Raw genomic sequence first — 52771 nt, forward strand, 5'->3', positions numbered from 1 at the left:
ATGGGGGCGCCGCTGCTCCGCCGCGTCGCCCGCCGCCGACCGTCCAACAGGCACTGAGCGGCCGGGGCGCCGCAGGCGAGGCGCGCCCCGGCGGCGCTTCAGCCCCGGTCGTCCGCCGCCGCGCCCAGCTCCGCCCGCAGTTCGTCTTCCAGGCTCGGCTCCTCCTCGCGGGCGATCTCTTCGCCGCGGGCCTGCTTTTCCGCCTCTTCGGGGCTGCGCGCCACGTTCACCGTGACCGGCAGTTGCACCTCCGGGTGCAGCTCGACGCGCACCGTGGTCAGCCCCACGGCCTTGATCGGCTGCTCCAGCAGCACCTGCTGGCGGGTGATGGACAGCCCGCCCGCGGTGCAGGCTTCCGCGATGTCGCGCGCCGAAACCGAGCCGTAGAGCCCGCCGCCCTCGCCCGCCGAGCGGATGATGGTGACGGAAAGCCCCTGCACGCGCTCGGCCACCCGCTCCGCCTCCTCGCGGCGCTTCAGGTTCTGCGCCTCGAGCTGGGCACGCTGCTCTTCGAAGCGCGCCAGATTGTCCTTGTTGGCGCGGATCGCCTTGCCCTGGGGCAGGAGGAAGTTGCGGGCGTAGCCGGGGCGGACCTTCACCACCTCGCCCATTTGCCCGAGCTTGTCCACGCGTTGCATCAAGATGAGTTCGATCATCGTTCAGGCCCTTTTCAAACGGAAGGCGGCGCCGGGGCGCGCCGCCGGAACTGGTCGTAGAGGCCGAGCCCGACCAAGGCCGGCCCCATCACTTGCAGGAACAACGCCAGCAGCACGTAGAACAGCGCCAGCATCGGCACCCGTCCCGCCCGGCCCTTCGCCCGCGCGTGGACACCGGCGACTCCCATGACCAACAGCGGCACCAAGAGCAGCAGCAGCGCCGAAACCGGAGCCGCGTCCGCTTCCGCGGGGACGGCAAGGAACGCGCCGGTGGCCAGCGCAGGCAGCAGCGGGTACCAGCCGGGCAGGCGCACCGCGGACGGGTCGGGCAAGGGCGGCACGGCGACGCCCCACCGCAGCAGGGCCCGCCGCGCCGCGAAGCCGTTGCCCAACAGCGCCACGGCCGACAGGAAACCGATCGCCGCCGCCTTCACCCGCACCACTTGGCTCAGCACCGGCTCGGGGACGGCGAAGCCGGCACGGCCCAGCGTCGTTTCGAGCATCGCCCGCATGGTGGCTTGCAGGCCCTCGCCGCCGGCCAGGAACAGCACCGCGAGCAGCAACACCGCCACCGGCCACAAGCCGAGCAACGCCAGGGGCAACGCCGGCTGGAACGCGCCGCCCGCGCCGCGCAGCCCCGCCGCCAGCAGCAGCGCCGCCGGCGCGCCGAACAGCGCAAGGAACGCCAAGGCCGCCGCGAAGCCGCTCAAGGTCCAAAGCAGCGCGACCGCCAGCGCCACCGCCGCTGCCGCGACGCCGGGACCGAAGCCCAGGCCGGCCGCGAACAAGGGGAAAGGGGACAGCCAAAACAGCGCCGCGCCCAAAGGCAGCCCGCGGAGGGCCCAAAGGGCGGCGGCGGCGGCGGCGAAGCCGGCGGCGCCCACGGCCAACAGCCGCGGGTCCGACAGGAGCCCAGGTCCTTGCGGCCGCGTTCCCGACACCGCCTTCACCCTCCGCGGCCCGACCGGCGCCGCCGCCCGGGGGCGGCAGCGCCCGGCCGGCGGCCGGAACCCGCCCTAGTCGTTGATGACGTAAGGCAGCAGCGCCAGGAAGCGGGCGCGCTTGATGGCCAGCGCCAGTTCGCGCTGCTTCTTGGCGCTCACCGCGGTGATGCGGCTCGGCACGATCTTGCCGCGCTCCGACAGGAAGCGGGACAGGAGGCGCACGTCCTTGTAGTCGATCTTCGGCGCGTTCGGGCCGGAGAACGGGCAGGACTTGCGGCGGCGGTAGAAGGGCCGGCGGGCGCCGACGGCAGGGCGGCGCGCGGCGGGGCTCGGCTCGGTGCCGGCCTGGATCTGGTCGGACATGCTTGGTTACTCCTCGGAGCCCGGCGCCGGCGTTTCTATCTCCTCGCGCGGGCGGGCGCGGAATTCCTCGCGTTCGTCGCTCCGCTCGCGGGTGCGGCCGGAGCCGAAGCGCCCGGCCGGGCGCGGGCCTCGGAAGCCGCGGTCGCGGTCGCGCTCGTCGCTGCGGCGGGACAGGATGGCGGAAGGCGCCTCGTCGATCGCTTCGACGCGCAGCGTCATCTCGCGCAGCACGTCCTCGTGCAAGCCGAGTTGGCGCCGCGCTTCCTGCACTGCGGCCGGCGGCGCGTCGATGCCGAGGAGCATGTAGTGCGCCTTGCGGTTCTTCTTGATGCGGTACGCCAAGCCGCGCAGGCCCCAGTACTCGCGCTTGCGAACCTCACCGCCCCCCTCGACGACCGAGGCGGCGACCTGGTCGGCGATGGCTTCGACCTGCTGTTGCGTGACGTCATTGCGCGCGATGAGCACGCATTCGTAAAGCGGCATGTGTCCCCTCTGGCTGGCTCAGCCCCGCACCCGGAACGGGCGCCAAAACGGGCATAGCCGCGCGCGGTGCCTCCGCGGCGGCAGGGAAGCGGGGCGTTAAGCACAAACGCGCGTGAGGGGCAAGGGCGGCGTCGCCGCGGCGACGGGTCGCCCGGTCGGCTCGACGACAACCAACGGCGATTCACATTTTCAGGAACGAGCAACCATTCCTTTTGCGGCGGAGCGTTCCGTGCCAACTCTCGACGCAACCATCGCGCGTACGCTTCCGCGGGCGGAGGTGTGATGATTCAGGTCGTTGCGGCGAACCCGGTCGTTCCGGCAGAGCCCTTATGGAAGGCCCCGAGCCTCGCCATCGAGCGGGCGACGAACTGGGACCGGGTGTCGGTCGCCGTCTTCCGACGGGGCAACGGGGAGGGCATGTGGCGCAATCCTTGGCACCGCATCGTTCTTTCTGCAGCGCTGATCGGCCCCATCGCGCAAAGCTTCGACGGTGGCCCCACCCGTCGCTTCACGCTGCGTCCGGGCACCCTCGGCTTCTACCCCGCCGGCATCCAGGTCGGGGTGTCGCACGGGCCAGGCAGGGTGTTCCAAGTCCTACAGGACCCACTCTTATACCGCGACCTGATGGCGGAAGTCGGCGGTGGGACATCCATCGGACCGATCAGCGACTTCGCGGACCCCTTGGTCGAGCAAATCGTGCGCAGCTTGGCGCTGGAGGTCGGGAGCGACCCAGCGGACCGCTTGCTGGTGGACGGCTTGAGCGTGGCCTTAGCGGTGCAACTCACGCGCCGGTTCTCGGCCGCCTGGAAGCCGCAAGACCCCGAGGCGCGCGGCTTGTCGCGCGAACGGCTCTGGCGCGTGCTGGACCACATCGAGGCGCATCTCGGCGAAGAACTATCGTTGGTTGAGCTCGCCAACGTCGCTTGCCTCAGCCCCTTCCATTTCAGCCGCTGTTTCAAGCAATCGATGGGTGTCGGGCTGCAGCGCTACGTTGTCGGGCGCCGCGTAGAACGGGCGCGGGAGATGATCCGCCGGACGACCGAGCCGCTCGCGGCCATAGCGCAGGCGCTCGGCTTCTCCGACCAAAGCCACTTCACCCAGGTGTTCCGGCGCGAAACCGGGGCGACCCCCGCCCGATTTCGCGCCGCCACGGTGGCCTGAAGGGCGCCGCGGCCCTTGCCCGGCAGGTCAGCAAGAATCCACCAGACCTCGGCAATCCCCTCCGAGCCCGGCCGCCCCCCCACTCCTAGGATGCCAGCGTGGGGTCGATCCGGTTCACCGGCATGGACAGCGGAGCGAAGGAACGAGACGAGGGCGCCGCCGCGGCGACGCTGCGGGCCGCAGCTCTGGACCGCCTGCGACAGGCGGCAGCGGGCCGCGACGCGGAGCGCTTCGAGAGGCTCGTCTGGGCGGCGCTCGACCTCCTCGACTGCGCCCGGTCCGTGTCCGGGCACCGGAACGGCGGCCCGCGTCCGATCGCAAGCAAGGAGGAGTATTCCGTGTTCCGCAAGCTCACCGCCGAGTTCCTCGGCACCCTCTGGCTGGTCCTGGGGGGGTGCGGCGCCGCCGTGCTCGCCGCCAAATTCCCGGAGGTCGGCATCGGCCTCGTGGGCGTCTCGTTCGCCTTCGGCCTCACCGTGCTCACCATGGCCTACACCATCGGCCACATCTCCGGCTGCCACCTGAACCCCGCCGTCACGCTCGGCTTGGTCGCCGCGGGGCGGTTCAAGCCGTCCCAGGCGCCGGGTTACGTCGCGGCGCAGGTGCTCGGCGCCGTCGCCGGCGCGGCGGTCCTGTTCGTCATCGCCTCCGGCAAGGCCGGCTTCGACGCCGCCGCCGGCTTCGCCACCAACGGCTATGGCGCCGCCTCGCCGGGTGGCTACGGCTTCGCCGCGGCCCTGCTCACCGAAATGGCGATGACGTTCTTCTTCCTGCTCATCATCCTGGGCGCCACCTCCGAGCGCGCGCCCAAGGACTTCGCGCCCATCGCCATCGGCCTGGGCCTGACCCTGGTTCACCTGATCAGCATCCCGGTGACAAACACCTCGGTGAACCCGGCGCGTTCCACTGGCGTCGCGCTGTTCGGGCCGGACGCCGCCTTCGCGCAGCTTTGGCTTTTCTGGGTGGCGCCGATCGCCGGCGCGGCGGCGGCCGGCTTGGTGCATGCCTGGCTGGGCGCCGAGGACAGCGCGGCCGACCGCGAAGCCGCGGTGCGGGAAGCCATGCGCTCGGCCGGCGAGGCCCTGGCGCCCGCCACGGCGCGCGAGCCGCGCTGAACTGCTCCGCCGCGCGGCCGGAACCGCGGCCGGGAAGCCCGCCTTCCCGGCCGCGGTGCCCCCCGCTACGCAGCCGCCTTCTTCCCGGACGCCTTTTCGAGCGCCGACCATGTTTCCGGCGAGACGATGCCGTCCGCCACGAGCTGGCGCTCGGAGTGGAAGCGCAGAACGGCCACCTCGGTACCGGGTCCGAAATCGCCGTCAATCGCCACGGCGAAGCCCAGGTCCCGGAGCAAGGACTGCAGCCGCGCCACGCCCTCGCCCTTGGAGCCGCGCCGCAGCACCGGGCGGTCGTCGTTGGCGGCCACCGCGCCCGAGAGCGGTATGCCTTCGATCCGCGCCAGCGCCGCCTTGGCCTTCGCCGCCAGGGTGCGCCGGTCCTCCAGCCCGTTCAGGCCGCCGTTGATCAGCTTTGTGACCCGCAACAGGTCGTCACGGTCGCAGGCTTCGTTGATCTTCCGGCGCTTCCAGTATTCGCAAGCGATTCGGGACGAGAGCACAGGCTCGGCCGCCCGCGCCGGGTCGGCCACCAAGTCGACGCTCAGCGCCTCGCCTTACTCCCGGTAGTTCGCCCGCTCGGTGAGCTGTAGCAGTCCGCGCCCCTTGAAGCGCCGGCCGTCGCCTGGCTCCGTGTTGCCGAGGTCTTTCCGGCCTTCGTAGGCGTCACCGCTGGCGAACTCCTCGGTGGTGCGGAACCCCGCGGACTCGTGGCAGGTCTGAGCCAGGAAATGCGCGATCCGCAGGCGGTCGGTGATGCCGTAGCCTTCGAGCGCCGGCCGCAACGCCTCGCCGACCTCGGCGATGATCGCGTCCTGGCGTTCCGCGGCCTTGCCGCTGAACCGGGGCGCGACCTCGCGCATCGTCTGGCTATCTATGGTAATCATGGGCGGCGTCTTCCCCCTGCATCGGCAAGGGCGCAGTCCATCGTGCGCTCGCCGGCTCGCAGGCGGCCGTGACGCGGCGCACAACCTGGGGCGCCGCGTCCGCTCCCTCCTCAACGGATCGAGACGGTCAACCGGTACGCGGCGTTGCCGCGCGTGGAGCCGACGACGAGGTGGGCGCCCGTCCGCAGGAGCACGCCCGTCCACCGGGTCGCGTCGTCGCCTTCCCCAGCGCCGGGCAGCGCCTCCCCGGCGACCTCCGGGATGGAGGCCTTGATCTCCGGCACGGCGCCCGGGGCGTACACCTGGAACACGGCGTCGCGCTCCAGGGCGGCGATGCGCAGGGTCATGCGCTGGCCGCCGCGCGCCTGGAAGGAGTAGAGCGCGCGTTCGCCGCGGACCACCGCCCCGCGCACTTCGGCCCCCGACGCGCCGCGCGCGAACCGGACAAGCTCCGCCGTTTGCGCCCACGCGTGGCGATCGATGGCGCCCAACACAGCGGCGAACCCGAGCGTTGCTACCCGCCAACGCGACCGAACCGCCTCCAGAACGCCATCCTGCTCCACACCGTTTCCTTCACGGCAGCACCCCGCGGGCCGGGATGGGCGTCAGCCGGGACACGGTCGGAGTCGACCGCGTGCTTGTTCCGCGTACGCAGCATCGTCCCGGCTGAGGCGCTGGCTCGTCGGCCACACCCGGCGCAGGACGGCCCGCACGCCCCAACACAATCGATGACAAACCGCTGACGTTTCGCTTAAACACCGCCGATACATCCCATCTGGGTGCATTGCGGCCTTGCTCCATCCATCGTTGGTTGCCCTCGCATTGCTGTCGCTCGCCGCGTGCGGTCCGCGTTATTCGCCGGACACCTACGCCACCCGCGCGGTGCAGCAGGCCAACAAGGTTGAGCAGGCTACCGTCGTCGGCCGCCGCCAAGTGAAGGTGAGCGCGGAGGGCTCGACCGGCGCCGCCACCGGCGCCGCGGCCGGCGGCGTGCTGGGCGCGCAAGCGCCGGGCGCCGGCATCGTGTCCGCGCTGGGTGGCGTCGGCGGCGCCTTGGTGGGCGGGCTGGTCGGCACCGCCGCCGAGCACACGGTGGTGGACACCCGCGCCTTCGAGTACGTGGTCCGCACCACCAAGGGCGACCTGCTTTCCGTCACCCAGGCGGACGCGACGCCGCTGGCCATCGGGCAGAACGTGCTGCTGATCGCCGGCAACCAAGCGCGCATCGTGCCCGACTACACCTTCGAGCCCGCCGCGACCGCCGCCCGCGCCGAAGCGCCGCGGCCGGCGCAGCCGGCGCCCGCACCCGCGGCGGCGGAGCCGGCCACGGCGCCGCCTTCGCAGGACGTCGCGCCGCCGCCCGCCCCCGTGACACCGCCTTCAGTGGCCGGCTTCTGACGCCGGTCGCTGAAGGCGGTGGCGGTGGCGGTGGCGCGGCATCCGGCCGGTTCGCGGCGGACCCTGGGCGGTCTCGACGCGCGGGCCGCCGCCCCCCCCCAGCGCCCGGGCTCGTTCTCGCGCGTGCGTTGACACGTCCCTGACCCGCGTATAGGGCCGCCCCTCCTGCCGCGACGGGAGCGCCGCGCGGCCCGAGAGGAAACCCCAATGGCCCTCGCCTTCGTCTTCCCCGGCCAGGGGAGCCAAGCCACCGGCATGGGACGCGACCTCGCCGCCGCCTTCCCCATAGCCCGCGAAACCTTTCAGGAGGCGGACGAGGCGCTCAAGCAGAAGCTCTCGCGCCTGATGTTCGAGGGGCCGCCGGAGGAGCTGACGCTCACCGCCAACGCCCAGCCCGCGCTGATGGCGCACTCGGTCGCCGTGCTGCGCGTGCTGGAGCGCGAGGGCGGCTTCGACCTCGCGTCCCGCGTCGCCCTGGTCGCCGGCCACTCGCTCGGCGAGTACAGCGCGCTGACCGCCGCCCGCGCCTTCTCCCTGCCCACCGCCGCCCGGCTGCTGCGCCTGCGCGGCGAGGCCATGCAGCGCGCCACACCGCCCGGCACCGGCGCCATGGCCGCGCTGCTGGGCGCCGAAGCGGAGCAGGCCTTGGCCATCTGCGCCGAGGCCGCAACCGATCCGGAGACGGGCGAGCGCGAGGTGGTGGAGGTCGCCAACGACAACGGCGGCGGCCAAGTGGTCGTCTCCGGCGCCAAGGCTGCGGTGGAGCGCGCGGTGGAGGCGGCGAAGGCCGCGGGCGTGAAGCGCGCCATGCTGCTGCCCGTGTCCGCGCCCTTCCACTGCGCCCTGATGTCTCCCGCCGCCGACGCCATGGCCGAGGCGTTGGAGGACGCGGGGATCGCGCGGCCCGTCGTGCCCGTCGTCGCCAACGTCAGCGCCGACAAGGCGACCGACCCGGCGGAGATCCGCGGCCTCCTGGTCAAGCAGGTGACGGCCACCGTGCGCTGGCGCGAATGCGTCGCCGCCATGGTGGCGATGGGCTGCGACCGCTTCGCCGAGCTGGGCGCCGGCAAGGTGCTGACCGGCCTGATGAAGCGAAACGCGCCGGACGCCCAGGCCGCGGCCGTAGGCACGCCGGCCGACGTCGAGGCGTTCCTGAAGACGCTATAGCCGTGCCGGCGCCGGCCACCGCCATCGCCCTCTCCGACCGGGAGGACGAGGAGACAAAAAAGGCCGTCGAAGACGGGTTGATCGCCTTCAACGCGGCCGTGCGACCCAACGACTGGCGGCCGCTGACGCTCTCGGTGCGCCGGGACGGGGAGACCGAGCCGGCGGGTGGGTTGGCCGGCCGCACCTTTTTCGGATGGCTGTTCGTGGCCTACTTCCACTTGCCCGCTGGCCTGCGCGGGCAAGGTTTGGGCAAGGAGTTGCTCCGCCACGCCGAGGACGAGGCGCCCGCCCGGGGCCGCGCCGGCGCGTCCCTCAGCACCTTCAGCTTCCAGGCGCGCGGCTTCTACGAGAGGCAGGGCTACGGCGTGTTCGGCTCCATCCCCGACTTCCCGCCGGGCCACGCCTGCTTCTTCCTGTCCAAGCGCCTCGACGCGCTACCGCCCGCATGATCGGAGTCCGCGCACCATGTTCGACCTGACCGGCAAGGCCGCCCTCGTCACCGGCGCCACCGGCGGCATCGGCGCTGCCACCGCGCGCGCGCTGCACGCCCAAGGCGCGCGCGTGGCCGTGACCGGCCGCCGCGCTGCGGAGTTGGTGGCTCTCGCCGCCGAGCTGGACGGAAGGGCCTTGGTCGCCCCCGCGGACCTTTCGGACGCCGCGGCGCCCGCCGCCCTGGTGGAGCGCGTGGAAGCGGAGTTCGGCGCGCTCGACATCCTGGTGAACAACGCCGGCCTCACCCGCGACATGCTAGCACTGCGCATGGGCGACGCCGACTGGGCCGCGGTGCTGGAGGTGGACTTGACGGCGCCCTTCCGCCTCGCCCGCGCCGCGCTGCGCGGCATGATGAAGCGCCGCCACGGGCGGATCGTCTCCATCGCCTCCATCGTGGGCACCACCGGCAACGCGGGGCAGGCCAACTACGCCGCCGCAAAGGCCGGCCTGGTCGGCATGAGCAAGTCGCTGGCGCAGGAGGTGGCGACGCGCGGCATAACCGTGAACGTCGTGGCGCCCGGCTTCGTGAAGACGGCGATGACGGACGCGCTCGGCGAGGCGCAGCGCGCCAAGCTGCTGGAGCGCATCCCGACGGGCCGGATGGGCGCGCCGGAGGACATCGCCGCCGCCGTGGCCTACCTTTCCAGCGCGGAAGCCGGTTGGATCACCGGCCAGACGCTACACGTGAACGGCGGCATGGCGATGGTCTGAGGTCGAACCGGGCCGCAACCGCCTGGGCGGCGGCGTGTTGGAGCGGCACGCTCGCACAGGAGGCCCCGCCGTGGCGGACACGACGATCATCAAGGTTGACGGCAACCACTCGCCGAAGGGCAAGGACGGGCAGAAGTACCTCGCCAACGGCCGCACGGTTTCGATGCGCTTGTGGGAGAAGGAGACCCCCGGCCCCGCTAAGCCGCCGGTCCGTCGCGATTACGAAACGGTCGGTTACGCCATCGCCGGCCGCGCCGAATTGACGATCGAAGGCCAGACGGTGCTGCTGGAGGCCGCGAATTCCTGGGTCGTCCCCAAGGGCGCGGAGCACAGCTACCGCATCCTGGAGGAGTTCACCGCGGTCGAAGCCACCTCGCCGCCCGCCGAGGTCCACGGCCGCGACAAGGGCTAACGCCCGGCGGCGGACGGGAACGCTGCGCGTTTCGCGGAACGCGCCGGCCACGCCCATTTACGAGGCTCCCGGAGGACACCACCGCCATGACCCAGTTCGTCGAGTTCGCGCGCTTCGCCCCGAAGGACAAGGCCGTTGGGGCGTCGCCGCCCCGCATCTCCGTCAACGTCGAGCACATCACGGCCATAGTGGCGCATCCCGACGGCGGCACCCTGCTCCGCTTCGTCGGCAGCGGCAACGATGAGCGCGTGGACGAGGAGTACCCCGTCGTGATGCGGACCCTGAACCGATGAACCGGGCCGCCGACCGGCTCCACCGGCGGGCCAAGCACCCGCGCGGCGAAGACGAGCGGCGCATGCTCGCACGCTGTTCCGCGTCCGACCGGTCCCGCTGCGCTGATCCCGGGCGCCGCGCTGGGCGGCCGCCGCAGGGGGTTGCCCTCCCCGCAATCCGCGCCTAGGCCCCTCCCGGCTTCCATGGTAAGCCCCCGGCCCGAAGCCGGTCGGGCGTCCCGAAGGGCATACCCAATGAAGGCGCCCCGCCGCGGTCAGGGGCGCCTCCCCCAATTCGCAGCGCCGCAAGATGGAGAGTTTCACGCGATGAGCGAAACCGCCGAGAAGGTCAAGAAGATCGTCGTCGAGCACCTCGGCGTGGACGAAGGCAAGGTCACCCCGGAGGCGTCCTTCATCGACGACCTCGGCGCCGACAGCCTGGACACGGTGGAGTTGGTGATGGCGTTCGAGGAGGCGTTCGGCGTGGAGATCCCGGACGACGCCGCCGAAAAGATCACCACCGTCAAGGACGCCATCGACTACATCGAAGGCCAGAAGGCCGCCTGAGCGGCGCCGGCGGGAACGGGAAAGGACGGAGGCCGCAAGGGTGTTCGCGCACAATGCCGCGCCGCGGCGCGTGGTCGTCACGGGCATGGGCATCGCCTGCCCGCTCGGCGTCGGCGTCGGCCATGTCTGGCGGCGGCTGATCGCCGGCGAGAGCGGCATCTCCGCCATCCAATCCTTCGACACGAAGGACCTTCCGGCCAAGATCGCGGGCCAAGTGCCGCAAGGCACCCGCGCCGACGGCGGGCTGGACCTGGGCGAGTGGGTGCCGGTCAAGGACCAGAAAAAGATGGACCGCTTCATCCAGCTCGCCCTCGTGGCGGCGCAGGAGGCGGTCGAGGACAGCGGCTGGGCGGCCGAAACGGACGAGGACCGCACCGCCGCCGGCGTGATGATCGGCTCCGGCATCGGCGGGCTGACCACCATCTACGAGGCGTCGCAGGTGGTGGGCTCCGGCCGCGCCAAGCGCATCTCGCCCTTCTTCATCCCGAGCGCGCTGATCAACCTCGCCTCCGGCCACGTCTCCATCAAGTACGGGTTGAAGGGGCCGAACCACTCGGCCGTTACCGCTTGCGCCACCGGCGTCCACGCTTTGGGCGACGCGGCGCGGCTGATCGCGCTCGGCGACGCCGACGTTATGGTGGCCGGCGGCGCGGAAGCGGCGGTGAGCGAGATCGGCATGGCCGGCTTCTGCGCGTCCCGCGCGCTGTCCACCGGCTACAACGACACGCCAAGGGAGGCGTCCCGCCCTTGGGACGAGGGCCGCGACGGCTTCGTCATGGGCGAGGGCGCCGGTGTCCTGGTGTTGGAGGAGTTGGAGCACGCGCGCAAGCGCGGCGCCAAGGTCTACGCCGAGGTCATCGGCTACGGCATGTCCGGTGACGCCTACCACATCACCGCGCCGTCCGAGAGCGGCGACGGCGCCTTCCGCGCCATGCGCGCGGCGCTGAAGAGCGCCGGCGTTTCCCCGGAGCAGGTGCAGTACGTCAACGCGCACGGCACCTCCACCCCGCTCGGCGACGACCTGGAGCTGGGCGCGGTGGAACGCCTGTGGGGCGACGCGGCGGGCGGCTTGGCCATGTCCTCCACCAAGTCGGCGATCGGCCACCTGCTCGGCGCCGCCGGAGCCGTGGAGGGCATCTTCTCCATCCTGGCGATCCGCGACGGCGTGGCGCCGCCCACCCTCAACCTGGAGAAGCCTTCGCGCGAAAGCGCGATCGACCGCGTGGCCAAGCACGCGCAGGAGCGGCGGATCGAGGTGGCGCTGTCGAACAGCTTCGGCTTCGGCGGCACCAACGCCAGCATCGTATTCCGCGGCGCGCCTTGATCCTTTAGCCGCACCATGGGCCGGACCATCCGCGTCCTGGGCGGCGCGCTGCTGCTGCTCGTCCTCGCGGCCGGCGCGGCCGCTTGGTTCGGCTGGCGCGCCTACACGGCGCCCGGCCCGCTGGCCGCGCCGGCGCAGGTGGTGGTGCCGCGCGGCGGGACGGAAGCGGTGGGCGCGGCCCTGCTGCGGAACGGCGTGGTCGCCGACAGCCGGGCCTTCGCCGTCGCCAGCCTGCTGACGCGCGGCGAGGGCCGCGTGCGCGCCGCCGAGTTCGTCTTCCCCGCCGGCGCCAGCCTGCGCGACGTGCTCGACATCCTCCGCAACGCCCGCCCCGTGCAGCGGCGCCTGACCATCCCGGAGGGACTCACCGCGCGCCAGATCACGGCGCTGTTCGAGCAGGCGGAAGGGCTGATCGGCGAGATGCCGGCGATCTCCGAAGGTGCGCTGCTGCCCGACACCTACGTGTACCAGTACGGCCAGGCCCGCGCGCCGATCGTGCGCCGCGCCGAGGCCGCGATGGCCGCGGCGCTGGAGGAGGCGTGGCGCGAGCGCGTCCCTGACCTGCCGCTCGCCTCCCCGCGCGAGGCGCTGGTGCTCGCCTCCATAGTGGAAGAGGAAACCGGCGTGGCGGAGGAACGGGCGCGCGTCGCCGCCGTCTACGTCAACCGCCTCCGGCGCGGGATGCCGCTGCAATCCGACCCCACGGTGGCCTACGCCGCGTCGAACGGCGCCGGGCTGGACCGGCCGCTCACCCGCGCCGACCTCGACCGCGACACGCCCTTCAACACCTACCGCAACCGCGGCCTGCCCCCGGCCCCCATCGCCTCGCCGGGGCGGGAAGCGCTCCGTGCCGCGACGCGGCCGGCGCAGACGGACGACCTGTTCTTCGTCGCGGACGGCACCGGCGGCCACGCCTTCGCCCGCACGCTGGAGGATCACAACCGCAACGTGGCGCGCTGGCGCGAGATCGAGCGGCAGCGCACGGGCGGCGGCGGGGGCAGCGACCGTCCGGCCGCCGAACGGCCGAGCGGCGGCGGGAGCGGCGGCGCGACGCGCGGACGATGACGGGCTGGCCGCTCTGGTGGCGGCTCCTGCTGATTTCGTCGCTCTGGGGCGCGGCGTTCCCGGTGATGCGGTTCGCGGTGGCCGACATCCCGCCGTGGTGGATCGCGTCCGGCCGGGCGCTGCTCGCGGCGTGCGTTGTCGCGGCGTGGCTGGCGTTGCGCGGCAGGCCGGTCGTTCCGCGCGGGGCCATGCTGCGCCACGCCTTGGTCCTTGGCACCCTCAACGGCTGGGTGCCCAACATCCTCGCTTCCGCCGCCATGGCGCGCATCGACAGCGCGGCCGGCGCGCTCATCCAAGCCGTGGCCCCTTTGCTGGTCGCCGTGCTGTCGGTGGCGGCCTTGCCGGCGGAACGGCCGGGGCCGCGCACAGTCGCCGGACTGCTGGTGGGTTTCGCCGGAATCGCCGTCATCGCCGGGCCGGGCGTGGCGGCAGGAGGCGCGGGCGGCACCGGCGCCTTGATGATGCTGCTCGTCGCCCTGTCCTACGCGTCGGGCACAGTTTACGTGCGCGCGGTCCGGCCGGGCGCGGCGGACGAGTTGGCCTTCGGGCAGCAGATCGGAGGCGGTATCGCGGCGACGCTGATCGCTTTCGCCGTGGAGCCCGGGGGGCCGCCGGTCGGCGCCGCCACCGCCGGCGCGTGGGTCGCGGTGGCGGCGCTCGCCGTGTTCGGCTCAGCCGTGCCGCTCACGCTGTTCCTTGCCCTGGTGCAACGCGCGCGGGCCACGGACGCCTCCATGGTGGGCTACCTGCAACCGGTGTGCGCGACGCTGCTCGGCGTCCTGCTGCTCGGCGAGTGGACGGAGCCGCGCGTGCTGGGCGGCGGCGCGGTGGTGCTGGCGGGCGTGTGGTTGGCGACGCGGCGGGGTTGAACGGCCGCCCCGCCCGCGCCGCCCGGCTCAGATGAAGGGGTTGTCGTCGGTGCTCACCGGGCCGACGATGGCGACGTGCTCGGCGGACTCTGAGAACGCCAGCACCACGTCGTCGCGGTCCGCCCTCCCGCCCGCGAGCGCGTCGGTCCAGAACGCCTGCCCGGCCGCGTCCGGCTCCCGGTCCAAGGTGTTCCGGTAGAGCAGGGTGACGAACTCGCTGTTGTCCGTGTCGCCGTAGCGGTCCCTGAACTCGGACGACCGGACGAACAATTCGGCCAAGTCGTCCAGGTCCGCCCCGGCCCGCAGCGCGTTGGTCCAGAAGGTCAGCCCCGCGTCGTCCGGCGTCCGGTCGAGCACAGTGTCGTAGAGCCGCGTCACCTGCGCGGCGGGGGAGGTCGTGGACGGGGTGCCGTCGTCGTCGTCCACGTCGTTGGCGGCGTCGCGGATTTCCCGCTCGACGTCATCAGCGGCTTGGTTCACGGCATCCACGGCGTCGTCGATGAATCGGTTCACGGTGTCGGACATGGCGGCTGTTCCAGCAGTTGTTGATGAAAATTATAAACACTTGGAACCGCTGGGGTTTCCCGCCGCCCCGCCCAGGAAACGAGCGGGGCGGCGGCAGCGGCGGCCTCAGCCGAACGGGTCGGCGTCGGACCCGGACCTGGCCGCGAATTCCGGGGATTGGGAAAAGGCCAGCAGGACGTCGCTGCGGTCCAACCGGCCGCTGTCGAGGAGATCCTCCCAGTAATCCTCGCCGTCGTCGTCGCCTTCGCGGCCCAGGACGTTCCGGTACAGGCGTTCGACGTAGTCGTCGTTGTCGGTGCCGCGGTACCGGTCTTGGAACTCCGGCGAGGCGACGAAGGCGTCGGCGATGACGTCGAGGCCCGTTCCGGCGCCGAGGGCGTTGGTCCAGAACGCCAAGCCGTCGTTGTCGGGCAGCCGGTTGAATGCCGCGTCGTAGAGGCGCGCCACCTGCACGTCGACCGCGGCCGTGGCGGGGTTGGCCGGGGCGGGGGCCGCCGGAGCAGGGGTGGGCGCGGTCGCGCCACCGCGGTCGTCGGCGTCGTCGTCGAAGCTGTCGTCCCGATCGTCGTCGTCGGAGCGAGAAATGGAGTCGGACATTCGCACCTCATGGAAACCGCGTGCCAGCGGGGTGGGGCGAACGGCCGGCGACTCGGCCAAACGTCGCTGCGCACACAACGACAGGAGCGGTCACGGGCGGGTGAGCGCTGGATCACGACTCGGTAAGAGATGGACCGCGGGGCCGGCCTCCGCGAACAGACGCCCCGGTTCGCCGCCCCGGCTCCCGCGACCGGGAAGGCTGAAACGTCTTTTTCGGGGTCGAGCCGCCCGCCTGTGCCTGGCAGGGCGGTCGGTCCTTTCCCCGCGAAGCGGGATCGGCGCGTCAGTCGATGGCGTCGCCCACGGCATCGAACGGCGCGGCGACAGGGTCGCCGATCACCGGGACGATCCGCGCCACGTCGGCGGTCACGCGGAAAGGCAAGGCGACCAGACCGCAACCTGAAAGGAGGAGCAGGCAGGCGAGCAGGAGCGTGGCGGAGCGCATGGCGGGTTCCTTCGGAGCTTCGAGACCTCGCTCGTTCAACGCCCCGGACCGCCCGATCGCTCCCGGTCCTCCACGATCAGCCCGTCCTCCATGCGCACGACGCGCCCGCAACGTTCTGCCAGCGCCGGATCGTGGGTGATGAGCAGCAAAGTGGTGCCCAGTCGCTCGCGCAGGCCGAAGATCAGGCCCATCACCTGCGCCCCCGTCCCGCGGTCGAGGTTGCCGGTGGGCTCGTCGGCCAGGAGCAACGGCGGTTCCGCCACCACCGCGCGGGCCAGCGCCGCCCGTTGCTGCTCGCCACCGGAGAGCTGGCCCGGGTAGTGGCCGAGCCGGTGGCCGAGCCCCACCTCGCGCAAGGCCGCCTCCGCGCGGTCGAAAGCGTCGGCGCGGCCCGCGAATTCCAGCGGCACCGCCACGTTCTCCAGCGCCGTCATGGTCGGCACCAAGTGGAAGGCCTGGAACACGATGCCCACGTGCTCCCGCCGGAAGCGCGCCAGCGCGTCCTCGCCCATCGCCGCCAGGTCCTGGTCGGCGACGCGCAGCGCCCCGCCGCTCGGCTTTTCCAACCCCGCCAGCAGCATGAGCAACGACGTTTTCCCTGAACCGGAGGGCCCCACCAGTCCAACCGCCTCCCCCCGGCCGATCCGGAGGTCGAGGCCCCGCAGTATGTTGACCGGCCCCGCCGCCCCGGCCACGCTGAACCGAAGGTCCGTTGCGGCGATGAGGTCTTCGGCAAGGCCGGCACCGAGGGATCGGGGTTCGCTTGCTATGGCATCCATGGCGCCGAGGAGGTTCCAACCAGCGGTGTCGGGATCAGCCTCGGAATGTCATGCCGCGGTCGCGCCAGACAATGGCCGGCGCGCGATTCTCCTCTCGATCCTGGCCGCCGCCCTCGCCCGCCCGCGGGCGGCGCCAGCGCAGCGAGGCGCCGGTGGCGGCCAGATCCGCCTCCTCGCGCTCGGCGACAGCCTCACCGCCGGCTACGGCCTCCCCGCCGGCCAGGGCTTCGTGCCGCGCCTGGAAGCGGCGCTGCGGGCGCGAGGCCACAACGTGCGGGTGCTGGACGCGGGCGTGTCCGGCGACACCACGGCGGGGGGCCTCGCCCGCCTCGATTGGGCGCTGGCAGAGCAACCGCACGCCGCCCTGGTCGAACTCGGCGGCAACGACGGCTTGCGCGGGCTGCCGCCGCGGGACAGCCGCGCCAACCTCGCCGCCATCCTCGACAAGCTGGCCGCGCGCAACATCCCGACCCTGCTGGCGGGGATGGTGGCGCCCCCCAACCTCGGCACGGAGTACGGCCGCGAATTCCTGGCCACCTTCGCCGACCTCGCGCGCGAACGGCCGCAGGTCGTCTTCTACCCTTTCTTCCTCGACGGCGTCGCCGCCGACCCGGCGCTGAACCAGCCGGACGGCATCCACCCCAACGCCCGCGGCGTGGAGGAGGTGGTGCGCCGCATCCTCCCCGCGGTCGAGACCTTGCTCGCACGCGTCCCCGCTGCGCCGGCTGGCTGAGGAGCACCCGCCATGATCCGCCTCTTCGTAGCCCTCGGCCTGCCGGAAGAACTCTGCGACGAGTTGTCCTCCATGTGCGGCGGCATCCCCGGCGCCCGCTGGGTGCCGGAGGAGAATTATCACCTCACCCTCCGATTCATCGGCGAGGTGCCGGGCTGGCAGGCGCAGGAGATTGACGAGGCGCTCGCCTGCATCCGCGCGCCCGCCTTCGACCTGACGCTCCGCGGCGTCGGCACCTTCCAGAAGGCCGGGCGCGTCGCCGCGCTCTGGGTGGGGGTGGAAAAGACGGAGCCGCTGATGTTCCTGCAAGCCAAGGTGGAAACGGCGCTGCAACGCATCGGGCTTGAGCCGGAGCGCCGCCGCTTCTCTCCGCACGTCACCCTCGCGCGGACGGAGCGCGCGGAGCAGGGCAAGGTCATCGCCTTCGTGCAGGCGCACAACCTGTTCCGGGCGGCGCCGGTTCCCGTGGACGGCTTCGCCTTGTACTCCTCCCGCCTGGGCAAGGAGCAGGCGGCCTACGCGCGGGAAGTCGAGTACGGCCTCCTCGAACCCAAACCGGCCGCCGCGCTCCGGGCCTGATCCGCTTCCTGGGAGTCACCCATGCTTCGCCGCTCGTTACTCGCTGCCTCGGCGGCGCCGCTCTTCGCCGCGCCCTCCGCCGCTCAACAGGACCACCCCGGCGCCACGCGCGCCGGCGACCTGACGATCCAGCAGCCCTGGACACGCGCCGCCGGCCAGGGCGCGACCGCCGCCGGCTTCATGGAGATCAGCAACCGCGGCTCGGCGGCGGACCGCCTGCTCTCCGCTTCCAGCCCGGTGGCGCGCGCGATGGAACTGCACAGCATGATCCGCGACGGCGACGTCATGCGGATGCGCGCCGTGGACGCCATCGAGATCCGGACCGGGCAAACGGTGACGCTCCGCCCCGGCGGCTTCCACCTCATGCTGATCGGCCTGTCCCAGCCGCTGCGCCAAGGGGAAGCCGTGCCCGTGACGCTCCGCTTCGAGCGCGCCGGCGAGGTGCAGGTGACGTTTCCCGTGCAGGCCGCGGGCGCGAGGGAACCGGCGCCGCACCGGCACTGACCGCCGGCCGCGCAACCGCCCAAGCACAACCAAGGAGAGATTTCAAGTCTTGGAATACACGTATTAGTTATGCAAGCATGACGGATACGCCGTGGTTCCGAGAGGACAGCCCCGATGGCCCAGCCGACCGCCTACGAGCAGTATTTCCTGGAGCTCGTGAACCGCGCCCGCGCCAACCCAGGCGCGGAGGCCACCCGGCTCGGCATCGACCTCAACCAAGGGCTTTCGGTTGGCACCATCGCCAACACCGCCAAGCAGCCGCTGGCGATGAACCAGTTCCTGAACGACAGCGCCCAGACCCACAGCGACTGGATGCTCGCAACGGACACCTTCAGCCACACCGGCGCCAACGGCAGTTCCGCCGGCGATCGCATGAAGGCCGCCGGCTACGCCTTTACCGGAAGTTGGACCTGGGGCGAGAACATCTCCATCCGCTGGGGCGGCACGCCCTCCGCGTCCAACGCGCTTGTCGAAGGCTTCCACGACGGCCTGTTCAAGAGCGCCGGCCACCGGACCAACATCCTCAGCGACGCCTTCAAGGAGGTCGGGATCGGCATCGGCTTCGGTGAGTACAAGGGCTCGAACGGCACGGACGCGACGCAGAACTTCGCCCGCTCCGGCGCCTCGACCTTCCTCACCGGCGTCACCTTCGACGACAAGGACGGCGACCGCTTCTATGACCCGGGCGAGGGCCTGGGTAAGCTGAACCTCTCGATCAAGTCGAGCGCCGGCGCGACCTATTCCACCGCCACCTGGGACGCCGGCGGCTACCAGATCGCCCTCCCCGCCGGCGACTACACCGTCACCTTCTCCGGCGGCGGCTTGGCCGCCTCCGTCGTGAAAACGGCGAAGATCGGCTCGGCCAACGTGAAGCTGGACCTCGACGCCGACGCCAACGCGCCGCCCCCGCCGGCCGCGACCGTCCTGCGCGGCACCGGAGCGGCCGACACGCTCACCGGCGGCGCCGGCAACGACAGCATCACGGGCGAAGGCGGCGACGACCGCCTGCACGGCTCCGCCGGCGACGACACGCTGCTCGGCGGCGCGGGCTACGACGCGCTCATGGGCGGCGACGGGGCCGACCGCCTCGCGGGCGGCTCGGGGGGCGACGTGCTGATCGGCGGCGCCGGCGCGGACGCCTTCGTGTTCGCGTCCGCCGCCGACGGCAACGACCGCATCCAGGACTTCACGCGGTCCCAGGGCGACGAGATCGACCTCTCGGCCATCGACGCCGACGCCACGGCCGCCGGCGACCAAGCCTTCCTGTTCGCGGACGGCATCGCCTTCGTCGCCTACCAGCCCGGCACGGTGCGGACCAGCCGGGGCAGCGACGGCACCATCACCGTCGAAGCCGACACCGGCGCCGGCGTCCTGTCCTTCCGGGTGCAGGGCGCGACCGGCCTCGCCGCCGACGACTTCCTGCTCTGAACCGCCGGCCGCCCCGGCCCGTCACGCCGGGGCGGCCAGCCAATCCACGATGGCGCCGCACAGGGCGCCCCCGGCCACGCGGTCGAAGCCGGCGAACATCGGCGCCGAGTTCACTTCCAGGAACAGGTGGCGGCCGGTGTCGGGGCACGTCTTGAAGTCGGCGGCGCCGAAGTCCAGGCCGAGCCCGTCCATCAGCCGCCCGAGCGGCGCGGTCAGCGGTGCCGGCGCCGGCACAACCGCCACCTCCACGCGGGCATCGGTCCGGTAATCGAGCGCCCCCGAGCGCAAGGCGAAGGCGAACCAACGTTCGCCGACCCTGTACACCCGCAGTTCCGGCCCGACCAAGCGGCGCTGGACGATGGTGGGCTCCGCGCCCGCCCGGCGGCGCCATTCCGCGTCCGCGAGCGCATCGTCGAGCGGCCGCGTGTGCTCCCCGCCGTTCACCGGCTTGGCGATCCACCCCGCGGCTTCCTCCGGCCCGAACGCCTCGGTGTCATTGGTGACCAAGGTTTCGGGCACGGCGAGGCCCGACCGCGCCGCCAAGCGCAGGATGTGCGGCTTGGTCGCCTGCCGGGCGCCGTACGCTCGGTTGGGGAACGCGACCTCCTCGTGCGCCAGCGCCCAGGACAGCACGGCTTGGTACCATCGGCCCGCGCGCGCTCGGCTCTCCGCCCGCCCGTCCGCCATGTGCGCGAAGACGTCGTGGCGCAGGAACACGGCCGTGGGCTTGGCGACGACGCCGCCGATCCACAAGCTGTCGTCGGCCAGCCGCCACGCAAGGCGCGGCGAACCGCCCGCGCCCGCGAGGAGCGCGAGGTGGTCGACGCCGCGGACGGCGAGGCATCGCAGCAGGCGCGAAAGGTTCGGGTCGGCGTCCCCGCCGGCCACCAGGATCAGGGCGAGGCCCTGACCCGCCCGGGCGCGCGCCGGGACGCGCCGCCGCCGCTCAAGCGCCCCAAGGATCGAGCCCCGGATCGCCCTCCTCGCCCAGCGCGAGCGTGGTGAAGACCGGCTCTTCGGGCAGGTGGACCGGATCGGGGCGGGGATCGGGGTCGCCTTCCTCGCCCACGGCCAAGGTCGTGAAGACGGGCTCCTCGGGCGAATGGACCGGATCGGGGTAGGGGTCGGGGTCGCCTTCCTCGCCCAAGGCCAAGGTGGTGAACACGGGTTCCTTCGGCCCCCAAGCGGGGCCGTCCGTGCGGCGTGGCATTTCCCGTTACCTCCCTCCGGCGCCGGCGGAAGCGCCGAAGCCCGGGCTGGAATCCTACCCCACGCCTCGAACGGGGTTCAATCTCGCGTTCATGCCCTGAACACGGTCCGCGTCCACCCTCGCCGGAACGGCCACGGACCGGGCGGCATGGTGGTCGGCGCGCGTGCCGCGGCTGGCCATCCAGCGACGTGAAGTGTAACATTCCACCACATGCCTAACCTCCTGGCCCCCAACCCGCCGCCGGCGCCGCCCGCCTCGTGACGCGGCCATCTGAAGGCGCCGCCGCGCCGCCGCCCGGCATCGTCGTCCTGACCGGCGCCGGCGTCTCGCGCGAGAGCGGCCTCGCCACCTTCCGCGACCCGGACGGCATCTGGCAGCGCGTGCGGATCGAGGACGTGGCGACGCCGGAAGCCTTCGCGCGCGACCCGGCCCGCGTGCAGGCGTTCTACGACGCCCGCCGCGCCCAGCTCGCCGACCCCGCCGTGGCGCCCAACGCGGCGCACCTCGCGCTGGCGGAGCTGGACCGGCGCTGGCCCGGCGATTTCCTGCTGGTCACGCAGAACGTGGACGACCTGCACGACCGCGCCGGGTCCGCGCGCCTGCTGCACATGCACGGCGAACTCGCCAAGGCACGCTGCCTGCGCTGCGGCGCGGTGGAGCCGAGCCCGCAGCGTTTGGCGGACGGGCCGCCCTGCCCCGCCTGCGGCCGACGCGGGGCCTTGCGCCCGCACGTCGTCTGGTTCGGCGAGGTGCCGCTCGGCATGGAGCGGATCGAGGAAGCGCTGGCGGGTTGCGGCCTCTTCGTCTCCATCGGCACCTCGGGCAGCGTTTACCCCGCCGCCGGCTTCGTCGCCGAAGCGCGCGGCCGCGGAGCCCGCACGGTGGAATTGAACCTGGAACCCTCGGAAGGAAGCGCGATGTTCGATGAGGCGCGGCACGGGCCGGCGACGCGGCTGGTGCCTGAGTTCGTGGAAGAGGTGCTGCGGCGCCACGGACCCGGCGCGTGAGGCATCTCCCGTTGGCGCTGCTCGCCGCCGCCGCGGCGGCGGCGAGGGCCGCCGCCGCGACCGCGCCCGCGAACGCGACGCCCCCTGCTGCCGCGGCCGCCCCCGGCCCCGCGCAGGACGGGCGCACCATCCAGCGCGGCGTGCTGCGGCCCGGCATCGGCGCGGCCGACCCGCGCCGGCCCGTGGACGTGCGCGCCGAACCCTGGAGCGCCCTCGGCCGCGTGCAGCTCGAAGTGGGCGGGCGCTGCACCGGCGTGCTGGTCGGCCCGCGCACGGTGCTCACCGCGGCGCACTGCCTGTTCGGCCCGCGCTCGCGCCAGGTGGTGCGGCCCGGCACCGTCCACTTCCTACTCGGCTACCACCTCGGCGAATGGTCGGCGCGCGCGCGCGTCGTGTCCTTCACTATGGGCGAAGGCTTCGCGCTCGACCGCGACAGCCCGTTCGGCGGCCCCCTCGGCGCCGATTGGGCGCTGCTCACCCTCGACGCGCCGCTGGGCGAAGGGCGGGCGCTGCGGCTCCGGCGCGACGCGCCGCAGTCCGGCACCGGGCTGATGTTCGCCGGCTACCAGCAGGATCGGCCGGAGGCGCTGCTCGCGGACACGGGCTGCCGCGCCATCGGCCTGCAACAGGGCGCGCGGAACCTGCCGTTGCTGGCGCACGGCTGCGCCGGCACCCGCGGCGCGAGCGGCGCGCCGCTGCTGGCGCGAGGCCGGGACGGGAAGTGGGAGGTGGTGGGCGTCGCCTCGGCCATGTCGGCGGGCGCGGCGCAAGGGGTGGCCGTGCCCGCCGGGACGCTGCCGGCCGCGCTCTTGCCCTGACCGACCGGCCGGGCGGCTCAGCGGCGGATGTGGCCTTCGTACTTGAACTCGGGCGAGTTCCGCAGTTGGTCGCGCGTCGCGTCCACCACCGCGCGCATGGAGCCGTTCGGCTGGCGCGTGAGCACCACCGCGCTCGGCGGCAGGGCCGCGTAGCGCTCGCCGATGCCGAGGAAACCGCCCACACCGATCACTATCGCGGCGATTTCCCGTCCCCCGCCGATCACCAAGTCCTCGATCTTGCCGAGCCGCTCATCCTGGAGGTTGTAGACGTCGGTGCGCATCAGGCCCGACGCCGTCATGTCGGCCGGCTGCACGGCGTAGTAGGTCACCACCACCTGCCCAGGAACCACCGCGACCAGCCCGCCGCCCGGCGGCGGCGCCTGCCCCGATTGCAGCGGTTGCGTCCCGCCCCAGCCCGGCAGCGTCTGTCGGGCGCCGTCGGGCTGGCCTTGCGCCGGTGCCGTCGAAGGCACCTGGGCGAGCAAGGCGCCCGCGAGCGCCGCGCCGAAACAGGCCTTCAGCGAGAAACGTTTCAGCATGTAGATTCCTTTTGAGATGGCAGGAGGACCGTGCGGCCACGCGGCCCCCCGCACCACGGCGCCCCGCGTTTCGATCACCCCGGAGGCGTCCCGCCGTCAGGCGGACTTGGCTTGGCCGCCCGCTGCCGCATCGTTCGAGGCGGACTGCGCCGCGCCGCCTTGGCCGCCGATCTGCTGCTGTCCGCCGCCGCCGCCACCGGCCCGGATCTGGATGCGCCCGCCGCCCTGCTGCTGTTGCGGCTTGGGCAGGGTGATGCGCAGGACGCCCTTTTCGAACTGCGCTTGCACCTGCTCGGGGTTGGGCTGGAAGGGCAAGCGGAAGGCGCGCTGGAAGCGGCCGAAGCTGCGCTCCGTCAGGTGCAGCCCGCCCTGCTCCTGCGTCCGCTCGTCCTTCTTCTCGCCGGACAAGGTCAGCAGATCGCCTTCCAGCCGCAGGTCGATGTCCTTCTCGGACATGCCGGGCAGCTCGGCGGCGACCTCCAGGCCCTGCTCGGTCTCGCGCACGTCGAGGTTCGGCGCGAAGCCGCCCAAGCCGGCGGCGCCGCGCCCGCCCACGGCCGGGAAGCCGCGGAACACCTCGTCAAAGGCGCGGTTCACCTCGCGCTGGAACAGGCTGAAGGGGTCGTTGCTCTGCTGCACGGGCCCGCCTTGCGGGTTGAGGAAGCGGGAAAGCATCGCGTTTTCCTCCTCTTGGCTTGCCGCTCGCGCGGTGTGTCCATCCGCCCGGGAAATGCGAGCAAAGCCAATAGGTTCCTTGCCCTTCTGTGACAACGCATCCACGCCGCGCGGCCCGAACCGGCGGCCTTCCGCGCGGTTAGGGCGGAAGGGGGCGCGACAGGGGATCGAGGATGGCGGACGGCGTGCAACGGGTGGAGGACGGCGGCGCCCGGGCGGCGGCGGCGCGGCACCGGACCGCGCTGCACGACGCCCTCGCCGAAACGCGCGCGGCCTGGCCCGGCCTCGGCTTCTACGAGCGTTTCGAGCAGGTCGTCTGCCTCGCCTTGACCGTGGTGATCTCGGGCGTGGTGGTCGCCTCGCTCGCCGTGCTGCTGATCCGGGTCGGGCAGCTCCTGCTGCTCGGCGTTGTGGACCCCGCCGAGCCCGCGGTGTTCCAGGCGATCTTCGGCATGATCGTGACCGTGCTGATAGCGCTGGAGTTCAACCACACCCTGCTCGGCGTGCTGGAGCGGCGCTGAAGCATAGTGCAGGTGCGCACCGTCGTCCTGATCGCCCTGCTGGCGATCGCCCGCAAGTTCCTCATCCTTGACCTGAAGGAGGTGGAGCACACCACGCTGCTCGGCTTGGCAGGAGCCGCGCTGGCGCTCGGCGGCGTCTACTGGCTCGTCGGCGGCCAGGACCGCCGCGACGCTGAAGCGTCCGGCGGCGGCTGAAACGCTCGCGCCGACCGGCCGCGGGATGGCACACCGGCGCCAGCCAACGCCCGGGCCGCGCCTTTTGTCCGGAAGCGACCGGCGAGGGCGGGCGAGTAGGCAAAGCAGCAAGGCGCCGTGCCGGACGGCAACCACCGCGCCCGCACCGCCGTTCCCACCGCTCCAACGGAGCACACCCCCACCATGGCCGACAGCCTGCCGGAGCTGCCGCCGCGCGCCTTCGCCAAGGCAGACCCGTCGCCGGACGCCGGCTTCTACGCCGAGCCCCGCTTCGTCACCCACATCGACGACGGCGCCATCGCCGCCGTCACCGACCTGTACCGCCGCGTCTTCCCCGCCGGCGGCGCCGTGCTCGACCTGATGTCGAGCTGGGTCAGCCACCTGCCGGACAACGTGGAGTACGCCGAGGTCATCGGCCACGGCATGAACGCCGAGGAGCTGGCCGCCAACCCGCGCCTGAGCCGCTGGTTCGTGCAGGACCTGAACCGCGACCCCGCGCTGCCGCTGCCCGACAGGAGCGTGGACGCCGCCGCGATCTGCGTTTCCATCCAGTACCTCCAGCGGCCCGTCGAGGTGCTGCGCGAGGTGGCGCGGGTGCTGCGCCCGGGCGGCGTCATAGCGGCCGCCTTCTCCAACCGCTGCTTCCCCACCAAGGCGGTCGCCATCTGGCAGGCCCTCGAGGGGCCGGACCAATGCGGTCTGGTGTCGCTCTACCTCCAGCGCGCAGGCTTCCCGAGCGTGCAGGCGCTGGAACTCGCCCCGCCCGGCCGCTGGGGGAGCGACCCGCTCTGGGCCGTGGTCGGCCGCACCGCGGCGGGCGAGAGCGATGCGGACCGCCGTTAGCCGCGTCTTGCTGGCCGGGGTGGCGGCCGTCGCGCTCGCCGTCTCCGCCTGGTCCGCCGCCGCGCCTGAGCCCGTCGCGCCGGCGCCGCCCGGCCTCGCCGCCGAGCGCTTCCCCAAGCCGGAGCGGCCGGTCGCCGGCATCGTGTCCGACCAGTGGGCGAGCGAGGACAGCCGCGAGCGCGCCGGCGAAGCGGCCAAGGTGATGGATCTGCTCGCCATCCGCCCCGGCATGGCGGCGGCCGACATCGGCGCCGGCGCGGGCTACTATGTCGGCCGCCTTTCACGCCGCGTCGGCCCCGAAGGCCGCGTCTTCGCCCAGGACATCGAGCGGAAGTACCTCGACCGCCTGCGCCAGCGCGTGGCGCGTGAACGCCTGTCCAACGTGTCGCTCGTGCTCGGCGAGCCGCACGACCCGCGCCTGCCGCCGCGCTCGGTGGACGTGGCGTTGCTGGTCCACATGTACCACGAGATCGCGCAGCCCTTCGGTCTCCTCGCCAATCTCGCCACGGCGATGCGCCCCGGCGGAAGAGTGGCGATCCTGGACGTGGACGGCCCCGTCCGGGCGCACGGCACGCCGCGCGCGCTGCTGGTGTGCGAACTCGCCGCCGTCGGCTACCGGGAAGCGGCATGGCACTGGATCGAGGGCCGCTCCGTCTACCTCGCGGTGTTCGAGCCCCCGGCCGAGCCGCCCGAACCGGAGCGCATCCGCCCGTGCGGGGACACGAGGTAAGGCCGCCCGTGCCGCGCATCGGCCGCCGCGGCGCCCTCCTCACCGGCGCCGCGTTGACCGCCGCCGCCGCCTCGATGACGGGGAAGGCCGGGCTGCTCGTCACCGGGCAAAGCAACGCCGGCTTCTTCATCGACGACGGCGGCATCCGGACGTTGAACGAAGGGCTCGCCGCCCTGCTCGGCATCGAGCGGGCGCGGTTCGACCCGCGCCTGGCCGGCATCAAGGACCTTGACGGCTACGCCCTGTGGGACGGCTTCCACCGGAGCCCCGCGATGGCCACGGCGCGCGGCGGCACGCCGCTCTGGGCGCCCGACGACCGCGACGCGTTCCTGCTGCACGAGCCGGGCGTCCACCCATCGCGCTGGCGGCGCGGCGCCGCCGGCGAGGCGCTCGACCGCTTCGTGCGCGACCTGATGACGGAGCGCGACCGCGCCGATTGCCTCGGAATCCTGTGGCTCCACACCGAGGACGACAGCCGGCGGATGCGGATGCGCGACGCCGCCGCCCACGCCGCGGCCATCCGCCGCCACCTGTCGCTGACCCGCGCCGCCTTCGGCCGCCCCGCGGCGGGGCCGGGCGGGCTGCCGGCCTACGGCTGGGCGCCCATCCCCTTCGGCGACAGCGCGGAAGGCCACCGCGCCGTGCGCGCCGCGCTCGCGGAGGTCGCGGACGACCCGGCGCGGAACTTCCGCCTGGCGGTCGCGCAGACCGCCGACAGCGAGCCGCGGGACAACGGCCGCGACTGGGCGCACCGCGACCCCGAGGACCTCCGCGCCTTCGCCCGCCGTGCCGCCTACGCCATCGCGCGGCACCTGCGACCGCGGCGCGACAGTTCATTCTTTGCCGGCCTGCCCGGCGCCGGGCCGCGCATCGCGGAGGCCGTGGCGGAAGGCGCGGAAACGACGGTGGCCGTGGTGGAGCACGACCGGGGCCGCGCCTTGAAGGCGAACCGGGCGGCGCTGGACGGGATCGGCTGGTCGGCCTTCGACGAGGGGCGCCCGCGCATCGTGAAGGCCATCGAGCTGCGCGGCGCCGACCGCATCGCCCTCCGGCACGAGCCCTGCACCGGCCCGCCGGAGCGCCGCGAGGTCGGCTACTGCCTCCTCGGCGAACAGCTCGGCCGCGGCAACGCCGTCACCGACGATTGGAGCGGCATCGGCGCGATCCTGCCGCGCGGCTTCGACGCGGCGTGGCGCTTCGACTTCCCGCTCCAAGCGACGCTGCGCCCCGTCGCGGCGCGGCCGGGCCGCTGAACCGCCCGGTCGCGCCGGAACTCCACCGGCCCGAACCGATTACATGGGGGAGCCCGGCCCTTGCCGGCGCGGTGGCCCCGGCCGCCCGCAACGCCATTTCCCACAACCGGCGCACGAGGAAACACCATGTTCGACGCGACGAAGCTCTTGGGCACCATGCTCGAACACCGGTCGGCGCCGTCCGCTGGCAACCGGCTCGGCAACGCGCTCGGCCAAGGCGGCTCCAGCGGCAGGGGCGGGAACCCGCTCGAACAGATCATGGCGCAGCTTGGCGGCGGCAGGTCGTCGGGCGGAGGAGGCGGCCTTGGCGCCCTGCTTGGCAGCCTGGGCGGCGGTTCGTCGGGTGGCAGCGGCGGCGGCCTCGGCGGCCTCCTCGGCTCGCTGACTGGCGGGAGCGGCGCCGGCCGCCCCGGCGCCGCCGGGATGCTCGGTGGCCTTGCCGACATGGTGCGGCAAGCGGCCAGCTCGCCGGGACAGGAGTTGAAGCGCAACAACCCGGCGGCGGTCGGCGGCCTCGGCGCGCTCGCCGGCACCCTGCTCGGCGGCGGGCGCGGCGCGATCGGCGGCGGGTTGTTGGCCGTGCTCGGCAGCCTCGCCTATTCGGCCCTGCAAGCGGGCGGGCAGGGCAACGCCGCAGCGGCGGCGGCGGCGCCCGGCACGCCGGAAGAGGTGCAGCACTCCGCCACGCTCATGCTGCGGGCGATGATCCAGGCGGCCAAGGCGGACGGCCACCTCGACGCGCAGGAGATCGAGCGCATCACCGGCAAACTGTCCGAAGCCGGCGAGGACGGCGAAGCCCGCGACTTCGTCCTCCGCGAGATGCGCGGCCCGGTGGACTTGGAGGGCCTCGCCGCCGCGGCGCGCGACCCGAAGCAAGCCGCCGAGGTCTACGCCGCGTCGCTGATGGCGATCGAGGTGGATACCCAGGCGGAAAGAGACTACCTGGCCCGCTTGGCGACCGCCCTGGGCCTATCCCGGCCGACGGTGGACCACATCCACCAGTCTCTCGGCGTCGCGGCCTGACTCGCGTGGTCCCTGCCCTCCCCCTCCCCGGCGGCGGCGAAATGCCGCGGCTCGGCCTCGGCACTTGGCCCATGCGCGGCGCGGAAGGCCAGCGCGCCGTCGAATCGGCGCTGGCGATGGGCTACCGCCACATCGACACCGCCGAGATGTATGGCAACGAGTCGGAGGTCGGCGCCGCCGTCGCCGCGTCCGGCGTGCCGCGCGGCGAACTCTTCGTCGCCACCAAGGTCTGGTGGGACCACCTCACCCCGTCCGGCATCCGCGCCGCCTGCGAGGCGTCGCTGGCGCGCCTCCGCCTCCAACACGCGGACCTCTACTACATCCACTGGCCGAGCCCGGACATGGACCTGGACGCCGCGTTAGGCGCCCTGGCGCGGCTGAAGGAGGACGGGCTCGCGCGCGCCGTCGGCGTGTGCAACTTCCCGCCGGGCCTGCTGCGGCGGGCCCTCGGCACCGGCGCGCCGATCGCCTGCGTGCAGGTGGAGCACCACGTCTACCTGTCGCAAGAGCGCCTGCTCGCGGTGACGCGGCCCGCCGGCATCCCGCTGGTGTCCTACTCCCCCACGGCGAAGGCGGCAGGCGAGGCCGACCCGGTCCTGCAAGGCATCGCCCGCAAGCACGGCCGCACGCCGACGCAGGTGGCGCTCGCGTGGCTGCTGGGCGAGGACGGCGTGGCGGCCATCCCGAAAGCGGCGAGCGAGGCGAACCAGCGCGCCAACCTCGAAGCCGCCTCCTTGCGCCTGGACGACGAGGACCGCCGTGCCATCGCCGGGCTGCCGAAGAACCGGCGCCTGGTGGACCCGGACTTCGCCCCCGAATGGGACGCCTGACGGCCCATCGCGGGACACGACAGGCAGGAGCTTCCCCATGGCCGAGCGCCGCACCGTCCTTTCCGCCTCCCTCCTCGGCCTCGCCGCCGCTGCCCCGGCCGCGGCGCAAACGGAAGCGAAGCCTCTCGCCGGCAAGGCGGCGCTCGTCACCGGCGCCGCGCGCGGGATCGGCCGCGCCACCGCCGTCGAGTTGGCGCGGCAGGGCGCGGCCGTCGCACTGCTCGACATCGCCGACCCGGACGCGATCCCGGAGCTCCGGGGCTACCGCCTCGCCAGCCGCGCCGAGCTGGAAGAGGCAGCGCGGCTCGTGCGGGCGGAAGGCGCCCGCGCGCTGCCGCTGGTGGCGGACGTGCGCGATTGGGAGGCGATGCGCCGGGCCACGGAGCGGGCGGCGCGGGAACTCGGCGGCGGCCGGCTCGACGTCGTCGTCGCCAACGCCGGCATCGCCATCGACGGCAAGCTGGCGCGGTACGAGCCCGCGCCTTGGCGGGCGATGCTGGACGTGAACCTCACCGGCGCGCTCAACACGGTGCAGGCCGCCCTGCCGGGGCTGCGCCGCCCCGGCGGCCGGATCATCCTCGTCACCTCCGTCCAGGCACGGACCGGTTCGGTCGCGTCGGGCGCCTACGCCACGACGAAGTGGGGCATGACCGGGCTGATGAAGTCGCTCGCGGCCGAGCTCGGTCCGGAAGGCATCACCGTCAACGCCGTCGCGCCAACCGGGGTGGACACGCCCATGGTCGGGCGCGCCTCCGAAGGGCGGGGAAAAGCGCACCCGTGCACGGTGCACTCCGGCCACGCCCTGCCGGTGGATCTGCTGGAGCCGGCGGAGATCGCAACTGCCATCGCCTTCCTCGCCGGCCCCGGCGCCGGCTTCGTGTCCGGCACGACGCTCGACGTGAACGCCGGGAAATCGGCGCAACTCAGCGCCTGAAGGCGCCCGCCGCCGTCAATCCATGGTGGCGCCGGAGCGGCGCGCGACCTCGCCCCACCGTTCCGCCTCCGCGCGCACGAAGGCGGCGAACTCCTCCCCGCCCATGCCGCCGGCGGCGCGGGCGCCCTGCTCGCGCAGCGCGGCCTCCACCTCCGGGTCGCGCAGCGCGCGGGCGCTCGCGTCGCGCAGTACGGTCAGGACCGGCTCCGGCGTGCGGGTGGGCGCGACCAGGCCGTACCAGTTCTCCGCCAGCACCTGCGGCATCCCCGCTTCGGCGGTGGTGGGCACCTCCGGCAGCAGCGGCGCGCGTTCCTTGCCGGCCAGGACCACCGCCCGTAGCGCGCCCGAGCGCACCTGCGGCAGCAGCACGGGCAGGTCCGCGAACATCATCTGCACCTGCCCCGAGACGAGGTCGGTGACGGCCGGCGCAGCGCCTCGGTAGGGCACATGGACGATCTCGACACCGGCGGCGAAGCGCAGCGCCTCGCCCGCCAAGTGCGGCATGCTGCCGTTGCCGGAGGACGCGAAGTTGAGGCGCCCCGGCCGCGCCTTCGCGTGCGCGACCAGCTCCGCCAGCGTGTTCGCCGGCACGTCGGGATGCACCGCGAGCAGTTCCGGCACCGTCGCCACCAGCGCCACCGGCGCGAGGTCCCGCCCGACCTGGTAGGGCATGGAGGCGACGAGGTTGGGCGCGATGGCGAGCGCGCCGGCGCTGGTCACGGCGACCGTGTGCCCGTCCGGCGCGGCCTTGGCGACGGTGTCCGTGCCGACCACGCCGCCGCCGCCGGAGCGGTTCTCCACCATTACGGGTTGGCCGAGCAGCGCGGAGAGCTTCTGCGCCAGCACCCGCCCGATTAGGTCGGTCGGCCCGCCCGGCGGGAAGGGCACCACCAAGCGCATCGGCCGGTTGGGGAAGGCGCCGCCGGCCGTCGGCTGACCCTCGGCCGGGGCCGCCGCGGAAGCGGCGAGCGCCGCGGCGGCGAGGGCGCGCCGCTTCATCATGGGTGTCGTCCTCACGCCCGGATGGTGCCGGCCGGGACGCGAACCGCCAAGGTCCGCGTCCGCCGGCCGGTCACTCCGGCACGAGCACGATCTCCAGCACGGCCACCAAGCGGCCGCCGCCGACCTGCACCGTGGCCGCCGCCGGCTTGTGGCCGTCGCTGCGGACGCCCAGCGTGTAGGCGCCGGCGCCCGGCGCCGACAGCCGGAAGGAACCGTCGGGGCCGGTCAGAGCCGCGATGTCCGGCAGCGCGACCGGCCCTTCGACGAAGTAGACGCTCGCCATCGGCACCGGGGCGCCGGCCGCGTCCACCACTCGTCCTTCGATCAGATGCGGCGGAGAAGCGGACATGGACGGCGGCTCCTCGCCCCGGCCCCGGCCGTCGTCAGGTCGCGGCTTTCCAGGCGACCATGTTGTTGTACACCTCCGAATTGATCCGCGTCCCGGAGTTCGTGACCGCGCCGCCGTAGGCGTGGATGGCGAAGGCCATGCGGGCGCCGTTGACGATGCGGTACACCGCGCTGCCGCTCTGCCCGCCGGCGGTGTCGATGTCGTAGTACACCTTGCGCGCGTCCACCGAAGCGATCTTGCGCGAGTCGTACCATTGCGTGCCGCTCGGCTTGTCGCCCGGGTAGCCGGAGATGTTGCCGGTGCTGGCGACGAGGTCGGCGTCCGGGTAGGCGCCGAAGCCGAACCAGCCCGTGGTGTTGCCGAGGTCGGTCGGCAGGATGATCGCGCCGTAGTCGAAGTTCTGGTCGCCGTTGTCGGTCCAGCCCGTCACCGAGCGGAAGCTGGTGCTGGTGACCGAGCCGTGGGGGAGCGCGCTCCCGTTGCGGCCGGGCATGACCTGGACGCTCTTCACCCAGCCGTCGCGGCCGGGGACGCCGCTGTTCTTGATGTGGATGACGTGCCCGGCGGTCATCAACGTGCGCGGCCCGATGAACCAGCCGGTGCCGATCCATTGCGAATTGTCGCGCGCCACGATCAGCAGCGAAGCGTGCATCCGCCAAGGGTGGGCGGCGGTGTCGGTGATCTGCCTGCGGTCGTCCGGCCCATGCACGGTCTCGGCCATCGGCGGCGGCGACCCGAAGGAGGCTTCACCGATGTCGCGCAGCTTGGTCGCCGGGACGCTGAGCGTGCGCGCGGCCTCCGCCGCGGCACGCGGACCGGCCGCGCCGCCGACCCGCTCGGTTTCACCATCGGCCGGCGCGGCGCCGCCGGCGTCGCGGCCCGCGGACGGCGCTTGCGTCTTGGGCTGCCGGACGGACTTGCCGGCGTGTTCGAGGTCGAGGTTCGAGACCGGCGTGTGCGGGCCCGAGGACGGCACGGGCGCCGCATCCTCGTTCGCTGCCTTGATCTTGTGGGACGCGACCCGGTGGGGCGTTATCTTGTGGGACGCTGACATGGCGGTCCTCCATTGCAGCTTCGCAGCCAAAAGGAGCCGGGGCGTGTGCCGGCCCGGTGCCGGGGCTTCCAACCCGGGCGCGACATTATTCCTTGGAGATGAAGACCGCCGATGTGCGGCCGGTCACACCGCACAGCCGGCGCGCCTCAGCCGCCGCCGGCCGCCTCGTCCCGGACCATGCGCCGGAGCGCCATGCGGTCGAGCTTCTGCGCGCCCGTCATGGGCAGCGCCTCCACGACGCGGATGTCGTCCGGGACCTTGTAGCCGACCAGCCGCTCCGCGCAGTGCGCCGCGATCTCGGCTTCGGAGAGCGCCTCGTCCGCGCGCGGCACCACGTAGGCCACCAGTCGCTCCCCGCCGGTGCGCGGGTCGGGCGCGCCCACCACGCCGGCCGCGGCGACCTTCGGGTGCGCGTAGATCGCTTCCTCGACCTCGCGCGGGAAGACGTTGAAGCCCTTCACGAGCACCACGTCCTTCTTGCGGTCGGTGATGAACAGGAAGCCGTCGGCATCCAGGTGGCCGATGTCGCCGGTGTAAACGAAGCCGCCGCGGATGGCCTGCGCCGTTTCCTCCGGCCGGCCGCGGTAGCCCGCCATCATGTGCGGGCCGCGCACGCGCACCTCGCCGCGTTCGCCCAGCGGCAGGACCCGGGCGCCGGTCTCCAGGTCCACCACCTGCACCTCGTTGCAGGGGACGGCTTTGCCGACCGAGCCCGGGCGGACGCCGGTGAGGCCGTTGGTGCCGCTGATCGGCGCGATCTCCGTCATGCCGTAGCCTTCGTGGATTTCGCGCCCCGTCGCGCGACGCCAGCGCTCCAGCAATTCCACCGGCATGGGCGCGCCGCCGGCCGGGCAGACGCGCAGCGCGGACAGGTCGGCGCCGGCGAGGTTGGGCGCGGACAGCACGCCCGCGTAGATCGCCGGCGGCCCGCCGCCGAACACCGTCACGCGGTGCCCGGCCATCAGCTCCACGACGTGCTCCGGCTTGAAGCGCTCGGGGACCACCGTTTCGGCGCGGGCGGAAACCGGGCAGAGCACGCCTTGCAGGAAGCCGTAGATGTGGGTGAAGGGCGCGACGGGCAGCCACACCTCGCCGCTGGCGCGCGTCGGCCAGCAGTATTCCATGCAGCGCGTGGCGACCACCAAGCGCCCGTGCGTGTGCTCCACCGCCTTGGGGACGCCGGTGGTGCCGCCGCTGAACAGCAGCGCCGCGACGTCCCCCGGCTCCGCCGCGCGCCGGCCGAGCGGCGGCGCTTCCGGTTCGGCGGCGAGCTCCGCGACGGTCGTGTCGCGCCCCAGGCAGACCACCCCCGGGATGCCCAGCGATGCCGCCAACGCCAGCACCAGCTCGTGCGTCGCGGGCGAGCAGACCACGGCGCGCGGCGCGGCGTCGCGCAGCAGCGGTTCGAGCTGCGGTCCGGGATAGAGCGGGTTGAGCAGCGCGGGCGCCGCCAGGGCCTTCAACGCGGCGAAGAAGGCGACGCGGAACTCGATGGAGTTGGGCAGCAGCAGCGCCACCGCCTCGCCAGGCGCGGCGGCGGCCGCGAGGCGCCGGGCGAGTGCCGACGCGGCGCGGCCCTCCTCGCGGTAGGTGACGGACGCGCCGAGGTGCCGCAGCGACACCGTCCCCGGCGTGGTGGCGACGGCGTGGTCGAACATGGCGCAGAGCGTGGCGAAAGGCGGGCGCGGCTCGCCGGCGCCGTGGACGGGGAGGTCCACCGTCGCCGCCCCGCTCACCGCGGCGCCCCCTCCGCCTTTAGGCGCAGCAGGGCGAGCAGCGCCGCATCACGCCGCGCGACGACCCGCTCCCGCCCGCCATGCGTGGCCAATTCCTCCGCCACGCCGTCCGCGACCCTGCGGCCCAGTTCGGCGTCCACGGACACGGTGCCGAGATCTCGCCACATTTCTTCCGTCGCCTGCCAGAGTGGCTTGGCGAACAGCTCGCCGATGCCGCCCGTGCCGCCGGACAGGTGCAGGTTGAGGAACGGGCCGAGCAGCGCCCAGCGCAGCCCGGGGCCGTGCGCGATGGCGGCGTCCACGTCCTCCACGCTGGCGACGCCGGTTGCGACCAGGTGGAACGCCTCCTGCCACAGCGCCGCCTGCAAGCGGTTGGCGACGTGGCCGCGCACCTCCCGGCGGAGTTGGATCGGGTGCTTGCCGAGCGCGCGGTAGAAGTCCATCGCCCGCCCAACCGCCTCGGCCGACGTTCCCCGCCCGCCGGCGACCTCCACCAGCGGGATCAGGTGCGGCGGGTTGAACGGGTGGCCGAGCACGACGCGTTCCGGATGGCGGGCGCAGGCGTCCTGGATCTCGCTCGCCGTGATGGTGGAGGAGCTGGTCGCCAGGATCGCGCCCGCCGGCGCCGCCTCGTCCAGCCGCCGGAACAGGTCGCGCTTGAGGGCCAGCCGCTCCGGCCCGTTCTCCTGCACGAACTGCGCGTCCGCGACGGCCTCCTCGGGCGAGGCGGCGAAGCGCAGCCGGCCGCGTGACGCGCCGGGGGCCAGGCCCATCGCCTCCATCGCCGGCCACTGCGTTTCCACCGCGCGGCGCAGCGCGGCGTCGGCGCCCGGCGCCGGGTCCGCCGCCACTACGTCGAGGCCGCGGGCGAGAAAGACCGTGGCCCAACTGGCGCCGATGACGCCGGTGGCGACGACGGCGACCCGTTGGACGTCCATCACGGCGTCCCCGGCGGGTCGCGGAAGCGCGCGATCAGGTCCTCGGGGACGGGCAGCGCCTTGATGCCGTCCGGGTTGTCGGGGTGCCGGCCGACCCAGACCCGCGTTTCGAAGCCCTCGACGGCCAGCGTGCCGTCGTCACGCAGCAGGCGGTGCCGGACGTCGAAGCTGGCGCGGCGGAACTCCGTGACGGTGCTCTCGATCGCCACTTCGTCGCCGAAGGCGCAGGGCACGCGGAACGTCGCCCGCGTGTCCACCATCGGGAAGCCCACCACGTCGTAATGGCGCAGCATCTGCTTCTTGGTGCCGCCGAAGGCGCGGCCGAACAGCGCACCCGTGGAGGCGTCGAACATGGCGAAGTAGCGCGGGTAGAAGACGATGCCGGCGGGGTCGCAGTCGCCCCATTCGATGGTCAGGCGGCGCGTGTTGACGAGCATGGTGGCGCGTCACCCCTCGGACGGGTTGGAGACCTTGGCGCCGCGCTTGGCCACGAAGTCGGCGAGGCGCGCGGCGGCCTCCGGCCCGGTCTGCGCGAAGGCGGCCATCATGCTCTCGACGAAAAGGCCGTCGTCCTCGCCCATGTCCTGGATGCGCGGCAGGGCTTGCAGCACGCCGAGCACGGTGAGCGGAGCCATGTCCGCGACCTTGGCCGCCAGCTCGCCCGCCTTCTCCCGCGCCCCGCCCTCGGGCACGAGGTACTGCGCGAGGCCCGCGCGCTCGGCCGCTGCTGCGTCCAGCACGCGGCCGGTGAGCATCATGTCCATCATGCGCGGCGCCCCGATCAGCCGCGCCACGTGGACGGACGCGCCGCCGCCCACGTAGATGCCGCGCGAGCCCTCCGGCAGCGCGAAGAAGGCCGTGGCGTCGGCCACCCGCAGGTGGCACGCGGCGGCCAATTCCAGCCCGCCGCCCACCGTGGCGCCGTGCAGCGCCGCTATCGCCGGGATGCGGCCGCGGCGGAGGACGGAGAACGTCGCGTGCCAGGCGCGGGAATGGTGGAACACCTCCGCCGGCTCGCGGGTGCGGTGCTCGGACAGGTCGAGGCCGGCGCAGAAGCATGGGCCGTGGCCGAACACCACCAGAGCCCGCGCCTCCTCCTGCGCGCGCCGCGCGGCGGCGGCGAGGTCCGACAGCAGGGCGTCGTTGATGGCGTTGCGCTTGCGCGGCCGGTCCAGGCCGACCCAGGCCACGCGGTCGCGCAGCTCGTAGGTGACGGTGCCGTCGCCGGAGTCCATGCCGCCCCTCCTCCCGGACAAGGCTTGCCCGCCCCGCCCAAGCCGCACAATGATGCAGCGGACAAGGCACGCAAGGGCCGGCCGTCCCGCCGCGGGGCGGGCAAGGGAGGGCAGCATGGGCACGGACAAGGCCAAGCGCCGCACGGTGCTCGCGGCCCTCGCGGGCGGCGGCTTGCTCGGCGGGCACGGCCGCGCCGCGGCGCAGCAACAGCAGCCGACGCTTGACCGGCTCGCCCGCACCGTCATCGGCTTCCCGCCCGGCGGTTCATCCGACACGGTCGCCCGGATCTACGCCGAGCGTCTGCGGGGCGTCTACGCGCCGCAGGTCGTGGTGGAGAACCGCGCCGGCGCCACGGGGCGCCTCGCCCTGGAGGCGGTGAAGGCCGCGCGGCCGGACGGCACGACGCTTGTGCAGACACCGGCCAGCATGCTGACGGTCTACCCGCACCTTTACCCGCGGACGCTGCGCTACGACGCGCTGGCCGACTTCATCCCGGTCACGCCGGTCTGCACCTTCCCCTTCGCGGTCGCCGTCCGGCCGGACCACCCGGCGAAGACCTTCCCCGAATTCATCGCCTGGGCGAAGCGCCAGGGGAGCGCCGTGCCCTTCGCCAGCCCGGCGGCGGGCGCCGTGCCGCACTTCGTCGGCGTGCAGATGGCCAAGGCGCTCGGCCTCCAGCTCACCCACGTCCCTTACCGCGGCGGCGCCCCGGCGATCCAGGCGCTGCTCGGCGGCGAGATCCCGATGGTGCTGGTGGTGGCGGGCGAGGTGGCGGAGTTCCACCGCTCCGGCCAGGTCCGCATCATCGCCGTCTCCTCGCCGGAGCGGATGCCGCGGCTGCCTGAGCTGCCCACCTTCGCCGAACTCGGGCAGCCCGACCTCACCGCCGAGGAATGGTTCGGCGTGCTGCTGCCGGCGCAGACCCCGGAGCCGATCGTGGAAGGGCTGCACCGCGCCATCGCCGCCGCCGCCGCCACGCCCGAGTTGCAGGAGGCGCTGGCGCGGCTGGAATACAGGACCGCGATGATGTCCCCGCGCGACTTCGCCGCGCGCATCCGCGCGGAGCGCGAACGTTGGGGGCCGATCGTGCAGGAGTCCGGGTTCAAGGCGGAGGACTGACGGTCCCGCCGGCCCGGCGCGCACCGTGACGAGGAGAGCAGCATGGCATCGAGCGGCAAGGTCATCGTGACGGTGGCGCCCACCGGCGGCATGGCGTCCAAGCAGGCGAATCCCAACCTGCCGACGCAGCCGGAGGAGATCGCCGAATCCGTCCACAAGTCGTTCAAGGAAGGCGCGGCCGTCGCGGCCCTGCACGCCCGCCGGCCCGACGACCAAGCGACCTGCAACGCCGGCATCTACCGGGACACCAACCGCCGCATCCGCGAGCGCTGCGACATCGTCCTCAACAACTCCACCGGCGGCGGCTCCTCCGGGGACATGCTGTTGCCGCGGCCGGACGGCATGTTCGAGAACAACTTCGAGGAGCGGCTGAAGGGGTTGGACGCCGGCGCCGAGATGGCCACGCTCGACGGCTTCACCGCCGTGGACACCTTCGGGGACAAGGAGATCCTCGTCATCACCACCCCCTCGCGCTGCGAGACGATGGCGAAGCGCTTCCAGGAGCGCGGCATCAAGCCGGAGTGGGAGGTGTTCAACCCGGCGCACATCCTCCAGGACGTCACGCGCCTGATCCAGAAGGGCTACGACAAGCCGCCGTACTTCATCAACATGGTGCTGGGCACCGACCGCAACTTCCAGGGCGGGATGCCCTACAGCCACGAGCTACTGGCCTCCATGGTCCGGATGCTGCCGCCGCAGTCGGTGTGGTGCCTCTCCGCCATCGGCCCGGCGCAACTGCCGGGGACGACGCAAGCGCTGCTGATGGGCGGTCACATCCGCGTCGGGCTGGAGGACAACAACTACTACGGCCGCGGCGTGCTGGCGACGAACGAGATGCTGGTGGCGCGCTCCGTCCGCATCATGAAGGAGCTGAACCTGGAGCCGGCCTCGCCCGGCGAGGCGCGGGAGATGCTCGGGCTGAAACCGCTGAGCCGCTGAGGCGCGGCATGGCGGAGGACCCGCCCCGGCTCGACTTCGTCGGCACCGTCGAGGCGGAGGTCGCCGCGCCCCTCGTCATTGGCGCGGGCGCGACCGGGGAGCGGCGCGTCGTGCCGATCCTGGGCGGCCGTATGTCGGGGCCCAAGCTGGAAGGGGAAATCCTGCCGGGCGGCGCGGACTTCCAACTCATCCGCCCGGACGGCGTCGCGGAGATCGAGGCGCGCTACACGCTCCGCCTCTCGGACGGCGTGCTCGTCTACGTGGTCAACCGCGGCCTGCGCCATGCCGCGCCGGAGGACATGGCGCGGCTCTTGCGCGGCGAGCCGGTGCCGCCGGAGCGCGTGTACTTCCGCACCGCCCCGGCTTTCGAGACCGCTTCGCCGGCACACGCTTGGCTGCAGCGCGGCCTGTTCGTCGGCTTCGGGGAGCGCCGGCCGGCGTCGGTGCTCGTGCGCGTCTTCGCCGTTTGACGCTTACTCGATTGCCTTGAACCCGGTGCTGCGCACCACCTCGGCCCAGCGCGCCGTCTCGTCGCGCATCAGGTTTGCGAAGGCGGCGCGGCCGTGGCCGGCGACGCGGAAGCCCGCCTCCTGCATCTTCGCCCGCACCGGGGCGGCGGAAAGGGCGCGGAGCACGGCCGCTTCGAGGTCGGCCAGGACCGGCCCGGGCGTCGCCGCCGGCGCGACGAGGCCGAACCAGGCGCTGAACGCGAGCGAGAGCCGGCCGAGTTCGCCGACCGTCGGGACCTCCGGCAACAAGCTCGACCGGGCGGGCCCGGTGGTGGCGAGCGCCTTCAGCTTGCCCGCCCTGACATGCGGCGCCACCAGCGCGACGGTGCCGAACATGCCCTGGACGTCGCCGTTCAGCACCGCGGTCATGGCGTCGCCCGTCGTCCGGAAGTGGGCCGGCTCGGCCTTTAGCCCGGCTTCCCTGGCGAGGATGGCGGCGCCGAAATGCCCGGGCGTCCCGGCGCCGAAGGTGCCCATGAACACCGGGCCCTGCGCTTTCGCCCAAGCCAGGTAACCGGCGAAGTCGGCCGCCTGGACCGCGGCGGGCACGACAAACGCGAAGTCGATCGACGCCACCTCGGTTATCGCGGCGAAGTCGCGGGCGGGATCGTAGGGGAGGCGCGCGTAGGTGCTGGGCGCCATGGCGAGTTGCCCGACCTCGCCGAGCAGCAGCGTGTAACCGTCCGGCGCCGCGGCCTTCGCAACCTCCTGCGCTGCGATCGCGCCCGCGGCGCCCGGCTTGTTGTCGACCACGACGCCGGCGGGCCAAGCCTCGCGCAGCCCTTCGGCGAGGAGGCGCGCGATGACGTCCGGTCCGCTGCCCGGCGGGAAGCCCAGCACGATCCGGACCGCCCGGTCGGGAAAGGCGGCGATGGCGACCGACCAGGGCAGCAGGAGCGCGGCGCCCGCTACGGCGGCGCCGCGGCGCGTGATCGGGCGGAACCTCATGGACCGAACTCCCCAGAGCCTTCTGGCACGCCTCGGCCGCCGCTTGCGAACGGCCCGCGTGGTGGAAGCCGGAGTATGTCGTCGCACCGCGCCCCGGAGAGGCGGCGCGTTTTCACGTCCGATTGTGCGAGCCGGAGTCTTCCTCGGTGCAGGGCGCAGTCCCCGTCCGCTACCCGGCGGGACGTCGCGGTGCTGGTGGGACGGGAGGCGGCCGCGTAACGTCGCCCCCCCGGGGCGCGGAGGCGCCGACGCCAAGCCGGCTAGGGCGAGTACCCACCGGTCCGGCCGCGATGGCCGCCACGCCTGTGGGCGCCCTATCAACCACCTGCCCCGAGAACGGAAGGGGTGTGCACGAGGGCATTCCGGACGGCAACGGCGGTAGCCGCGGCTTCTACGGCGCTTGGAACCTCGCGCCGGGCCCGGTGCGATTCTTGGAGATGGCCGGACGTATTCGGCAGAGTTTCACCACCGCCGCGCGAACGACGGCTAAAGCTTTCGCGGCGGTATAGTTTTACTGTATACAGACGCCCATGCATTCTCTACCCACAGGCGAGAGGCTAGTGCGCCTACATCGATCGGAACGGTGTTCAGTCTGATGCCGATGTTCGGTTTGACGCCCACCGAAACGGGCCAAGACAGCGCGGACTGGTCGGGGAGCACCCACCGCGGCCCGTGCCGGGTGGTCGCCGCCGACGAGCGGCGGGCTCGCCTCTTCGCGGCCAACGTTTTCACCGACCGCGCCGCGACGCGGACGCCGGCCGGGCTGCTGCCCGCCTCGCCCTGGATGCGGCGCGGCTTGGTGGCGGCCGCCCGGATCGTCGGCTCGGCGGACAACCTGAAAGCCGACGGCACCGTCATGGTGCCCTCCGATCCGGGCGACCCGGGCGGGTCCTACCGGGTGGTCGGGACGGGGCGGATGGTCTTGGCCGGACCGTTGCAGATCCGCCACGCCAACGCCATCCGCATCACCATGCCCGAGGAGCGGCCGGCGACGGCCAACCTCAGCGTCCCGGCCTTGCGCACGGAGGTCGAGCGGCTGCGTCAGGACTGCGCCGAGGCCTACCAAGTCATCGGCTCGCTGGCCGACCGGGCGGGCCTCCTCCAATACCCGGCGGTCGTGAAGGCGCTGGAGAACCTGGACGCCGCCACCCGCGGCGACCCCCGGCCCCACGCGGACCTCCTGCCGATCTTCCTGCCGGACAACGAGAACCACTGAACCGGCCCGGGTCCGGCCTGCCTCCAGTCACTGACATGGCGCCGAGGCATGGCCAGAACGGTGGCCATGCCCCGCCACAACCCTGCCGACGCGAAGAAGCGTCCGCCGTCCCTAGCCCGAATTCCCTACACATGAGCCCGCCTCGAGTGACCGGTTGGAGCGGCAGTTGGCCGACCCACCGGCATCGGATGAGGGCTCGGTCGAGCAGCTAGACGCGCTGCGCGATCCCGCCCGGGATTGACCCGCAGCGAACACCCGGCAGTCCGGGCGCCCTTGGCCCAGCCCCTCCTTACGACTCTGTGTTTGGGGGGGTGGCCTCGTTCGCGGCCTGCCATATACCCAGGAACGGCCTTTCCGGCCGCCGCGCAAGGCGGGGCAACCGCCAGGAGCCCAGGAGACGTCCGATGCCCAGCGCGCAGCCCGCCGCCGCGCCGGGCGGGGCGCCCGCGCGCCCTTCGGGAGCGCGGGCGTGAGCCGCCCCGGCACAGTCCTCGTCCTCGGCGCCGGGCAGGCCGGCTTTCAAGTCGCCGCGTCCCTGCGCGAGGACGGATTCGACGGGCGCGTCGTGCTGGTCGGGGAGGAGCCGGGGCTGCCGTACCAGCGCCCGCCCCTCTCCAAGGCTTACCTCACCGGCAAGGCGGATGCGGTCGCCGTCCGGCTGCGGCCCGAGAAGTTCTTCACCGAGCACCGGCTGGAACTGCGCGCGGGCGAGCGGGCGGTGCGGATCGACCGCGTCGGCCGGCGTGTGGCGTTGGCTTCCGGCGAGTCGCTGCCCTACGACCACCTCGTCCTCGCCCTCGGCGCGCGGAACCGGGCGCTGCCGGTGCCGGGCGCGGAGTTGGACGGGGTGGTGCAGCTCCGGACGCTCACCGATGCGGAAGGGTTGCGCCAACGGCTGGAGCGCGCGGGCGAGGCCGTGGTGGTTGGCGCCGGCTTCATCGGGCTGGAGTTCGCCGCCGTCGCCGCGGCGCGTGGTGTCGCGGTCACGGTGATCGAGTCCACCGACCGGCCGATGGCCCGCTCGTTGTCGCCCGCGATGTCGGCTTTCTTCCGCGATGCGCACGAGCGCCAGGATGCGCGGTTCGCGTTCGGCGCCACTGTCGTGCGCGTCCTCGGGGACGGGCGCGCGACCGGCGTGGAGACCGCCGACGGCCGCCGCTTCCCGGCGGACCTAGTGCTGGTCGGCATCGGCGTGGTGCCCAACGCGGAGCTGGCGGCCGAAGCCGGGCTCGCCGTCGCCGACGGGATCGTGGTGGACGAGCACTTGGCGACGGGCGACCCGGCCATCTCCGCCATCGGCGACTGCGCCCGCCACCCTTGCCGCTTCGCCGGGAGCGATGCCCCGGTGCGGATCGAATCGGTGCAGAACGCCGTGGACCAGGCGCGGTGCGTCGCCGCCCGCCTCGCCGGGCGGTCCACGGCGCCTTACGCGGCCGTGCCGTGGTTCTGGAGCGACCAGGGCGCGCTCAAGCTGCAGATCGCCGGGTTGGCGACGCCGCACAACCGCGCCGTGCCGCGCGGCGATCCGGCCGCGGGCGCCTTCTCGGTGTTCTGCTTCCGCGGGGGCCGGCTCGCCGGCGTCGAATCGGCCAACCGCCCGTTGGATCACGTTTTCGCGCGCAAGCTGCTGGCGAACGGGGCGGACCTAACGCCCGAGCAGGCGGCCGATCCGGGCTTTGACCTCAAGGCCCTCGCCGCCGCCGCGCCTCGGGCGGCGTAAAGGAAGGACACGGAAGATGCGAACCCAGGTCGGCATCGTCGGCGCGGGCCCAGCGGGGCTGATGCTCTCGCACCTGCTCCACCTCCGAGGCGTCGAGTCCGTCGTCGTGGAAAGCCGCTCGCGCGAGGCGATCGAAGCGACCATCCGCGCCGGCATCCTCGAACAGAGCACCGTCGACATGATGGCGCGGGCCGGCGTCGGCGACCGCCTGAAGCGCGAAGGCGTGGTCCACCACGGCACCATCCTCCGCTTCAACGGCCGGGACCACCGCATCGACTTCGAGGGATTGACCGGCGGGCGCGTCGCCACCCTCTACCCGCAGCACGAGGTGCTGAAGGACCTCATCAAGGCGCGGCTCGACGCGGGCGGCGACATCCGGTTCGAGGCCAAGGACACCGTCGTGGAGGACGTGGAAAGCCCGCGGCCGCGCATCCGCTTCACCGACAAGGACGGGCGGGCGCAGAACCTGGAATGCGACTTCGTCGCGGGCTGCGACGGCTCCTACGGCGTGTCCCGCCCCGCCATTCCGCAGGACAAGCGCAAGGACTACCTGCGCATCTACCCGTTCGGCTGGTTCGGCATCCTCTGCGAGGCGCCGCCCTCCTCCGAGGAGCTGGTCTACGCCCGGCACCCGCGCGGCTTCGCCCTCATCAGCAGCCGCACGCCGGAGGTGCAGCGCATGTATTTCCAATGCGACCCGAACGACAAGACGGACAACTGGTCCGAGGACCGCATCTGGGAGGAGCTGCAGACGCGCGTGTCCGGCGAGGACGGGTTCCGCCTGAAGGAAGGCCGCATCTTCCAGAAGAACATCGTCCCGATGCGCTCCTTCGTGTGCGAGCCGATGCAGCACGGGCGGCTGTTCATCGCCGGCGACGCCGCCCACACCGTGCCGCCGACCGGGGCCAAGGGGATGAACCTCGCCATGGCCGACATCCACGTGCTCGACCGTGCGCTGGGCCGCTTCTACGCCGACGGGTCCACCGACCTGCTGGACACGTACTCGGAAACGGCGCTGAAGCGGGTGTGGCGGGCGCAGCACTTCTCCTGGTGGATGACCTCCATGCTGCACCGCTTCGAGGGCGCGAGCGAGTTCGACGAGAAGCGCCAGCTCGCGGAGCTGGACCTGGTCACAAGCTCGGTCCCTGCCGCCACCTCGCTCGCCCAGAACTACGTCGGCCTGCCGCTCGAATGAAAGACCGACGGGAGGAGGAAACGCCATGAGCATCGCGGAAACCGCGCCGCGGCCGGCACGCGCCCCGGAATCGGACGCGGACCCGTTCTCCATCGAGTTCTTCGAAGACCCGCACCGCATCCACGACGAGTCGCGCGAAGCCGGGCCGGTGGTGTTCCTGCGCCGTTACGGCGTCCACGCGGTCGCCCGCTACGCGGAGGTCCACGCCGTCCTGAACGACTGGCGGACCTTCTGCTCGTCGCGCGGCGTCGGCATGGACGACTACGCCACCGGCAAGCCCTGACGCCCGCGTAGCCTGGTGTTGGAAACCGACCCGCCCGAGCACGACCGCGCCCGCGCCCGCGCCGTGCTGAACAAGGCGCTCTCGCCGGCCGCGATGAAGCGCTTACGGGAAGGCTTCGCGGCGGCGGCCGAGCGGAAGGTGGTCGAACTCCTGGAGCGGGGCAGCTTCGACGCCGTCCCCGACCTCGCCGAAGCCTACACGATGACGGTGTTCCCCGGCGCGCTCGGGATGCCGCACGAAGGTCGGGAGCACGCCTTGCCCTACGCCGCCGTGGTGTTCAACTCCTTCGGCCCTGACAACGACTTGCGGCGCGAAGCGCTGGCGGACGCCGCGCCGCACATGGCCTGGGTGGCCGAATCCTGCCGGCGGGACAGGTTGGCGCCCGGCGGCTTCGGCGCGGGCATCCACGCCGCGACCGACACCGGCGAAATCACGCCGGACGAGGCGCCGCTGCTGGTGCGCTACCTGTTCTCGGCGGGGGTGGACACCACGGTCAACGGCATCGGCGCGGCGCTCTACTGCCTCGCGCGCTTCCCGGACCAGTGGCGCAAGCTGCACGAGAACCCTTCCCTCGCCCGCGCCGCTTTCGAGGAGGCGGTCCGCTTCGAGAGCCCGGTGCAGACCTTCTTCCGCACCGCGACCCGCCCAGTCGAGATCGGCGGCGTCGAGGTGGGCGAGGGCCGGAAGGTGCTGATGTTCCTCGGCGCGGCCAACCGCGGCCCGCGCCGGTGGGAACGGCCGAACGACTACGACGTCGCCCGCCGCACCAGCGGCGATGTCGGCTTCGGCAACGGCGTCCACATGTGCGTCGGTCAGCTCCTGGCGCGGCTGGAGGGCGAGGTCCTGCTGGCCGCCATGGCGCGCAAGGTGGCCTCCCTTGAGATCAGCGGCCCGGTGAAGCGCCGTTACAACAACGCGCTGCGCGGCCTGGCCAGCCTGCCGCTCACCATCCGCCCCGCTGGGGCTTGAGGAGGACCATGCCGAACGTCGTTTTCGTCCACCCCGACGGCGCACGGGAGGAGTTGGAGATCGCCGAAGGGACGAGCGTCATGCAAGGCGCCACGGCGCAGGGGATCGACGGCATCGTGGCGGAATGCGGCGGCAATTGCATGTGCGCCACCTGCCACGTCTACGTGGAGCCTTCGCAGCTCGCCTCGCTTCCGGCGATGTCCGAGGAGGAGGACGCGCTGCTGAACGGCACGGCGAGCGAGCGCAAGCCCAACAGCCGGTTGACCTGCCAGCTTCCGGTGACGGCCGCTCTAGACGGATTGGTGGTGAGCCTGCCCGAACGGCAGGTGTGACGGCGGACAACGACAAAGAAGAGGGAGGACGATGATGGGTCGTTGAAGGGGCCGCCTCGCGGCGGCGGCCGCGGGCCTGCTCGCCTGCATCGGCGGGGCGTACGCGCAGATCTCGGACGACGTCGTCCGGGTCGGCGTCCTGAACAACATCTCGGGCGTCTTCCAGGACACCAACGGCGCCGGCTCGGTGATGGCGGCGCGCATGGCGGCGGGGGACTTCGCCGGCGGCGGGCGCGGCATCCGCGTCGAGATCGTGCAGGGCGACCACCAGAACCGCGCCGACGTGGGCTCCGCGCTGGCCCGCCGCTGGCTCGACGTGGACAAGGTGGACGCGGTGGTGGACGTGCCGAACTCGGCCGTCGGGCTCGCGGTCAACACGCTGCTGCGCGACAGCCGGGCGGCGCTCCTCGCCTCCTCCACGGCGACCTCGGAACTCACCGGTGCCCAGTGCTCGCCCAACACCGTGCAGTGGGTGACGGACACCTGCGCCATCGCCAGTTCTACCGCCGCCGGCGTCATGCAGCGCGGCGGCGGTAGTCGGTATTCCCTCACCATGGACTACGCGCTCGGCCACGGCATCGTCCGCGACGCCACCGCCTTCATCGAGGCCCGGGGCGGCCGCGTGCTCGGCGGCGCCCGCCAACCCGCTCGGGACCAGCGATCTGTCCTCCATGCTGCTCCAAGCCCGCTCCTCGCGGGCCAAGGTGGTCGGCCTCGCCAACGCCGGCGCGGACACGATCGACGCCGTGAAGCAGGCCGCCGAGTTCGGCGTCGGACCGCGTTCCGGGCAGTCGCTGGTGGCGATGCTGGCCTTCATCAACGACGTCCACGCCATGGGCCTGCGCGCGGCGCAGGACGTGCTGCTGACAGAGACGTTCTACTGGGACATGAACGAGGGGACGCACGCCTGGAGCCGCCGCTTCGGCGAGCGCATGGGCGGCAACCTCGTGCCCAGCACCAACCAAGCCGGCGTTTACTCCGCGACGCTGGCTTATCTCCGGGCTGTCGCCGCGGCGGGGACGGACGACGCGCGGTGGGTCGTGCCCGAGATGAAGCGCGCGCCGTTCCAAGACCCGCTGTTCGGCGACATGGCGGTGCGGCAGGACGGCCGCGCCATGCACCTGTTCGAGGTCAAGAAGCCGGAGGAGAGCCGCCGCCCCTTCGACCACTACAATCTGGCCCACACCATCCCGGGCGACCAGGCGTTCCGGCCCATGGCGGAGGGCGGCTGCCCGCTGGCGCGCTGAGCGCGGCGGTCAGTCCAGTTCCACCTTGGCGCGCCGCACCACCTCGCCCCAGCGGGCGATCTCCCGCTTGATGTACGCTTCGAACTGCTCCGGCGTGTCCCCGATCGGCTCCGCGCCTTGCTCCTCGATCTTGGCGCGGACGGCGGGGTCGCGCACCGCGGCCTGGATCTCGGCGGCGAGGCGCTCGATGATGGGTCGCGGCGTGCGGGCGGGCACCTGGATGCCGAACCACGCCACGGCGTCCACCGAGGGGAAGCCCGCTTCGCGCGTCGTCGGCGTGTCCGGCAGGGCCGGGGCGCGCTTCTCGGTCGTCACCGCGAGCGCCCGCATCCGCCCGTCGCGGATGTGACCGAGCGAGGAAGGCAGGTTGTCCACCGCGAGGTCAACGCGCCCGGCGATCACCTCCGTCAGCATCGGCCCGGAGCCGCGGAACGGCACATGGACGAGGTCGATCCCGGCCGCCTGCTTCAGCAGCTCGCCGGTGAGGTGCAGGCTGGTGCCGTTGCCGGAGCTGCCGATGGTGAGCCCGTCGCGGCGGCGCTTGGCCAACGCCACGACATCGGCCAGCGTCCGGGCCTCCACGTTCGGCGCGGCGACGATGACGTTAGGCACCGCCGCCATGTTGGAAACGGCGGCCAAGTCCTCCGGCTTGTAGGGCATGGTATGGCGGTACAAGCCGTAGTTGATCGCCGCCGTGCCGATGGTGGCCATCAACAGCGTGTGCCCGTCGTTCGACTTGGCCACTGCGTCGGCGCCGATGTTGCCGCCTGCGCCGCCGCGGTTCTCCACCACCACGGGCTGGCCCAGCCGGGCGCCCAGCGCGTCGGCCAGGATGCGCGCCAGCAAGTCGGTGGTGCCGCCCGCCGGGAAAGGCACCACGATCCGCACCGGCCGCGTCGGCCACGAGGCGGCGTCGCCTTGGGCATGGGCAGCGCGGCGCGCCCCAGGGAAGGTCGTCGCCGGAAGGAGGGCGGAAACGCCCAGCAACGCGCGGCGGCGCAGGGTGGTGTGCATGGCTGTCGGTCTCTCCCGGTTCGGTGCCGCGCCGGGAAAGTTCGGCCGCGGCGGGGCGGTTTCCGGTAGCCTGGGACGCGGCACCCGCGGCCACAAGCGGGGCGGTGGAGGAAACATGCGCAGAACGCTGCTGGCGACCGCGTTCGCGGTTGGCGCGTCCTTGCCGGTTTCCCGCCAAGCGGCGGCGCAGCAGGTCCAAGTGGTCGTCCCGTTCCCCGCGGGCAGCGGCGGCGACACCGTCGCGCGCATCGTGCAGCCGGCTTTGGCAGAAGAGCTGGGCGCCTCCGGCTTGGTCCGCAACGTGGCCGGCGCGGCCGAGGTGACGCGGGCGAAGCCGGACGGGACGACGCTGCTGCTCACTTCCATGTCCACGGTGGTCATCCAGCCGAGCGTTCCCTACCGCGTGGGGAGCTTCGCGCCGGTCTGCCTGGTCGCGGACGTGGCCACGCGGGCGCGGGCCGAGCCTGGCAAGCTGCCCTTCGCCACGGGCGGGATCGGCGGGCTCGGCCACCTCGCCATGACGGCGCTGACGCGCGCGGCCAGCATCGAGAAGAACCACACGCCTTTGCGCGGCTCCGGCGACGGGGTTGCGACCATGCAGCAGGGCAGCGTGTCCAGGCTCGCCGCCGAGGTCAACTTGGAGCACCAGTACGGCTTCACCCAACCGCGGTGTTCGCCGAAAAGCGGATGCCACAAGACCCGGGCGCGCCCACCGTGCGCGAGCAAGGGCACGACTTGGCCCTCGCGCTACGGGCCGGGCTCTACGCCCCGGCCGGCACGCCGGACGCGATGCTGGACAAGCTGGACGGGGCGTGCGGCCGCGTCCTCCACGCACGCGCCGTGACCGAGGGAATGGCGCGCGCGGCGCATCCCATCCGCCACCCCGGACGACGGTGCTTCTCGGCTTCCACCGAGGTGGAGGCCGAGAAGCACCGAGCCATCATCGAAGCCACGGGCATGCGCCGGGCCGACTGACCGGCCGGGCGCACACTTGGGCTCTGCGGTTGCTAGTAGCGGTAGCGCGGGGCCGTCAGCGCGCCGCCGGCCGCGCCGACACCTCCGCCGATGAGGGCGCCCGTGCCTACGTTCCCCCCGGTCACCGCGCTCACGCCGGCGCCCGCGCCAGCGCCGAGGAGGCCGCCGGACACCGCCCGTCCGCCCGGGGTGCGCCCGCATGCCGCCACGCTGAACGAAACGGCGCCGATGAGCAGCGCGGCCATCAACTTGCGTGTCACAATCGCTTCTCCCTGGTCCGTTACGCCAGCCAAAACGCACGAAGGGCGGCAAAGCGTTCCCTGCCTCTGTTCACGAAATCGTCCGTTGTGCCGGCATGACCCCGCTCAACGCCGCAACACCGGCAGCACGCGTCGGCCGAACGCCTCCATGAACGCCTCCTGGTTGCGGCCGACTTGGTGCGGTTGAATTTCGTCGAAGCCGAGTTCCGCGAGCTGCGCCAAGCGCTCCGCGTGCCAGCCGAGGTCGGAGGAGATCCAGACCGACTCTCGCATGTCCCCCGGTCGGACGAAGCGCGTCGCGGTGTCGAACTCCTCGGGCGTGCGCAACTGCCAGTTCACTTCGCTGCCAAGGACGTTGGTGCGCCACTGCTCGTGCGCGCCGGCCAGCGCTTCCTCCTCGGTCGGCGCACTCCCGCAGGCGCGCGTTGCGCTCCGCCTTTTCCGGCCACACCACGCCGGTGATGCCCTCGTTCAGGCGTTGGCCGCTGCCGAGCGCCAGCCAAAAGCGGCCCGGGAACATCTCGGCCAGCGTTGCCGCGCCCTGAGCCAGGATGGCCGGGTGGTAGCGGTAGCCCGGCGCCGAATCACGCCGAAGGGCAACGCCGTACTCGCCATCGCCGCACCGAGCCAGGACCACGCGAAGCCCGAATGCCCTTGCGCGGCGCCCCAGGGCCGGAAGTGATCGGAGGACATGGCGCAATCGAAACCGGCCGCCTCCGCGGCGCGCGCGAGGGACAGCAGCTCCGAAGGCGGGAACTGCTCGTGGGGCGCGTGGAAGCCGATGCGGGGACGGGACATGCGCTCACCAAAGGCAGAGGCGGCGGGAACTCGCGCCGCCGCACCCGGTTGCCGCCCGCAGCGCGAGCCTCAGGAAAGAACGCATTGTGATTCGAGCCGTCATCTTCGACGTGGACGGGACGCTGGTGGACACCAACGACCTACACGCCGCCTCCTGGGCCGACGCCTTCCGGCGCTTCGGCCACGACATCCCGCAAGACCGCATCCGGCACGAGATCGGCAAGGGCGGCGACCAGCTCATGCCGGCCCTCCTACCCCGGGACGCGGTGGAGCGGCAGGGCGAGGACATCGAAGCGTTCCGCAAGGACCTTTACATGCGCGAGTGCCTGCCGCGGGCGCGCGCCTTCCCGGAGGTGCCGGCGCTGGTCCGGCGCATCCGCGCGGCGGGGCGGAAGATCGTGCTGGCCTCGGCGGGCAGCGCCGCCGAGGTGGACCGCTACAAGGAGACCGCCGGCATCGCCGACCTGATCGACGACGCCACCACGAAGGACGACGCGGATCACTCCAAGCCCTTCCCCGACATCTTCCGGTCGGCGCTCGACCGCATCGCGCCCGTCCCGGCGGAGGACGCAATGGTGGTGGGCGACACGCCTTACGACGCCGAGGCCGCCGAAAAGGCCGGGCTGCGCGCGGTCGGCCTGCTCTGCGGCGGCTTCCCGGAGCACGAGTCGCGGCGGTCCGCCTTCGTCGCCCTGTACCGCGATCCGGCCGATCTGCTGGCGCCGTACGAGCACTCGCCGCTGTCCGAAGGGTGAGTTCCGCCGTGCCGGACCAGCACGCTTGGTGGCAGCGCGGCGTCGTCTACCAAGTGTATCCGCGCTCCTTCCAGGACTCGAACGGCGACGGCGTGGGCGACCTGCCGGGCATCCTGTCGCGCCTCGACCGCCTTTCGGCGCTGGGCGTGGACGCGGTGTGGATATCGCCGATCTGTCCTTCGCCGATGGCCGACTTCGGCTACGACGTGTCGGACTACACGGGCATCGACCCGGCGTTCGGGAGCTTGGAAGACTTCGACCGGCTCGTGGCGGCGGCGCACGCGCGCGGCCTCCGGGTGATCCTGGACTACGTGCCGAACCACAGTTCCGACCGGCACCCCTGGTTCGTCGAGAGCCGCTCCTCGCGTTCGAACCCGAAGCGGAACTGGTACACCTGGCGCGATCCTGCACCGGACGGCGGGCCGCCCAACAATTGGCTGAGCGAGTTCGGCGGCCCCGCCTGGACCTTCGACGCGGCCACGGGCCAGCACTACTACCACGCCTATCTGCCGGCGCAGCCGGACCTGAATTGGCGGAACCCGGAAGTGCGCGCGGCCATGCTGGACGCCTTGCGCTTCTGGCTCGACCACGGCGTGGACGGTTTCCGCGTGGACGCCATCCACCACCTGATCGAGGACGCCGACCTCCGCGACAACCCGCCCAACCCGGACTGGCGCCCCGGCATGTCGCCGGCGCGCAGTCTCATCCGGGCCTACACGATGGACCAGCCGGAGGTGCATGACGCCATCGCCGAGATGCGGCGCGTTTCGGACGGATACCCGGGCGACCGCGTGCTGATCGGCGAGGCGTACCTGCCGATCGACAGGTTGATGATGTACTACGGCGCGGACCTCTCCGGCTTCCACCTGCCCTTCAACTTCCACCTGCTCTCGACGCCTTGGAAGGCGCGGGACATCGCCGCGCTGGTGGAGCGCTACGAGGCGGCGCTGCCGCCGGGCGGCTGGCCCAATTGGGTGCTCGGCAACCACGACCGTTCCCGCGTGGCGAGCCGGCTCGGGCCGGCGCAAGCGCGCGTCGCCGCCATGCTGCTGCTGACGCTGCGCGGCACGCCGACGCTCTACCAGGGCGACGAGATCGGCATGGAGGACGTGCCGATCCCACCCGGACGGGTGCAGGACCCCTGGGAGCGGAACGTGCCGGGCCTCGGCCGCGACCCGGTGCGGACGCCGATGCAGTGGGACGCGGGGCCGAACGCGGGCTTCGCGCCCCCCGGCGCGGAGCCGTGGCTGCCGCTCGCGCCCGACTGGGGCGCCAGGAACGTCGCGGCCCAGGCCGCGGACCCGCGCTCGATGCTGTCGTTGCACCGGGCGCTGCTGGCGCTCAGGCGGGCGGAGCCGGCGCTGTCGGTCGGCTCCTATGCGCCCGTGGAGGGCGCGGCGGAGGACGTGCTGGCCTTTGAGCGGCGGGACGAGGCCACGGGCCGGACCTTGCTGGTGGCGCTGAACCTCGGCGACCGGGAGCGCGACCTGCCCCGCGCCGCGGCGGAGCCGCGCGTCCTGCTTTCGACCCGCATGGACGGCGGGGCGGGACGCCTGCGTTCCGATGAAGGAGTCGTGCTCGGCTGAGGTGCTCCTCTGCCGCCTCGCTTCCCCGTCACCGGGCAGCGGGCCCGCCGGGCCGCTCCGCATCGGCTGGGCGATGCCGCGCCATCGCGGTGGCACCGCGGCATCCAAGGCCGAACAATGCCGGTCGGCGCCTCGGAAACCGCCGGTTGGCGAAAGGCCGGCGGCCGCCCTCAGGTTCGGGGGTGCGCGCTTGTCTGCTCGGTGAAGCTTCGTTACGATCCGCTCCGCCACCGCGGGGAAGCTGTGCTAACCCCGGCCGGAACGCCGCTCGCCGCGGCCGCCGCCCACGTGCTCCTGGCCGTCGCCTCGGCCTGCTCCCCGGATCCGCGCTACTGCTCGCCCCAGCCCGACCGGTTCGAAAGGAACCGTAGTACCGCGCGCGAGAACGACCGAGAGGTACATCCCATCGGAGGCGTCGTACTGACGGCGGTTGCCGCGGCAACCGCGCTCGCAGGCTACCGCTGCTATTGAAGTCATTGACCCGCGCGGCGGCCGCGTCCAGGCCCGTTCGGCACGGCGCGGCAAACCCTCCCACATGCG

General features: G+C 72.9%; 63 protein-coding genes and 4 pseudogenes. 39 read left to right on the forward strand and 28 right to left on the reverse strand.

Annotation, left to right across the window (positions count from 1 at the left end; translation table 11 throughout):
• Positions 1–98 precede the first annotated feature (98 nt).
• The 4 genes from rplI to rpsF form a co-directional block, all read right to left on the reverse strand.
• Entirely contained in the window at positions 99–656 is a 558-nt protein-coding gene (rplI, locus tag ABD067_RS09065; RefSeq protein WP_343894920.1) for a 50S ribosomal protein L9, read from the reverse strand.
• A gap of 14 nt (positions 657–670) precedes the next feature.
• The gene (locus ABD067_RS09070; RefSeq protein ID WP_343894921.1) at positions 671–1597 is read right to left on the reverse strand and encodes a hypothetical protein; all 927 of its coding nucleotides are present in this window, start codon (positions 1595–1597) and stop codon (positions 671–673) included.
• 75 nt (positions 1598–1672) lie between these two features.
• Complete coding sequence (gene rpsR / locus ABD067_RS09075; protein WP_343894922.1) at positions 1673–1963, reverse strand: 30S ribosomal protein S18; 291 nt, start codon at positions 1961–1963, stop codon at positions 1673–1675.
• 6 nt (positions 1964–1969) lie between these two features.
• A complete protein-coding gene (rpsF, locus tag ABD067_RS09080) occupies positions 1970–2446 on the reverse strand; it encodes a 30S ribosomal protein S6 (RefSeq protein ID WP_343894923.1) in 477 nt (158 codons plus the stop codon).
• Positions 2447–2728: 282 nt separating this feature from the next.
• Here rpsF and ABD067_RS09085 point away from each other — a divergent pair, with 282 nt between their 5' ends.
• Positions 2729–3607 (forward strand): helix-turn-helix domain-containing protein, encoded by an 879-nt coding sequence (locus ABD067_RS09085; protein WP_343894998.1) that lies wholly within the window; start codon positions 2729–2731, stop codon positions 3605–3607.
• A 98-nt stretch (positions 3608–3705) separates the two neighbouring features.
• Positions 3706–4722, forward strand: a complete 1017-nt coding sequence (aqpZ, locus tag ABD067_RS09090; protein WP_343894924.1) for an aquaporin Z — start codon at positions 3706–3708, stop codon at positions 4720–4722.
• A 65-nt stretch (positions 4723–4787) separates the two neighbouring features.
• On the opposite strand, the gene ABD067_RS09095 is transcribed toward aqpZ, so the two are convergent.
• The 3 genes from ABD067_RS09095 to ABD067_RS09105 all read right to left on the reverse strand — a co-directional run bounded on the left by ABD067_RS09095 (position 4788) and on the right by ABD067_RS09105 (position 6007).
• Positions 4788–5252 carry a peptidoglycan-binding protein gene (locus tag ABD067_RS09095; protein WP_343894925.1) on the reverse strand — a complete coding sequence of 155 codons (465 nt, stop codon included), beginning with the start codon at positions 5250–5252 and terminating at the stop codon, positions 4788–4790.
• Positions 5253–5276: 24 nt separating this feature from the next.
• Positions 5277–5606, reverse strand: a complete 330-nt coding sequence (locus tag ABD067_RS09100) for a glycoside hydrolase family 19 protein (protein ID WP_343894926.1) — start codon at positions 5604–5606, stop codon at positions 5277–5279.
• A gap of 110 nt (positions 5607–5716) precedes the next feature.
• Positions 5717–6007, reverse strand: coding sequence for a hypothetical protein (locus ABD067_RS09105; protein WP_343894927.1), 291 nt, complete (start codon positions 6005–6007; stop codon positions 5717–5719).
• A 391-nt stretch (positions 6008–6398) separates the two neighbouring features.
• On the opposite strand from ABD067_RS09105, the gene ABD067_RS09110 reads away from it, so the two are divergent.
• From ABD067_RS09110 to ABD067_RS09155, 10 genes are all read left to right on the forward strand, one after another.
• The gene (locus ABD067_RS09110) at positions 6399–7004 is read left to right on the forward strand and encodes a hypothetical protein (protein ID WP_343894928.1); all 606 of its coding nucleotides are present in this window, start codon (positions 6399–6401) and stop codon (positions 7002–7004) included.
• Between the two features lie 207 nt (positions 7005–7211).
• Complete coding sequence (gene fabD / locus ABD067_RS09115) at positions 7212–8171, forward strand: ACP S-malonyltransferase (protein ID WP_343894929.1); 960 nt, start codon at positions 7212–7214, stop codon at positions 8169–8171.
• Between the two features lie 2 nt (positions 8172–8173).
• Positions 8174–8620, forward strand: coding sequence for a GNAT family N-acetyltransferase (locus tag ABD067_RS09120; RefSeq protein WP_343894930.1), 447 nt, complete (start codon positions 8174–8176; stop codon positions 8618–8620).
• A 16-nt stretch (positions 8621–8636) separates the two neighbouring features.
• Complete coding sequence (fabG, locus tag ABD067_RS09125; RefSeq protein ID WP_343894931.1) at positions 8637–9374, forward strand: 3-oxoacyl-[acyl-carrier-protein] reductase; 738 nt, start codon at positions 8637–8639, stop codon at positions 9372–9374.
• Between the two features lie 70 nt (positions 9375–9444).
• Positions 9445–9786, forward strand: a complete 342-nt coding sequence (locus ABD067_RS09130; protein ID WP_343894932.1) for a cupin domain-containing protein — start codon at positions 9445–9447, stop codon at positions 9784–9786.
• A gap of 86 nt (positions 9787–9872) precedes the next feature.
• Positions 9873–10079: a hypothetical protein gene (locus ABD067_RS09135; RefSeq protein WP_343894934.1), complete on the forward strand. Its 207-nt coding sequence runs from the start codon at positions 9873–9875 to the stop codon at positions 10077–10079.
• Between the two features lie 306 nt (positions 10080–10385).
• Positions 10386–10625: an acyl carrier protein gene (locus tag ABD067_RS09140; RefSeq protein WP_343894935.1), complete on the forward strand. Its 240-nt coding sequence runs from the start codon at positions 10386–10388 to the stop codon at positions 10623–10625.
• Between the two features lie 40 nt (positions 10626–10665).
• On the forward strand, positions 10666–11949 hold the full coding sequence (fabF, locus tag ABD067_RS09145; RefSeq protein WP_343894937.1) for a beta-ketoacyl-ACP synthase II: 1284 nt from the start codon (positions 10666–10668) through the stop codon (positions 11947–11949).
• Between the two features lie 15 nt (positions 11950–11964).
• Positions 11965–13014: an endolytic transglycosylase MltG gene (gene mltG, locus ABD067_RS09150; RefSeq protein ID WP_343894938.1), complete on the forward strand. Its 1050-nt coding sequence runs from the start codon at positions 11965–11967 to the stop codon at positions 13012–13014.
• Entirely contained in the window at positions 13011–13883 is an 873-nt protein-coding gene (locus ABD067_RS09155; RefSeq protein WP_343894939.1) for a DMT family transporter, read from the forward strand. The genes mltG and ABD067_RS09155 overlap by 4 nt, the downstream gene beginning before the upstream one ends.
• A 27-nt stretch (positions 13884–13910) precedes the next feature.
• Here ABD067_RS09155 and ABD067_RS09160 read toward each other — a convergent pair whose 3' ends face one another.
• The 4 genes from ABD067_RS09160 to ABD067_RS09175 form a co-directional block, all read right to left on the reverse strand.
• Positions 13911–14408, reverse strand: coding sequence for a DUF4214 domain-containing protein (locus tag ABD067_RS09160; protein ID WP_343894940.1), 498 nt, complete (start codon positions 14406–14408; stop codon positions 13911–13913).
• A 105-nt stretch (positions 14409–14513) separates the two neighbouring features.
• Positions 14514–15005, reverse strand: coding sequence for a DUF4214 domain-containing protein (locus ABD067_RS09165; RefSeq protein WP_343894941.1), 492 nt, complete (start codon positions 15003–15005; stop codon positions 14514–14516).
• 283 nt (positions 15006–15288) lie between these two features.
• Entirely contained in the window at positions 15289–15450 is a 162-nt protein-coding gene (locus ABD067_RS09170; protein WP_343894942.1) for a DUF6726 family protein, read from the reverse strand.
• A 35-nt stretch (positions 15451–15485) separates the two neighbouring features.
• Positions 15486–16229 (reverse strand): ABC transporter ATP-binding protein, encoded by a 744-nt coding sequence (locus ABD067_RS09175; RefSeq protein WP_343894943.1) that lies wholly within the window; start codon positions 16227–16229, stop codon positions 15486–15488.
• Between the two features lie 25 nt (positions 16230–16254).
• On the opposite strand from ABD067_RS09175, the gene ABD067_RS09180 reads away from it, so the two are divergent.
• The 4 genes from ABD067_RS09180 (at position 16255) to ABD067_RS09195 (ending at position 19473) form a co-directional block, all read left to right on the forward strand.
• The gene (locus tag ABD067_RS09180) at positions 16255–16962 is read left to right on the forward strand and encodes an arylesterase (RefSeq protein ID WP_408871530.1); all 708 of its coding nucleotides are present in this window, start codon (positions 16255–16257) and stop codon (positions 16960–16962) included.
• Between the two features lie 12 nt (positions 16963–16974).
• Complete coding sequence (gene thpR / locus ABD067_RS09185) at positions 16975–17541, forward strand: RNA 2',3'-cyclic phosphodiesterase (RefSeq protein ID WP_343894944.1); 567 nt, start codon at positions 16975–16977, stop codon at positions 17539–17541.
• A gap of 21 nt (positions 17542–17562) precedes the next feature.
• Positions 17563–18045, forward strand: a complete 483-nt coding sequence (locus ABD067_RS09190; RefSeq protein WP_343894945.1) for a copper chaperone PCu(A)C — start codon at positions 17563–17565, stop codon at positions 18043–18045.
• A 114-nt stretch (positions 18046–18159) separates the two neighbouring features.
• Positions 18160–19473, forward strand: a complete 1314-nt coding sequence (locus tag ABD067_RS09195; protein WP_343894946.1) for a CAP domain-containing protein — start codon at positions 18160–18162, stop codon at positions 19471–19473.
• 21 nt (positions 19474–19494) lie between these two features.
• Here ABD067_RS09195 and ABD067_RS09200 read toward each other — a convergent pair whose 3' ends face one another.
• Positions 19495–20361 carry a hypothetical protein gene (locus tag ABD067_RS09200; protein WP_343894947.1) on the reverse strand — a complete coding sequence of 289 codons (867 nt, stop codon included), beginning with the start codon at positions 20359–20361 and terminating at the stop codon, positions 19495–19497.
• Between the two features lie 58 nt (positions 20362–20419).
• Positions 20420–20683 (reverse strand): hypothetical protein, encoded by a 264-nt coding sequence (locus ABD067_RS09205; protein ID WP_343894948.1) that lies wholly within the window; start codon positions 20681–20683, stop codon positions 20420–20422.
• Between the two features lie 257 nt (positions 20684–20940).
• Between ABD067_RS09205 and ABD067_RS09210 the strand changes: the two genes are divergently transcribed.
• Positions 20941–21690 (forward strand): NAD-dependent deacylase, encoded by a 750-nt coding sequence (locus ABD067_RS09210; RefSeq protein WP_343894949.1) that lies wholly within the window; start codon positions 20941–20943, stop codon positions 21688–21690.
• The gene (locus ABD067_RS09215; protein ID WP_343894950.1) at positions 21687–22508 is read left to right on the forward strand and encodes a trypsin-like serine peptidase; all 822 of its coding nucleotides are present in this window, start codon (positions 21687–21689) and stop codon (positions 22506–22508) included. The genes ABD067_RS09210 and ABD067_RS09215 overlap by 4 nt, the downstream gene beginning before the upstream one ends.
• Positions 22509–22525: 17 nt before the next feature.
• On the opposite strand, the gene ABD067_RS09220 is transcribed toward ABD067_RS09215, so the two are convergent.
• A complete protein-coding gene (locus tag ABD067_RS09220; RefSeq protein WP_343894951.1) occupies positions 22526–23047 on the reverse strand; it encodes a PRC-barrel domain-containing protein in 522 nt (173 codons plus the stop codon).
• 96 nt (positions 23048–23143) lie between these two features.
• A complete protein-coding gene (locus tag ABD067_RS09225) occupies positions 23144–23722 on the reverse strand; it encodes an Hsp20/alpha crystallin family protein (RefSeq protein ID WP_343894952.1) in 579 nt (192 codons plus the stop codon).
• A 173-nt stretch (positions 23723–23895) separates the two neighbouring features.
• On the opposite strand from ABD067_RS09225, the pseudogene ABD067_RS09230 reads away from it, so the two are divergent.
• The 7 genes and pseudogenes from ABD067_RS09230 to ABD067_RS09260 all read left to right on the forward strand — a co-directional run bounded on the left by ABD067_RS09230 (position 23896) and on the right by ABD067_RS09260 (position 30051).
• Positions 23896–24438 (forward strand): annotated as a pseudogene (locus ABD067_RS09230) (phosphate-starvation-inducible PsiE family protein).
• A gap of 183 nt (positions 24439–24621) precedes the next feature.
• Entirely contained in the window at positions 24622–25281 is a 660-nt protein-coding gene (locus ABD067_RS09235; protein WP_343894953.1) for a methyltransferase domain-containing protein, read from the forward strand.
• Positions 25265–26011, forward strand: a complete 747-nt coding sequence (locus ABD067_RS09240) for a class I SAM-dependent methyltransferase (protein WP_343894954.1) — start codon at positions 25265–25267, stop codon at positions 26009–26011. The genes ABD067_RS09235 and ABD067_RS09240 overlap by 17 nt, the downstream gene beginning before the upstream one ends.
• An 8-nt stretch (positions 26012–26019) precedes the next feature.
• The gene (locus ABD067_RS09245) at positions 26020–27264 is read left to right on the forward strand and encodes a PAS domain-containing protein (RefSeq protein ID WP_343894955.1); all 1245 of its coding nucleotides are present in this window, start codon (positions 26020–26022) and stop codon (positions 27262–27264) included.
• 126 nt (positions 27265–27390) lie between these two features.
• A complete protein-coding gene (locus ABD067_RS09250; protein ID WP_343894956.1) occupies positions 27391–28287 on the forward strand; it encodes a tellurite resistance TerB family protein in 897 nt (298 codons plus the stop codon).
• A 41-nt stretch (positions 28288–28328) separates the two neighbouring features.
• Positions 28329–29117 carry an aldo/keto reductase gene (locus tag ABD067_RS09255; protein ID WP_343894957.1) on the forward strand — a complete coding sequence of 263 codons (789 nt, stop codon included), beginning with the start codon at positions 28329–28331 and terminating at the stop codon, positions 29115–29117.
• 37 nt (positions 29118–29154) lie between these two features.
• The gene (locus ABD067_RS09260; RefSeq protein WP_343894958.1) at positions 29155–30051 is read left to right on the forward strand and encodes an SDR family NAD(P)-dependent oxidoreductase; all 897 of its coding nucleotides are present in this window, start codon (positions 29155–29157) and stop codon (positions 30049–30051) included.
• 15 nt (positions 30052–30066) lie between these two features.
• On the opposite strand, the gene ABD067_RS09265 is transcribed toward ABD067_RS09260, so the two are convergent.
• From ABD067_RS09265 to ABD067_RS09295, 7 genes are all read right to left on the reverse strand, one after another.
• Positions 30067–31053: a tripartite tricarboxylate transporter substrate binding protein gene (locus ABD067_RS09265; protein WP_343894959.1), complete on the reverse strand. Its 987-nt coding sequence runs from the start codon at positions 31051–31053 to the stop codon at positions 30067–30069.
• A 70-nt stretch (positions 31054–31123) separates the two neighbouring features.
• Complete coding sequence (locus ABD067_RS09270; protein WP_343894960.1) at positions 31124–31402, reverse strand: carboxypeptidase regulatory-like domain-containing protein; 279 nt, start codon at positions 31400–31402, stop codon at positions 31124–31126.
• 34 nt (positions 31403–31436) lie between these two features.
• Positions 31437–32456, reverse strand: coding sequence for a trypsin-like serine peptidase (locus ABD067_RS09275; RefSeq protein WP_343894961.1), 1020 nt, complete (start codon positions 32454–32456; stop codon positions 31437–31439).
• A 146-nt stretch (positions 32457–32602) separates the two neighbouring features.
• Positions 32603–34192, reverse strand: coding sequence for a class I adenylate-forming enzyme family protein (locus tag ABD067_RS09280; protein WP_343894962.1), 1590 nt, complete (start codon positions 34190–34192; stop codon positions 32603–32605).
• Positions 34189–35130: a 3-hydroxyacyl-CoA dehydrogenase NAD-binding domain-containing protein gene (locus ABD067_RS09285; RefSeq protein ID WP_343894963.1), complete on the reverse strand. Its 942-nt coding sequence runs from the start codon at positions 35128–35130 to the stop codon at positions 34189–34191. The genes ABD067_RS09280 and ABD067_RS09285 overlap by 4 nt, the downstream gene beginning before the upstream one ends.
• Positions 35130–35567 (reverse strand): acyl-CoA thioesterase, encoded by a 438-nt coding sequence (locus ABD067_RS09290; protein ID WP_343894964.1) that lies wholly within the window; start codon positions 35565–35567, stop codon positions 35130–35132. The genes ABD067_RS09285 and ABD067_RS09290 overlap by 1 nt, the downstream gene beginning before the upstream one ends.
• Before the next feature lie 9 nt (positions 35568–35576).
• A complete protein-coding gene (locus ABD067_RS09295; RefSeq protein WP_343894965.1) occupies positions 35577–36365 on the reverse strand; it encodes a crotonase/enoyl-CoA hydratase family protein in 789 nt (262 codons plus the stop codon).
• 115 nt (positions 36366–36480) lie between these two features.
• On the opposite strand from ABD067_RS09295, the gene ABD067_RS09300 reads away from it, so the two are divergent.
• Genes ABD067_RS09300 through ABD067_RS09310 form a run of 3 tightly spaced genes read left to right on the forward strand, consistent with a single transcriptional unit; the run spans position 36481 to position 38894 of the window.
• Positions 36481–37485: a Bug family tripartite tricarboxylate transporter substrate binding protein gene (locus ABD067_RS09300; RefSeq protein WP_343894966.1), complete on the forward strand. Its 1005-nt coding sequence runs from the start codon at positions 36481–36483 to the stop codon at positions 37483–37485.
• Positions 37486–37527: 42 nt separating this feature from the next.
• On the forward strand, positions 37528–38424 hold the full coding sequence (locus ABD067_RS09305) for a BKACE family enzyme (protein WP_343894967.1): 897 nt from the start codon (positions 37528–37530) through the stop codon (positions 38422–38424).
• An 8-nt stretch (positions 38425–38432) separates the two neighbouring features.
• Entirely contained in the window at positions 38433–38894 is a 462-nt protein-coding gene (locus ABD067_RS09310; protein WP_343894968.1) for a DUF3237 domain-containing protein, read from the forward strand.
• Between the two features lie 3 nt (positions 38895–38897).
• Here ABD067_RS09310 and ABD067_RS09315 read toward each other — a convergent pair whose 3' ends face one another.
• Positions 38898–39881, reverse strand: coding sequence for a Bug family tripartite tricarboxylate transporter substrate binding protein (locus ABD067_RS09315; RefSeq protein WP_343894969.1), 984 nt, complete (start codon positions 39879–39881; stop codon positions 38898–38900).
• A 595-nt stretch (positions 39882–40476) separates the two neighbouring features.
• On the opposite strand from ABD067_RS09315, the gene ABD067_RS09320 reads away from it, so the two are divergent.
• The 8 genes and pseudogenes from ABD067_RS09320 (at position 40477) to ABD067_RS09355 (ending at position 46843) form a co-directional block, all read left to right on the forward strand.
• Positions 40477–41097 carry a hypothetical protein gene (locus ABD067_RS09320; RefSeq protein WP_343894970.1) on the forward strand — a complete coding sequence of 207 codons (621 nt, stop codon included), beginning with the start codon at positions 40477–40479 and terminating at the stop codon, positions 41095–41097.
• A gap of 469 nt (positions 41098–41566) precedes the next feature.
• Positions 41567–42817, forward strand: coding sequence for an NAD(P)/FAD-dependent oxidoreductase (locus tag ABD067_RS09325; RefSeq protein WP_343894971.1), 1251 nt, complete (start codon positions 41567–41569; stop codon positions 42815–42817).
• A gap of 16 nt (positions 42818–42833) precedes the next feature.
• Positions 42834–44012, forward strand: coding sequence for a 4-hydroxybenzoate 3-monooxygenase (locus ABD067_RS09330; RefSeq protein WP_343894972.1), 1179 nt, complete (start codon positions 42834–42836; stop codon positions 44010–44012).
• Between the two features lie 25 nt (positions 44013–44037).
• Positions 44038–44295 carry a hypothetical protein gene (locus ABD067_RS09335; protein WP_343894973.1) on the forward strand — a complete coding sequence of 86 codons (258 nt, stop codon included), beginning with the start codon at positions 44038–44040 and terminating at the stop codon, positions 44293–44295.
• 18 nt (positions 44296–44313) lie between these two features.
• Complete coding sequence (locus ABD067_RS09340) at positions 44314–45264, forward strand: cytochrome P450 (RefSeq protein ID WP_343894974.1); 951 nt, start codon at positions 44314–44316, stop codon at positions 45262–45264.
• Between the two features lie 8 nt (positions 45265–45272).
• Positions 45273–45596, forward strand: a complete 324-nt coding sequence (locus ABD067_RS09345) for a 2Fe-2S iron-sulfur cluster-binding protein (RefSeq protein ID WP_343894975.1) — start codon at positions 45273–45275, stop codon at positions 45594–45596.
• A gap of 148 nt (positions 45597–45744) precedes the next feature.
• Positions 45745–46173: pseudogene (locus ABD067_RS26390) on the forward strand (ABC transporter substrate-binding protein); the annotation flags it as partial.
• A gap of 94 nt (positions 46174–46267) precedes the next feature.
• Positions 46268–46843, forward strand: a complete 576-nt coding sequence (locus ABD067_RS09355) for an ABC transporter substrate-binding protein (protein WP_343894977.1) — start codon at positions 46268–46270, stop codon at positions 46841–46843.
• Between the two features lie 9 nt (positions 46844–46852).
• Here ABD067_RS09355 and ABD067_RS09360 read toward each other — a convergent pair whose 3' ends face one another.
• Complete coding sequence (locus ABD067_RS09360; RefSeq protein WP_343894978.1) at positions 46853–47857, reverse strand: Bug family tripartite tricarboxylate transporter substrate binding protein; 1005 nt, start codon at positions 47855–47857, stop codon at positions 46853–46855.
• 115 nt (positions 47858–47972) lie between these two features.
• Between ABD067_RS09360 and ABD067_RS09365 the strand changes: the two genes are divergently transcribed.
• Positions 47973–48701, forward strand: a complete 729-nt coding sequence (locus tag ABD067_RS09365; RefSeq protein WP_343894979.1) for a Bug family tripartite tricarboxylate transporter substrate binding protein — start codon at positions 47973–47975, stop codon at positions 48699–48701.
• A 163-nt stretch (positions 48702–48864) separates the two neighbouring features.
• Here ABD067_RS09365 and ABD067_RS09370 read toward each other — a convergent pair whose 3' ends face one another.
• The 4 genes and pseudogenes from ABD067_RS09370 to ABD067_RS26400 form a co-directional block, all read right to left on the reverse strand.
• Complete coding sequence (locus tag ABD067_RS09370; RefSeq protein WP_343894980.1) at positions 48865–49092, reverse strand: hypothetical protein; 228 nt, start codon at positions 49090–49092, stop codon at positions 48865–48867.
• Positions 49093–49197: 105 nt separating this feature from the next.
• Positions 49198–49431 (reverse strand): hypothetical protein, encoded by a 234-nt coding sequence (locus ABD067_RS09375; RefSeq protein ID WP_343894981.1) that lies wholly within the window; start codon positions 49429–49431, stop codon positions 49198–49200.
• A 76-nt stretch (positions 49432–49507) separates the two neighbouring features.
• Positions 49508–49729, reverse strand: a pseudogene (locus tag ABD067_RS26395) (LLM class flavin-dependent oxidoreductase); the annotation flags it as partial.
• Positions 49708–49890, reverse strand: a pseudogene (locus ABD067_RS26400) (F420-dependent glucose-6-phosphate dehydrogenase); the annotation flags it as partial. The pseudogenes ABD067_RS26395 and ABD067_RS26400, both read right to left, overlap by 22 nt.
• 86 nt (positions 49891–49976) lie before the next feature.
• Here ABD067_RS26400 and ABD067_RS09380 point away from each other — a divergent pair.
• Both ABD067_RS09380 and ABD067_RS09385 read left to right on the forward strand, forming a co-directional pair.
• Complete coding sequence (locus ABD067_RS09380; RefSeq protein WP_343894982.1) at positions 49977–50645, forward strand: HAD family hydrolase; 669 nt, start codon at positions 49977–49979, stop codon at positions 50643–50645.
• Between the two features lie 8 nt (positions 50646–50653).
• Positions 50654–52231, forward strand: coding sequence for an alpha-amylase family glycosyl hydrolase (locus ABD067_RS09385; RefSeq protein WP_343894983.1), 1578 nt, complete (start codon positions 50654–50656; stop codon positions 52229–52231).
• Positions 52232–52771: the final 540 nt, after the last annotated feature.

This window comes from Craurococcus roseus (genome assembly GCF_039523795.1).
GTDB lineage: Bacteria > Pseudomonadota > Alphaproteobacteria > Acetobacterales > Acetobacteraceae > Craurococcus > Craurococcus roseus.

Excerpts from the sequence above, each read along its gene's own strand:
- ABD067_RS09270 (WP_343894960.1), bottom strand. The coding sequence starts at position 31,402 with ATGTCCGCTTCTCCGCCGCATCTGATCGAAGGACGAGTGGTGGACGCG.
- ABD067_RS09160 (WP_343894940.1), bottom strand. The coding sequence starts at position 14,408 with ATGTCCGACACCGTGAACCGATTCATCGACGACGCCGTGGATGCCGTG.
- ABD067_RS09275 (WP_343894961.1), bottom strand. The coding sequence starts at position 32,456 with ATGTCAGCGTCCCACAAGATAACGCCCCACCGGGTCGCGTCCCACAAG.
- ABD067_RS09260 (WP_343894958.1), top strand. The coding sequence starts at position 29,155 with ATGGCCGAGCGCCGCACCGTCCTTTCCGCCTCCCTCCTCGGCCTCGCC.
- ABD067_RS09165 (WP_343894941.1), bottom strand. The coding sequence starts at position 15,005 with ATGTCCGACTCCATTTCTCGCTCCGACGACGACGATCGGGACGACAGC.
- rplI (WP_343894920.1), bottom strand. The coding sequence starts at position 656 with ATGATCGAACTCATCTTGATGCAACGCGTGGACAAGCTCGGGCAAATG.
- fabG (WP_343894931.1), top strand. The coding sequence starts at position 8,637 with ATGTTCGACCTGACCGGCAAGGCCGCCCTCGTCACCGGCGCCACCGGC.
- ABD067_RS09310 (WP_343894968.1), top strand. The coding sequence starts at position 38,433 with ATGGCGGAGGACCCGCCCCGGCTCGACTTCGTCGGCACCGTCGAGGCG.
- ABD067_RS09240 (WP_343894954.1), top strand. The coding sequence starts at position 25,265 with ATGCGGACCGCCGTTAGCCGCGTCTTGCTGGCCGGGGTGGCGGCCGTC.
- ABD067_RS09235 (WP_343894953.1), top strand. The coding sequence starts at position 24,622 with ATGGCCGACAGCCTGCCGGAGCTGCCGCCGCGCGCCTTCGCCAAGGCA.
- ABD067_RS09300 (WP_343894966.1), top strand. The coding sequence starts at position 36,481 with ATGGGCACGGACAAGGCCAAGCGCCGCACGGTGCTCGCGGCCCTCGCG.
- ABD067_RS09170 (WP_343894942.1), bottom strand. The coding sequence starts at position 15,450 with ATGCGCTCCGCCACGCTCCTGCTCGCCTGCCTGCTCCTCCTTTCAGGT.
- ABD067_RS09135 (WP_343894934.1), top strand. The coding sequence starts at position 9,873 with ATGACCCAGTTCGTCGAGTTCGCGCGCTTCGCCCCGAAGGACAAGGCC.
- ABD067_RS09345 (WP_343894975.1), top strand. The coding sequence starts at position 45,273 with ATGCCGAACGTCGTTTTCGTCCACCCCGACGGCGCACGGGAGGAGTTG.
- ABD067_RS09250 (WP_343894956.1), top strand. The coding sequence starts at position 27,391 with ATGTTCGACGCGACGAAGCTCTTGGGCACCATGCTCGAACACCGGTCG.
- ABD067_RS09295 (WP_343894965.1), bottom strand. The coding sequence starts at position 36,365 with ATGGACTCCGGCGACGGCACCGTCACCTACGAGCTGCGCGACCGCGTG.
- ABD067_RS09190 (WP_343894945.1), top strand. The coding sequence starts at position 17,563 with ATGCTTCGCCGCTCGTTACTCGCTGCCTCGGCGGCGCCGCTCTTCGCC.
- ABD067_RS09255 (WP_343894957.1), top strand. The coding sequence starts at position 28,329 with ATGCCGCGGCTCGGCCTCGGCACTTGGCCCATGCGCGGCGCGGAAGGC.
- ABD067_RS09330 (WP_343894972.1), top strand. The coding sequence starts at position 42,834 with ATGCGAACCCAGGTCGGCATCGTCGGCGCGGGCCCAGCGGGGCTGATG.
- ABD067_RS09225 (WP_343894952.1), bottom strand. The coding sequence starts at position 23,722 with ATGCTTTCCCGCTTCCTCAACCCGCAAGGCGGGCCCGTGCAGCAGAGC.
- ABD067_RS09360 (WP_343894978.1), bottom strand. The coding sequence starts at position 47,857 with ATGCACACCACCCTGCGCCGCCGCGCGTTGCTGGGCGTTTCCGCCCTC.
- fabD (WP_343894929.1), top strand. The coding sequence starts at position 7,212 with ATGGCCCTCGCCTTCGTCTTCCCCGGCCAGGGGAGCCAAGCCACCGGC.
- ABD067_RS09205 (WP_343894948.1), bottom strand. The coding sequence starts at position 20,683 with ATGCCACGCCGCACGGACGGCCCCGCTTGGGGGCCGAAGGAACCCGTG.
- ABD067_RS09290 (WP_343894964.1), bottom strand. The coding sequence starts at position 35,567 with ATGCTCGTCAACACGCGCCGCCTGACCATCGAATGGGGCGACTGCGAC.
- ABD067_RS09355 (WP_343894977.1), top strand. The coding sequence starts at position 46,268 with ATGCTGCTCCAAGCCCGCTCCTCGCGGGCCAAGGTGGTCGGCCTCGCC.
- ABD067_RS09100 (WP_343894926.1), bottom strand. The coding sequence starts at position 5,606 with ATGATTACCATAGATAGCCAGACGATGCGCGAGGTCGCGCCCCGGTTC.
- ABD067_RS09315 (WP_343894969.1), bottom strand. The coding sequence starts at position 39,881 with ATGAGGTTCCGCCCGATCACGCGCCGCGGCGCCGCCGTAGCGGGCGCC.
- ABD067_RS09155 (WP_343894939.1), top strand. The coding sequence starts at position 13,011 with ATGACGGGCTGGCCGCTCTGGTGGCGGCTCCTGCTGATTTCGTCGCTC.
- ABD067_RS09285 (WP_343894963.1), bottom strand. The coding sequence starts at position 35,130 with ATGGACGTCCAACGGGTCGCCGTCGTCGCCACCGGCGTCATCGGCGCC.
- ABD067_RS09175 (WP_343894943.1), bottom strand. The coding sequence starts at position 16,229 with ATGGATGCCATAGCAAGCGAACCCCGATCCCTCGGTGCCGGCCTTGCC.
- mltG (WP_343894938.1), top strand. The coding sequence starts at position 11,965 with ATGGGCCGGACCATCCGCGTCCTGGGCGGCGCGCTGCTGCTGCTCGTC.
- ABD067_RS09320 (WP_343894970.1), top strand. The coding sequence starts at position 40,477 with ATGCCGATGTTCGGTTTGACGCCCACCGAAACGGGCCAAGACAGCGCG.
- ABD067_RS09085 (WP_343894998.1), top strand. The coding sequence starts at position 2,729 with ATGATTCAGGTCGTTGCGGCGAACCCGGTCGTTCCGGCAGAGCCCTTA.
- thpR (WP_343894944.1), top strand. The coding sequence starts at position 16,975 with ATGATCCGCCTCTTCGTAGCCCTCGGCCTGCCGGAAGAACTCTGCGAC.
- ABD067_RS09335 (WP_343894973.1), top strand. The coding sequence starts at position 44,038 with ATGAGCATCGCGGAAACCGCGCCGCGGCCGGCACGCGCCCCGGAATCG.
- ABD067_RS09220 (WP_343894951.1), bottom strand. The coding sequence starts at position 23,047 with ATGCTGAAACGTTTCTCGCTGAAGGCCTGTTTCGGCGCGGCGCTCGCG.
- ABD067_RS09140 (WP_343894935.1), top strand. The coding sequence starts at position 10,386 with ATGAGCGAAACCGCCGAGAAGGTCAAGAAGATCGTCGTCGAGCACCTC.
- ABD067_RS09195 (WP_343894946.1), top strand. The coding sequence starts at position 18,160 with ATGGCCCAGCCGACCGCCTACGAGCAGTATTTCCTGGAGCTCGTGAAC.
- ABD067_RS09305 (WP_343894967.1), top strand. The coding sequence starts at position 37,528 with ATGGCATCGAGCGGCAAGGTCATCGTGACGGTGGCGCCCACCGGCGGC.
- rpsF (WP_343894923.1), bottom strand. The coding sequence starts at position 2,446 with ATGCCGCTTTACGAATGCGTGCTCATCGCGCGCAATGACGTCACGCAA.
- ABD067_RS09365 (WP_343894979.1), top strand. The coding sequence starts at position 47,973 with ATGCGCAGAACGCTGCTGGCGACCGCGTTCGCGGTTGGCGCGTCCTTG.
- rpsR (WP_343894922.1), bottom strand. The coding sequence starts at position 1,963 with ATGTCCGACCAGATCCAGGCCGGCACCGAGCCGAGCCCCGCCGCGCGC.
- ABD067_RS09265 (WP_343894959.1), bottom strand. The coding sequence starts at position 31,053 with ATGATGAAGCGGCGCGCCCTCGCCGCCGCGGCGCTCGCCGCTTCCGCG.